This is a genomic window from Mycobacterium arosiense ATCC BAA-1401 = DSM 45069, assembly GCF_002086125.1.
Classification (GTDB): Bacteria; Actinomycetota; Actinomycetes; order Mycobacteriales; family Mycobacteriaceae; genus Mycobacterium; species Mycobacterium arosiense.
The window spans coordinates 56,304-111,529 of the sequence record NZ_MVHG01000008.1 but is presented as its reverse complement, the minus strand read 5'-3'; the positions used below and the strand labels follow the sequence as shown (position 1 = coordinate 111,529).

Below are 55,226 nucleotides of genomic sequence, written 5' to 3'. Positions count from 1 at the left end.
GGTGCGGCCAGTCCGAGCCGTACAAGACCTGATCCACACCGACGAGGCTGATCAGATCGTCGATGCCGTCCTCGAAGAACGGGCTGACATGGATCCGGTTCTTGACCATCTCGACGGGGTCGCTCGGGAAAGCCTCCGGGGCCTTGCGGAAGACCTCGGTCAGGCCGTCCAACAGCGGGGTCATCCACTTCGAACCGGCCTCGACGATCGCGACCTTCAGCTTCGGGTGGCGGTAGAGCGCGCCGTGGATCACCCACGAGCCCACCGCATCCTGGATCGGCCGCCATTCGTTGAGGATGCCCATCGCGTTGGTTTGGAACGGCAACATCTCCTGTTCGGCGCCGTCCCACTCGGAGGTGTAACGGGAGTAGCCGCTGTCGCTGGAGTGCATGCCAACCAGCACGTCGTGCTCGACGACCCGCTCCCAGAACGGGTCGAACTCGGGCACCGCGAACGACCGCGGACCGCGGAAGCCGGGGACGGGAGCCGGGCGGATCAAAATGGCCCGGGCACCGCGCTTGACGGCCCATTCCAGTTCTTCGATCGCCTTCTCGACAATCGGCAGCGTGATGACCGGGGTGGTGAAGATGCGGTTCTGGTAGTTGAAGCCCCAGACGTCGTCGAGCCACTCGTTCAGCGCGTGGACCAGCACGTGGATGGCCACCGGGTCGTCGCGCAGCCGCTCCTCGAGCAGGCTGGCCAGCGTGGGGAACATCAACGTGCGGTCCAGGCCCAGCTCGTTCATCTTCTCCAGGCGCGGGCCGGGCTCGAAGAACGCCGGGATCGCGCGCATCGGCTCGCCGAACAGCTCGCGCTTGCTCTTGCCGTCCGGGTTGCCGTACTTGAAGTACTCCTCCCAGGCGCCCGGCCGGGCGACGACCTCGAAGGTCGGGTTGGGAATGTAGTTGCTGATGTGGCCGCGGATGGCGATCTTTGTCCGCCCGTTGACCTGCACGTACTGGACGTAGTCCTGATAAGCCTTGGGCAGGAACTTGGTCAGCGCCTCCGGCGGCTCGTATAGATGGTTGTCCGCGTCAAAGATCGGAAACGGGACGTCTTCCCGATGCGACAACTGCCCCATGAAATCCTCCTTCTTGATTTGTGAGAATACTATTCTCTACAGCCGCCCAATCGCAACGTGGCCCCGCCGGACCGCGGTACGACGCGTCAGCACGACACGAAAATCCTGTACGTGGCGGTGGCCGGTTCGCTGGGTTTGTCGGTCTTGTAGCCGTTGGCTTTGCCGCTGACGGTGAATTTGTCACCCGACACGCTCAGGTCGCCGGTCCCGTCGCCGCCCCGGGAGTACATCCCGGTGAAGCCACCCAGGTTCTGGATGCGCACCGACTCGAGGGTCGGCGGTTGGGCGTTCTCGTCGACGATCAGCTTGGCGCCGGCGAAATCGCTACCGATGTCGATCGTCCGCGTCCATTCGCGTTGGCCGCATTTGACGATGTGAAAATTCCGGTCGTTGCCGTTGACGGTGACTGATGCCGTGCTGGCGAGTTGGGTCGGCGGCCCCGAGGTGCACGACGCGACCAAGGCGACGGTCAGGACCGCCGTGGCGGTCACGATTGGGCTCCGCACCGAGTTACCTCGAATCTCGCCGGCGAAAGTTCGTGGGCTGCAGCGATGATGTTATTCTCGCGAAAAGAGAATGCCAATATCGGGTTCTTGCCGAGGAGCGATCACACGAACATGGTGGACCTGGAGATCGACGACGGGTTGGCCGTGGTCACCATCGACCGCCCGCACGCGCGCAACGCCATTGGTCTGGACACCATGGACCAGCTGGAGAAGGCGCTGGACGCGGCGGCGGACGCGCAGGCGCTGGTGATCAAGGGCGCCGGGGACAAGGCCTTCGTCTCCGGCGGTGACCTCAAGGAATTGAGCGCGCTGCGGACCGAGGACGACGCCGCGGCGATGGCCCGACGGATGCGGTCCATCTGCGATCAGCTGGCGGACTTCCCCGCCCCCGTCATCGCCGCGCTCAACGGTCACGCGTTCGGTGGCGGCGCCGAAGTCGCGGTCGCCGCCGACATCCGCGTGGCCGCCGACGATGTCAAGATCGCCTTCAACCAGGTGCAGCTGGAGATCATGCCGGCCTGGGGCGGAGCCGAGCGGCTGGCCGCGCTGGTCGGAAGGAGCAAGGCGCTGTTGTTGGCCGGTTCCGGAATCGCCCTCGGCGCGGCCGAGGCCGAGCGGATCGGTCTGGTGGACCGGGTGCTGCCCCGCGGCGTCTTCGACTCACCCGACGAGGGCTGGCGAGCGGTCGCGAGGTCGCTTGCCCGCCGCCCGGCCACGGAGATAAAGCGCGTAATCCGCGGAGTTTCTCCTGATGAGGCGATAGCATCCTTTGCGCGACTATGGGTTGCCGACCCACACTGGCAGGCCGCAGAACGGGTCATGGGCCGCAACACCAAACCCCGCCCGGGATCCGGAGGAGCGTCATGACCATCAACGTGAAGACGGTGATGGGCGTCGGCCCCGCCATCTCGTTGGCCTGTCTGTTAGCGGCGGCGGGCGTGCTGGTGGGCAGCGGACGGGCGCATGCCGACGACCCCGTCATGCACCACGTCAAGTACACCGTCACCGCGCAGCACCCGATCTACACCAGCATCTATTACCTCGACCACGAGCCGGCCAAGTTTTCCGACTACAGCCACAACTCCTACTCGTTCACACCACACGTCGAGGTCGACCTCGCCCCGGGTAAGCCGTGGAGTTATGAGCTGGACCTGTCCAAACCCGACGTGTACGCGATGGTCGTGGCGACCACGGGCACGGAGCCCGGCGCACCGGGACTTCACTGTGATCTTGCGGTAGACGGCGCCGTCGTCGTTTCCAAGGACGGCCCCAAAGGCGTGCTCTGTTCGCTGCGCAACTGGTGAACCAGCCAGGTCTCCGGCACACCCTCGATCGGTTGCGGCTCGCCCTCCACGCGGCGCAGGTAACTTTCCACTAGTTCCACGGTTTCTGCGTGACCGGCGGAAATCCCAACCGCCTGCTCGAGAACCAGGAACCACGACAGGCTGCTCATCAGAAGCGTCCACACCACAGGCGGGATATCTTCTCTGACTTCCCCGTGACGCTCCAACGCGGCCGTCACCGCCTGGCGCTGGTTTTCGCGCAGCCGCTCAGCGTAATAGGCGATTTCGGCTCGCATCTTTTTGCGGTGGTTAGCCAGCGCCATGAATTCCATGGAAATTCGCGTGAATGCGGGATCGGTGCCGAACCGCCACAGCGCCCATAGCGGCTGCGGCGACATGATCAGCTGGGTGTGCACCTCAAGCGCCTCTTCACCGCGGCGACGGAAAACCTCCAGAAACAGTTCCTCCATGGTGCGGAAGTAGTAGTGCACCAGCTGGGGCTTCAGCCCCGCCTTATTCGCGAGGCGGCGCGATGTCACCGCGGCATAACCCTCTTCGAGCATCAGCTGCTCGGCAGCATCGAGCAGCAGACCACGGTTTTTCGCGTCCGGCGCCCCGATCCTGCGGGCCGATGTCATGTCCCTGCTCCGTACTGTGTGCCATCCCGTGCCGACCACACGGATCGTATCGTGGCGCGGCGCCCTCAACCTTGACCCTGACATTACCGCCATGCTAAGCAGGTGCTCAGCATATTTCTGATCTCGTAATCGGGCGGCGATACGGCTTGCCGCCGAACACCACCGGTAAACCCAGCCCAGGGGGACTCACTGAAGATGACCGACTATGACTCGATCGACTTCTTTACCGATCCGTCTCTAGTCCCGGACCCGCATCCGTACTTCGATTACCTGCGGAGCCAAAACCCGGTGCTGCGCCTGCCGCACTACGGCGTCGTCGCGGTCACCGGCTATGACGAGGCCTGCGAGGTCTATAAGGACCCCGACACTTTCTCGAACATCGTCGCGCTCGGCGGCCCGTTCCCGCCGCTCCCGTTCACGCCCGAAGGCGACGACATCAGCCCCCAGATCGACGCGCACCGCAGCTCCTTCCCGATGAACGAGCACATGGTCACCATGGATCCGCCGGAGCACACCAAGGCCCGGTCGGTGCTCGCCAAGCTGCTGACCCCGAGCCGGCTGAAGCAGAACGAGGAGTTCATGTGGCGCCTCGCCGACCGTCAGCTCGACGAGTTCCTCGACACCGGGGAGTGCGAGTTCATCGCCGAATACTCCAAGCCGTTCGCCACTCTGGTGATCGCCGACCTGCTCGGCGTGCCGGAATCCGACCACAAGGAGTTCCGCAAGGTCCTGGGCGCCGACCGCCCCGAGGCACGCGTGGGCGCCTTGGACCACGAGTCGGTGGGCATCAACCCCCTCGAGTGGCTCGACGACAAGTTCTGTAACTACATCGAGGATCGGCGCCGCGAGCCGCGCGGCGACGTGCTGACCTCCCTGGCGGCGGCGAAGTATCCGGACGGGTCGACGCCCCCGGTGATCGAGGTGGTCCGCTCGGCAACGTTCCTGTTCGCCGCCGGCCAGGAAACGACGGCCAAGCTGCTCAGCGCCGCCCTGCAGGTGCTCGGTGACCGGCCGGACATCCAGCAACAGTTGCGTGACGACCGCAGCCTGATTCCCGGGTTCATCGAGGAGTCGCTGCGCATGGACAGCCCGGTGAAGAGCGACTCACGCCTGGCCCGCAAGGCGACCAGCATCGGCGGTATCGACATCCCCGCCGGAACCGTGGTGATGATCCTGCCGGGTGCGGCCAACCGTGACCCGCGCCGGTTCGACAACCCGCACGAATTCGACCTGCGCCGCAAGAACGTTCGCGAACACATGGCGTTCGCCCGCGGTGTGCACTCCTGCCCCGGCGGCCCGCTCGCCCGCGTCGAGGGCCGTGTCTCGATCGAGCGGATCCTGGACCGGATGCCGCGCATCGAAATCAACGAAGCCCATCACGGGCCGGCCACCGAGCGTCGCTACACCTACGAACCGACGTACATCCTGCGCGGCCTGAGCGAACTGCACTTGAGGTTCACCACCGCCGACGCGGTCGCGCCGGTCGGCTAGCGACCCATCGCTCGCAAGGGCTACCGGACCTGCCTGCCGACGAAGTAACTGCCGAGCAGCACAACGGCAATCAGCACCACCCACGCGTCGGTGAGCCGGCACAGCAGGGCCGGGGCGTCTCGCACCTCCATGAACTCGTGAAAGATGATGCGCACCTTGACCAGTGCGGTGACGATGACGCTCGACGTGACCACCGCGCTGGATCTCAGCAATCCTCCGGCGGAGTGATCTATCCCCAGGTAGGCCAGGGTCAGGGCGGCCAGGATCAGCCAGACGAACAACAGTCTCTTGTTGAGTTTCACTCGCTCACCTCACCACGTAGAGCAGCGCAAAAATGAGCACCCACAGGAAATCGACAGTGTGCCAATACGTTGCGCAGGTTTCGACGAGATTTTGGTCGTGCCGCGCCGGGCTCCGAAGTTGGTAGATGATGACGCCGAGGACCACGAAGCCGATCAACAGGTGCACGAAGTGGACGCCGGTGAGAAAGAAGTAATACATGTAGAAGTCATTGCTGTCGATGCCATTGCCGGCGCGGACCAACCGAGTCCACTCAAACACCTTGAAAAACAGGAAGATTGCTGCGAATGACGTCGTGATGAAGACATCTCGGAGAGCCGCCCGGTACGCCCCGGCGCGGGCCGACTGGACACACCGCGCCACCGACCATGAGCTGAGCAACAAGACCAACGTGTTGAAGACCCCGACGCGCAGGTCGAGCTGAGCTTGTGATTGCAGGAAAAGCTCGGGATTGCGGCCTCGGGAGAACAGGTAGAAGCCGAAATACGCTGTGAATACCAGGGTCTCGAACAGGACAAAGGCCCACATGTCCGGTTGGCCCGGCACGGCCCGCACGCGTGCGGGCTTGTCGGCCAGGCCGGTCATTGCGCCACCGCTTTCTGGGACGGCAGGTCCGGTAGCACGCCGGTCCCGAAGTCTTCGCGGCGGATCATCTGAAACAGCATGACGATGAACGTGACCTGGTAGATGCCGAACACCACCATGTCCAGCCACCACGCGATCTCGCCATCCCACGCGAACACGCCGCGCCGGAAGATCCAGCAGGGCGCCACGACCACCTCGGTCAGCGCGTTGCACAGGTTGAGATAGCCGAACCACTTAGGAAACACGCGATTCTTGTCGAGCAGTATCGCCACCATCCAGATCAGCGAGCCGACCAGGAACACTCCCATCGTCCCGTCAAAGGACAGGAACGCGAAGTCATACAGCCAGCCGATCACCCGGGGGTCGCGGTCCGGTCGCAGCGTGCCGACGATCAGCGCGATGTTGAGCAACAGCATCCCCGGTACCGCACTGAGCGAGTAGATGAGCAGATACGAGTAAGCGAACGCGCGGCTGACCGACATGCGCCGCATCGAATACGCGATGAGGGCGTTGTTGACCGCGATCATGCCGCTGATGGCGAAGACGACGCCGAAGCCGACGGGTATGCCGAGGCGACGTTCGGCGAACCAGTGGGCCTGCGTCGCAAGGTCGCAGGTGGGCTCCGGCGGCGGCTGGACCTGCGCCACGATGAAGAACATCGGGAAGAAGAGGCCGTAGAACACCATGAGCACCCCCCAGGCCAGCCACAGTTCTCGCTTGGGGTCGCGCCGCAGGTGCCAGCCGATTCGGTGATGGAAGGGCCCTGCGGGCGGCGTCGCCGGGGGCGTCGGCGGTGTGATCACCGCGCTCATGCGGTAGCCAATTCGTCTGAGCGCTCCCGGTTTTCGGACCGCTCTCGATAAACGGCCTGGCCCAGGACAACGCCCATCACGACGATCCAGACGGCGATGGCGCCGTTTTTCAGCCAGAAAGACAGCAAGCCGTCCCAGGCCAGCGGGCCGGTCAGCGACACGCCGACGAATGACGCCGGCACCAGAGCGGCCCCCACCAGAAGGTTGAAGTGGGCCACCCACCGGCTGAACACCGGGCGGGACTTGTTGTCGAAATAGATTGCCAGGGCCAGGATTACGCACTGCCCGATCAAGAACGGGACCAAAATGGTGAAGGTGATCCAGCCGAGATCGTTGAGCAGCTGCGTCAGCTCGGGGCTGCGCTCCGGCCGAAAGGCGGCCAGCAGCCAGCAGACGTTGGCGACGAGAAACAACGTCGGACCGCCGGCCGCGCACCCAAGCATGGCGTAGGAGAAGATCGGCGTCCGGTGCGCCATACGGCGAATCTGCAGCACGATCAGGGCCAGGATCGGCACAAGGCACACGCCGAACCAGTTGAACAGGATCATGCTGGAACGGATTTGCGGGATATGCGCCGGATCGCGGTAGAACGCGGCCACCTGATCGGCCGGCATGGTGGGCGACATCGGCGGGTTGAACCCGGGAAACAGGAAGAAGGACGCGATCCACAGGATCAGCGCCGCCGGCAACGTCCAGAGCAGAATCAGCTCGCCATCGGTCCGCCGCGAGGCCGTTCGCGCCGATTGGCTGGCGCCTGCATCGTTTCCGCCGACGTCGGGCATCGGCACTCCTTCCCCGCGCGAGATTCCCACCGAAACCGGGTTCGTGAGCGAAGCTAGCCGATCGGCTAGCCAGGGTCAATAGCGTCGTCTAGTCTCGGTCCGTGGGAGTAGTACGAGAGCCGGACACCGATGAGCAATTCTGGCTCATCGAGCACAGCCCGGCACGGACGCGGGTGCTCGATGCCGCGCTGGATTTGATCGCCACCCACGGCGTCAGCGGTACGTCGCTGCAGATGATCGCCGACGCCGTCGGTATCACGAAAGCTGCTGTCTACCATCAGTTCCGGACCAAAGAGCAGATCGTCATCGCAGTGACCGAGCGCGAACTGGGCCGGCTCGAGCCCGCCCTCGAGGCCGCCGAAGCATACGACGACGGGCCCCAGGCGCGAGATGCGTTGTTGGTCGGCGTGATTGAGATGGCGGTCCGCGACCGCCGGCTGGTGCGCACGCTGCAATTCGATCCCGTCGTCGTCCGGTTGCTGGCCGAGCACAAGCCGTTTCAACGTTTCATGGACCGTTTGTACCGGGTTCTGCTGAGCGATGCGGGATTGGACGGGCGGATCGAGGCCGCCATGTTCTCCGGCGCGCTGAGCACCGCGGTCATGCATCCGCTGGTAGCCGATATCGACGACGAGACCTTGCTCGAGCGGGTTACCGATTTGAGCCGGCGCCTGCTCGGTCTGCCTCGGAAATCCCGCGACTGACGGCGACTCGGCTACGTGTCAGCGCGGACCCAGCTCGATATGCCGTCGTGAGCAATACAGATCAGGAACAGACCGTCAGGCGCCTGCGCCACGTAGTTCAGATAGTTCGTGCAGTCGGAATTCTCTTCCTTGACCCCCGCCATCGGCGGTGAGCGGAACCATCGCGGCTGGTATCGCCTCGGCGAGCCGCAGAACATCAACCGGCCGGGCTCCGAGGCGAAGGAAACGTATCCGTCGGCGACACCGAAGGCGTAGTAAGTGGTGTTGTCACACGGCGCGCCGAGGACCTGATGCGGCATGATGCCCGGGGTGCAGGCTGGGTAGTCGCAGACGGTCGGCCCGGCCGAGGCTGGCGGCGCCGCCACCACCCCGGCGCCGAGCAATGCGGCAACCAAAGCAACGATTGATCGCACCCGATTACTCTGCCACACCCGAAAAGAAAATTCTCCTGGTTGGAGAAGATCACCTGGGCCGGCGAGGGCTGGCGCCCCACCATCCCAATCGCCCCCCGTGCCCCGTTCCCCGGCGAGCGAGCATTTCCGCATGTAAGGGCCACGAAGGCGGCCGAACGATGACGGCATTGGGCCCAGGCCACAGTGATAAGCTGCTTCTCCGTGCACGATCCGGAACGGCCTGACGCCGACCCACGTGATGACGCGGCGGAAGTGACCGATCGCGCCCGGCCGGGGGTCGAGTCGGACGCCGTAGCACCCGTCCCGGAAGCGGACGCGGAAGACGTCGCCCAGGCCGAAGCGCGCGCCGAGGCGGCTCGGGCACGCCTCGCAAAACTGCGCCGGGCCGCCGGAACCGGGGACGCGGACGAGGAGGACGGTGCTTCCCCAGGTGTCGAGCGTCGCCGCCCCGCGACGCGGACCCGGATGCGGCTACGGCTCCGGCGTCCGGGACGGCCGCGGTGGCTGCGGCGGCCAAAGCGGAAAACAGTGGCGGTCGGCGTCGGCTCCGTGCTCTTCTCGGCCTCTGTCGCCGCGACCGGGTACATGCTGTGGCAGCACCACATCGCGGTGCATAATCGCCAACTCGCCGCGGAGTTCAGTGCAGCCGCCCGGCAAGGGATCACGGCCTTCATGTCGATTGACCCCGCTCATGCCAAGGAGGATGTCCAGCGCACGATCGATGCGTCCACGGGCGACCAGAAAGACCAGCTATCCGTGCTGTCGCCCCTGATGGTCAAGAAGGCCGAAGAGACCAAGGTCGGGACCAAGGTCACCATCGAAGGCGTCGCCGTCCAGTCGTTGAGCGACAATTCGGGAGTCGTGCTGGTGGCGGCGAAAACCGATCCCATTGGGCCGGATAACGCAAAACCGCCACCGGCTTTGTTTCGGCTCAGCGTCAACATGGCCCGCGACGGCGGCCAGCTCAAGATGTCGAAAATCGAATTCCTGCGATGACTGCCGAACATGGCTCGTCGGTGGACGGCATCGAAGAGATTGACGGAGTACAGACTTCACCCGCCGACGAGGAGGAAATGGCGCCCGCTGCCGAGGGACCTGCACGCTCGGGCCGGCTGGCAGCGATTCGACGGCGGGCCCGTCCGTATTGGGCAAGGTGGCGTTCCATCGTGGCGACAACGTTGGTCGTCGCCGCCGTGGGAGTCGCTGCGGGCGTGTACTTCATCCTGTATCGGCCGGATCAGCAGGTCGGTGATGCGGCGGCGCGCCGGGCGATCCAGGCGGCATCAGACGGCACCGTGGCCGCGTTGACGTATTCCTACGACCATTTAAACCGCGATTTCAACAATGCGAAATCGCATCTCACCGGCGACTTTCTGACCTATTACAGCAAATTCACCGACGATGTCGTCGCGCCGACGGCGGAGAAGGGACAACTGACGGCGACCGCGAAGGTGGTTCGGGCCGCAGTCTCGGAATTGCATCCTGATTCGGCCGTGGTGCTGGTATTCGTCGACCAGACCACGGCAAGCGCCCACAGGAAAGATCCCGAGAAGACGCAGAGCAGCGTCCTTGTGACGCTGAAAAAGGTCCACGGTTCCTGGCTGATTACGAAATTCGACCCGTCTGGATGAGCGCGGCAGATCTTGTCCCAACCGTTACCTGGCAGGCCGAAGCGGTGTAACGTCATCGCTCGAGAACGCCGCAACCGACGGCGAAAAGGCGCCCGATAGGCACTCTCGGATTACGCGCTTCGAGGAGCACCTGATGCGTTCAGTCAGAACACTCACCACCGCAACGTTGTTGGCCGCCACCGTATTCGGCGGTTTGAGCACTGCATCCCCGGCCCGGGCGATAACCAAAGAAGACGTGGCGCTCAACGGGACTTACCGCGCCACGTCCATTGGCGATTGGGCCCAGCGAAATGATCAGTATTTCGGCGAACCGACGGTCTACCAAGTTTGGACGATCAGCTCGACCTGCGACTCGACCATGGAATGCCATGGCTCGGTGGCGAGCGACCAGGGCTGGAGCGCGCCCCTCTACATGAAGGATGGGGAGATGTGGAAGGTAAGGCGCGAAGTGCCGAACTGGGAGCGTTGCGAGGACGGTACCACGTTCCCCGGCATACAAACCTTCTTCTTCTACCCGGTGAACGATAACGGCGGATTCCAGATCGGGTCGCGGGTCCTCTCGGGTAAGGACAAGACGGTCGGCCCAAGCGGCGCCTGCGGGCAAAACCAGTGGCTTGACATAACGATGCCGTTGCGCTTGGACCAGCTCTCCTGACCGCGCGGTCATAGCTTCATCGCCCCACCCTCGGGCGGGCTTTGCCTCGCAGCGAATTCAGGTGGGAAGCATGTCCTTCCACGTCCTCGGCGCTTTCGGAGCGACGAGATCGGACTGCTGGTACAACTTCCCGTCCGGACCGACATAACGACCGGTGCGCGGGTCGTACTTCGCCACCGCGACCGACGGGGCGGGCTTAGATGCGTTGGCTCCGAACGAGCTTGGCGCGGCCTGGGGTCCTCCGTCGGCGGGTGCGTCGGCCGGCGCGGGACCGGCCGGTGCGGGTTCGGGAGAAACGAGCGGGGCAATAGGCAATGCCGGCGGCGCGGCGGGGGGCGGCGGAAGCTCCCCCGCCGCAGGGACATCGAGTGGCGCGATGGGCGGCAGATCCGCCGACATTCTCGACATCGGCGCCAGCGCCGGTCCCGAAGACGGCATCGGGGGAACGGCGGCCCCCACGGTGCCCGGTGGCGGATTTTCGCCCCGCGGCCCCGCGGGCGCGCCGCGCGGCACCGCCCCCGGCGGCAGCGGCGTACCCTCGACCGGGCCGAAAATCCTGTCGTTGGTGGTGATCCGGTCATCGGGCGGGACGCCCTGGGCCAACAGGTTTGGATCCAATGGATAGGGACCGGTCGTGTGCTGGCGCATCGCCAGCGGCATGTACGGCTTGTCGCTGTTGCAGATTTCGACGGTCGGCGCGCGCTTGCCCGGGTGACCCATGCAGGGATAGTTACGGGCACCGCGCACCGCGATCGGTGAATCCTGCGGGAGTTTGCAATACAACCCGTCCGGGGTGTCGATGTCGGACAGGTCGTCCGGGGATCGCCAGGTGTTGGGTGGCATGAAGCCGACCGTGCAAATAGGCGGATCGTCGACCGTGGCCGCGAAGTCGCCGTAAGCCCTACCGTCTGGGTGGTTTTCACCCTGGGCCGCCTGCTCGATGGCAACGCCCGACGGCAACAACACCAGCAACTGCTCGATCGACGGGTGGTAGGTGACGCCGATCTGCCCGATGGTGGTCAGGTTGGCGAGCAACACCGGCAGCGTCGGCTTGATTTGTTGCAGAAGCCGAGACGCTTCGTTCGCGGTATCGGGACCCTTCTGCAGGATGGTCCGGAAGTGAGAATCGTTGTTCACCAGCGTATCCGAGATGCCGGCCAAGCTGCGCGCCCACGTTCTGATCGAATCGGTGGTGCGCGCCTGGGTGTCCAGCAGCGGCCCGGTGTCTTCGGTAAGGGCCTTGGTGCGATCGACGACGCCATTGGCGTCGCGGGACAGCGTCTTCGAGGAATCGATCAGCGACCCCAGGTCGTAACCGGAACCGTTGAAACCCTGGAAGGACTCGTCGAGCAACTGGCCGAGTTTGGTCTTCGGGATGCTTTGGACCAAGGCGCTTACCTGCTCGAGCATTGGGGCCACCGGCTGCGGAATTGTCGTGTCGCGCACCGAGATAACCGAGCCGTCGTGCAGGTAGGGCGGCGAATCGGTTTTGGGCCGTAGGTCCACGTACTGTTCGCCCACCGCGGAGACACTGAGCACCTCCGCCGTGAGGTTCGCGGGGACCTTGGGTGAAGTGCTCAGCGACAGCGTCGCTTTCGCGCCGGTCGGTGTCAAACCCACCGAGGTGACCTTGCCGAGCTGCACCCCGCGGTAGGTAACGTTCGAGAACCGGTACAGGCCGCCGGTGGCCGGCAGCTCCAGCGTCACCGTCATCCGGCCGATGCCCAGCAGCGTCGGCGCCTGGATGTAGAACAGGACCATCGCGATCACGCCAATGGTTCCCGCGATCACGAAGACCGCCAGCTGGATCCGAACGAAGCGCGTCAGCATCTATCCACCCGCTCCCGTCGAAGGCGCTTCTGCGGGCACCGGCGATTGATCCAGACCCGCGTCAGGCACCGGGGCCGCGTTCGGCGCAGGCCCGGGCAGCGGAGCCGCGTTCGGCGCAGGCCCGGGCAGCGGAGCCGCGTTCGGCGGGGGACCAGGCGGCGGGCCGTAAGCCGATGAAGGTCCGGGCACCGCACCCGGCGGTGGCGGGGGCAGCGGCAACGCGTTGGGATCGACCCACGGCGGCCTCAGCGGGTTATGCAAAGGATCGAGTGTGTAATTGAGGCGATACGGGTCCCCGGGGACCGGCGGAATCGGCATGTCCAGCTGTCCCCAATGGGTTCCGAGGAACAACCCCTTCTTCAGCCGTGGAATGGTGATGTCGAAATCGAAATGCAGGTTGAAGAAGTCGCCTCGGACCGCTCGGTCGACGAAGTTCTGGGTGAACGGGAACACGAACGAGGCCGCGATGGCCGCGCCGAAATCCGGTCCGACGTCGGCGAGCGCTTTGATGGTCGGCTCCAAGTTTTTGAGATTCGTGACCAGGTCGGCCTGGGCGTCGTTGACCAGCCGCGTGGCGGTGTTGCTGAACGCGCGAAGATGATCCAGGGCGGCCGTCAGACGCGGCCGCTCCTTGATCAACACCTCGAGCGCCGGCGGTACCTTGCGCAGCGCTTCGGTGACGACGTCGCGTTGGTCCGCGAACGTGCCGGCGAGCCGGTTTAGCGCCTGGATGGAAGCGACGATGTTGTCCCGCTGGTCATCCAGCGTGCCCACGAACGTATCCAGGCGGGTGATCAGGTCACGCACCGCGCCCTCGCGCCCGGACAGGGCGGCCGAGAAGTTGTGGATGACCTCCCCGATCTGTCCCAGCCCACCGCCGTTGACGACCGCTCCCAACGACGACAGCGTCTGCTCCGTCGACGGGTAGGCCGATGAGCGGCTGAGCGGGATGGTGGCGCCGGGCTGCAGCCGTCCGCTTCCCTGCTGGCCCAGCGGAGTGTTGAGCTCCACATGCATCGAGCCCAGCAGGCTGGTCTGACCGACGGTGGCCACCACGTTGGCCGGGACCACCACATCGCGCTTGACCGAGATCTCGACGTCGGCGTGCCAGCCTTTGACTCTCATGGCACCGACGCTGCCGACAACCACGTCGTCGATCATCACCGGCGAATTCGATTCCATCGTACCGACATTCGGGAGTTCGACGTGGTAGATGTTGGCCCCCGGGCCGCGTCCGACCGCACCGGGCAGGGGCAGTGAATTCAGGCCGTGGAACGCGCATCCGGTAGCCGTCACCGCCACGCAGCAGCCAATGGCGAAGACCCGCTTGGCCGCAACCCCGGCGCTCATTGTTGTGGCCCTTCGCCCGGCAGCAGCATGCCCGACAAGGTCGGCGCCGACGGTGGTGGCGCCGGTGTCGACGGTGGCGGCGGCAGTGGCATCGCCGCGCCCGGTATCCGCTCCGGCGGCTCCGCTCCCGGCGGTCCCACCGGATCACCCGGCAGGCCGGTGTAGGCCGACACCGCGGGCGGGATCTCGGGTGGTCCGGGTTTCGGGCCCTCACCGCCGGGCGCCAGGCGCGGTTCGGTGTAGAGAACCTTGGACGGATCGATCGACTTCTGTATGAACGGGTTGAGGGGGATCGGCGAGTTGTTCCAGCTGGTTTGGCGCAGCCCGGGTCCGAGGAACAGGGAGCACAGCTTGCCGGATTCGACGGCGGTGATGTTCTCGATGGCGCCGATCTGCGTGCAGCCTGGAGTGGACAGCAGAAGCTGACCGCCCCAGGTTGGATTCGACATGTTCATGAGCCCGAACCCGCCGACGATGGTTCCGGTGTCGGCGTTGTAGTCGTTGAAGAAGTTGCCGAACGCGTTCGGCGAGGTGTGCAGGATGTTTTCCAGGGCCATGTGGTGATCGACCAAATTCTGTGTGACATCGGCCAACCGGGCGATCTGCTCGCTGGTCTGGTTGCGGGTCCCGGCGATGAATCGCCGCACCTCGCCCACCGCCGTCGACAGATCGGTCAGCGCCGCGTCCAGGTCGGATTTGCTGTCGTTGACCACGCTGGTCAACGTGGCCAGGCGACCGTTGAACTGCTCGATCTGCACGTTGCTGTCGCGCAGCGCGCCGACGAAGGTCTGCAGGTTCTTGATGATGTCGACGATGTTGCCGCTGCCGTTGGCAAGGATCCGGCCCGCCCCTGACAGCTGAGCGAGTGTCTGCCGCAGCTTGTCACCGTTGCCGTCGAGCGCGTTGGCGGCACTGTCGATGAACCGTCCCACCGATGTGCCCGAGACCCCGCTCTTGGGCCCCAAATCCGTTGCCAGCCGCATCAACTGGGTTTTGACTTCGTCCCACTCGACCGGCACGGCGGTCCGTTCGACCGGGATGACCGCCCCGTCGCGCATGACCGGCCCACTGTCGCGGTAGGCCGGTGAGAGCTGGACGTAGCGGGCGGCCACCAGATTCGGGGCGACGATCACCGCCTTGGCGTCGGCTGGGATGGGCACGTCGCGGTCGACCTTGAGGACCATCTTGGCCTGTGTGCCCTGCGGCTGAATCGATTTGATGTTGCCGACTTTGACACCCGAGACCCGCACCTCGTCATGGGGATAGATCGCGGTTGCGGTGGTGAAATAGGCGGTGATCGTCTTGGGCCCGAAAAACGTGTTGCGGATGGCCACGGCGGCGCCGGCAACGATCAGCCCGACCAGAACGACCGCCGTCACGACCGCCAGTCGCCTGCGCGGCATCCGGGAGATCAGCGAGGTCACTGTGACCCTCCGATCCGGCCGCCCAATGTGCAGCCAGGGCACTGCGGAATGGAGTTGTACGGCCAGGGGGTCAGCGCCCGCGGTATCGGCGACGGGAAGCCGGGGCCCTTGGAAGTATCGAAGGTGCGGAATCCCCAGAGGTAGTCGATCAACTCCTGGAAGAGTTGCGGGATAAGGAAGTTCGGGGCGAACGCCTGGTAGGCATACATACCGGAGATGGCCTCGCCGACCGTGATCTCGAATTTGGCGAGACCGGGCAGAGCTTTGCCGATGTTGTCGCGGTTCTTTTCCAGCACCCCGGTCACCCGATTCAGCCGCTCCAGCGTGGGCGCCAGTGTGGCTTCGTTGTCGTGTACCAACGCCGTCAGCTGCTTGGCCACCGCCGAGGTGTTGGCCAGCAGGTCCACGATCTCCTGCCGCCGCGCGACCAACACTTGGAGCAGGGAATCGGAGTTGAGGATGAGCTTGTTGACCTGCATGCTGCGTTCGGAAAGTATCCCGGTGACATCGCCGGCGCTCTTGAACAGCTCGCCCAGATTCTTGTTGCGGCTGTTGAGAGTTCGCGATAGCCGGGTGAGTGCGTCGAAGGCCGGCCCCATCTGGGGCGCGATCTGGTCGAGGGTTGCCGCCAGCGTGTCCAACGATTGATTCAGCGCCGTGGTGTTGGTTCCGGCCGTGTCGGTGGTCAGGTCACTGACCGCTTCGCTCAACGAATACGGCGAGGACGTGCGCGAGACCGGGATCAGCGACATGGGATGCATCGTGCCGCTGCCGGCGGACTCCACCGTCAGCATCCGCTCACCCAGCAGCGTGCCGGTGCGGATGTGCGCGGAAGTCTCCGAGCCGAGCAGGATGTTGCCCTTCATCGCGAACGTCACCAGGGCATCGCCGTGACGCAGCTTCACATCCGATACCGTGCCGACCTTCATTCCCGACACGATCACGGGGTTGCCCGTCGCAAGGCCGCCGGCTTCGGTGAACAGCGCCTGGTAGCGGACCATCGTTGCCCATTGGATGAATCGGTCGGGCGACAGGCCCACCAGGATGACCATCACCGCCAGGACGACGCCGATGAGTCCGGGCTTGACGAGCGCAGCTCCGCGATACTTGAGCATCAGGGTTCTGTGCACCTTTCTGCATCTGACCGGTAGATGTTGGCGCGCACGGTCTTGCCGTTGAGATCCGTGCCGCGGATCCCGAACTGGCAGAGGTAATAAGGGATGGTGGCGCCGTTCACGCCGAGCCGGACCAGCTTGCGGTAGTTCTGCGGCGCCTTGGCGATTGCGGCGTCGAGGCGGTCCTTGTCGCCATCGAGGATCGGCGCCAGCCGATTCAACTGGGCTATGGTGCCGGACAGCGGCGGGCGGGCCTCGGCGAGCAGATCCGCCAACGAGGCGGTTCCCTTGTCCAGGGCGTCAATGGCGGACCCAATCGTGTCGCGGTCATTCGACAGGCCGCTGACAAGCTGCTCGAGACGGTCGATCGCGCCGGAGAACTGTTTGCCGTCCTTGGAGATCGTGCCGATCACGATGTTGAGGTTGTCGATCAGTTGCTGCACCGTTCGATCGTTGTCCGCCAAGGCGTTTGAGAACGACGTCGTCTTGGCGAACAGCGACTCGAGAGTCCCGCCCTGACCCTGGAACACCTGCAGCAATCCGGAAGTCAGCGCGTTGACATCGCGCGCGTTCAGACCCTGGGTGACCGGCTTCAGCCCGCCGAGCAGCAAATCGAGGTCAAGCGCCGGCGCGGTGCGGCTGACCGGAATCTGACCGCCGGGCGGCAGCCGCTTGGGCGACCCCGGACCGTCGACGAGCTCGAGGTAGCGATCGCCCACCAGGTTGAGGTAGCGGACCGCCGCCCTGCTGCCCTCGGTGAGGACGACGTTGCGGTCGGCGTCGAATTTCACCACGACTTTCTTGTCCGGTCGCAACGAAACGCTGTTGACCGTGCCCACCCGGATCCCGGCGACCCGCACCGACTGCCCCGGCTTGAGCCGCGACACATCGTTGAACACCGCCGAATACTCGGTCGTCGCACCCGTCCGGTACTGGCCGAAGATGAAGAACAGGAAGGCGGTGAGCATCGCCATCACGACCGCGAAAATCGTGAACTTGACCAGCGTTGCGCTCGTTCTCATCCGGGTTGCCCGATCTGCGCGGAGTTGCGCGGCGGTCCGGCGATCGGCCCGTACAACAGCTCTTTGAGGAGATCGGAGTTGATCAACAGCTGTGGGTTCCCGTAATTCACCGGGTTGGCGCCGATATCGGTAATCAATTGCGGCGGAGCAGTATTGAACGGCAGCTTCGGCAGGCCCACGCACTGCGGGCCGCCCGTCGCGGCAACCTTGGGCAGGTTCGTCGGGTACCGATACCGCTCGGCGCCCCAGGTGAGGCTCGCCGAGATGTTGATGCTCGGTTCCGACAGCGGCGCCCCGTGCGAGATCTGTACGAGGCCGGCGAAAGCGCAGTTGAGCGCCGGGGCGTACTCATTGGTCAAATCGGTGGTCGGCACCAGCAGATGCAGCACATCCGTCAGCGGTTGGCGGTTCGTCGACAGCACGTCGTTGCCGATGTCGGCCAGGCCGATCGCGCTGATCAGCAACGCATCCAGGTTGTGCTGCTCTTCGACGATCGTCTTGCTGATCCGGGTCGCGTTGGAGGCGGTCTTCACCAAGTCGGGTGCCGCGTCGGCGTAGGCGTCGGACACCGCCGGTAAGACCGTGAGGTCATGACGGAATGCGGGCAGGCTCGGCTCGAGCCTGGCCAGGAACGAATCCAGGTCGCTCAGCGACTGGCCAAGTTGCGGTCCACGTCCACTGAACGCCTGCGCCAGCGCACCCAGCGATTCGTTGAGCTTCGGCGGGTCGATGTGGCTCAGGACCGATACCAATTGCTGGAACACCGTGTTGATTTCGACCATGACGTGCTGCCCCTGCAGCGTCTGGCCGCCGTGTAGCCGTTGGGCCGAGGGCTTCTCGGGTGGAACCAGCTCGACGGACTTGGCGCCGAACACCGTTGATGACGCGATGTTGACGAGCACGTTGCCGGGAATGAAGTGCAACTGCGACGGGTCCATCGCCAAGTGAATGGCCGCCTGGCCGTTGGGCAGCGACTCGATCGCGGAGACCTTGCCCACCTGCACCCCGCGCATCTTGACCTTGGCGTCGGGGTTCATGACCAGGCCGGCACGCTGCGAGATCACCGTCACCGGCACGGTTTCGGTGAACGAGCCCTGAAACAGACCCACCGCCACGGCGAAGATCAGACCGATGATGAGGACGGTGGCCAGTCCGAGCAACGGTGGCAGGTAACTCCGTCCGGCGGGCGGCCGCGCATGGCCGGTGCGCGCCGGTTGGCCCGCGACCGCGCCCCGACCCGCCGGAACGTTCTGCGTCACTGCTGTGTCACATCCTCTGCTAACCGGACAGGTTGAAGTTGCCGTTCGTGCCGTAGATAGAAAGCGAGACCAACAGCGTCACCGACACCACGACGATGAGCGAGGTGCGCACCGCGTTGCCGGTCGCGTTGCCGACGCCGGCCGGCCCCCCCGACGCGAAATAGCCGTAATAGGTGTGGATCAGCAAGATGGTGAGCGCCATCAGAATCGCCTGCAGGAACGACCACAACAGGTCGATCGGGTTCAAGAACGTGTTGAAGTAGTGCTGGTACAAACCCTGCGACTGTCCGAGCAGGAACGTCGTGGTGAACTGACTGGCCAAGAACGACAGGATGACGGCGATGCTGTACAGGGGCGTGATAGCCATCATTCCCGCCAGGATCCTGGTGCTCACCAAGTAGGCGACCGGCCGAATGGCCATGCTCTCCAACGCATCCACTTCTTCGTTGATTCGCATGGCGCCCAGCTGAGCGGTCACCCCGGCGCCGAAAGTGGCCGCCAAACCGATCCCGGCGACCACCGGTGCCGCAATCCGCACGTTGATGAACGCGGACAGAAAGCCCGTCAGCGCCTCGATGCCGATATTGCCCAGTGAGGTGTAACCCTGAATGGCCAGGGTGCCACCCGCCGCCAGCGTCAAGAAGCCGACGATCACAACGGTTCCGCCGATCATCGCCAAAGTGCCCGCGCCCATGCTGATCTCGGCGATCAGTCGAATGACTTCGCGCGTGTAGCGAGTGGCCGCGAAGGGCACCCCGGCGAGCGCCTTGCCGTAAAACAGGGTGTGATCGCCGATGCGCCCCATCAGGGCGACCGGCCTCTCGAGTTGGCGGGTCAAGCGCGGATATGCAGCCCTCAGTGCCATGGCAACCCTACTTCGCCGTCATCTTGATGCCGATCGCGGTGACGACCACGTTGACGACGAACAACGACATGAAGGCATACACGACGGTTTCGTTGACCGCGTTGCCAACGGCCTTGGCGCCACCTGCGGTGATCGACAGGCCCCGATAGCAGGCGACCAAGCCGGCAATGAGTCCGAAAAGCGCTGCCTTGACGCACGAAATGACCACCTCGGGCACACCGGTGAGCAACGTGATGCCCGCGGCGAACGCACCGGGATTGACGTCTTGGACGAACACCGAAAAGACGTAACCGCCAAGGACCCCGATGATGACCACCAGGCTGTTGAGCAGAAAGGCGACCAATCCCGACGCCAGCATGCGCGGCGTGACCAACCGTTGCACCGGGTTGATGCCGAGCACCTCCATCGCGTCGATTTCTTCGCGAATCGTTCGCGCCCCCAGGTCCGCGCACATTGCCGTAGCGCCGGCACCCGCGACGATCAAGACCGTGACCAGCGGGCCGAGCTGGGTGACCGCACCGAAAGCGGCGCCCGCACCGGAGAGGTCGGCCGCGCCCAGTTCGCGCAGCAAGATGTTGAGCGTGAAGCTGACGAGGACGGTGAACGGGATGGCCACCAGCAGGGTAGGGGCCAGCGAGACCCGGGCGACAAACCAGGACTGCTCCAAAAACTCCCGCCACTGGAACGGTCGGCGGAACGCGTACTTGACCGCATCGGCCGACATCGCGAACAAGGCGCCGACGGCGTGCATGGGCCCGGAGAAGTCCCATTTCAGTTTCAGCTGCGGCAATCCCGCTGACCAGTGGTCGGCGCCATTAGTCGCCATTGGCGTCAGGCCCTTTCCAAGTTACGAGACCGGCAGTCTTGTTCTGACGCAACGGTTGCGGTAAATTCAGCAGAATTGACGGCCGTAAACGCGCGCTGACGAGTGCGAAATGCTGAGCGGGCAGCCAAGTTCCGGCATCGAGCTGCGATGTGACAGCCGCGACCTCGCTCACGCCAGACCTCCGTTCTGTTGCGTGAGTTGGCGCTGCAAAACGAGGAGCTCTACGTCTTGAAGCGTCCGGCGATTATGACTCATGCCGCGTCCGGGTGGAGCGAAAAATGCATAACCGTTATCGCGCATTGCGCGATCGGTGCACGGGCGCAAGGCAGCTGCGTCTTAACGCAAGCGACTGTCGGCTCAAGCATTTCGGGGTGGGCTCCAGTCCAAGTAGTGCTCACGTGACGGCGCCGGCCGTCTTGAGTTCGATGATGCGGTCCCAGTCGAGGCCTAGCTCCATCAGGATCTCGTCGGTCTGCTCTGCGAATCCGGGGGCCGGCCCCGTCTCGGGCGCTGCGACGTCGAACTGTACCGGGTTGGCCACCAGCTCGAGTTCACCCGCCCGCACCATGTACTCGTTCGAGCGGATCTGCGAATCCTCGGCCGCTTGCAAGGTGTCCTGCACGGGTGCCCATGGCCCGGAAAGCGTGGCGAAGCGCTCGCTCCACTCGGCCAGCGTGCGGCCGGCGATGGCCTTGGTCAGCAGTTCGACCGCGTCCGCGGTGTTGGCGGCGATGTTTTCCACGCTGTCGAAGCGCGGGTCATCGGCCAACTCCGGCAGGTCGACGTGGCGGCACACGTCGGCCCAGAACTTGGTGGGCTGCATCATCACGAAGGAGATGTAGCGGCCGTCGGACGTCGTGTACAAACCCACCAGCGGGTTGTTGGGCGCGCCGTGCACGCCCGGCGGCGGCGCTTCCAGCCGCTGGTTCAGATGCTTTGTCAGCGCAACCGTGTGTCCCATCGACCACAACCCGCTGCCCAGCAGCGACACATCGACGACGGACGGCTCGCCCGTGCGCTCGCGCTTGAGCAGCGCCGCCGCGATGCCGCCGGCCAGGTTGGTACCCGAGATGGTGTCGCCGTACGCCGGTCCGGGCGGTGCGATCATGCCCGGCATGCCGGCCGGAGTGATGGTGGCGGCCGTGCCGGCCCGGCACCAGAAGGCGGTCATGTCGTAGCCGCCTTTGGTCGACTCTTCACCGCGCGGGCCGAGCGCGCTGCCGCGCGCGTAGACGATCTTCGGGTTCATCGCCCGGATGTCGTCGACATCGATGCCGAACTTTCGCCGGTGGTCGGGCAGGAAGCTGGTAAGGAACACGTCCGAGCGACGAGCCAGCTCGTAGAGCACCTCCTTACCCTCCGGCACGGACATGTCCAGACCGATGCTGCGCTTGCCGCGGTTGGCGTGCTCGATGTTCGGGTTGGGATCGCCTTCGACGCGCAGCATCCCGGTCTGTCGCAGTCCACGTTGCGGGTCACCGGTCACCGCGTGCTCGACCTTGACCACGTCGGCACCCCATTCGGCGAGCACCGCGCCCGCCGACGGCACGAACCCGTACATGGCGACTTCGAGGACTCGGACGCCTTCGAGCGGCCTCATACGCCGGCTCCTTTCACTGAGACGGCCGTTATTGCGATGTCCGCTGCGGTCCCAGTGGCGGGCTCTGCCGTGTTCTGGGCAGGCATTCCGTACCCCCTGGTGTGGTGGCGGTCACGATAATTTCATTCTCTTCCCCGGCGAATCTTACATTCGAGTTTCGATAATTCAAGAAAGTTTCAGGAATAAGATCGGGCCCCTGACCAGGGCCGCAACCGGCCGTACACTGTCGGCCAGGGCCTTTCCCCGCAGGCCGGACGCGGTGTTGGGCGCATGTTGCACCCCGCTCCGCGCGGAGAGTAAGGTTCTCATAATTGCAAGGGAGATTCTTTGTGACTGAAATGGCCCCCTCCGGAGCAGAGGCGTCCACATGAAGACTGCGGTAGTCACCGGCGGCGGATCCGGCATCGGCCTCGCCGTCGCGCGGCGCCTGCGGGCCGACGGTCTGAATGTCGCCTCCATCGACCTGCGGCCGTCGGAAGCCGAGTTCGCCTTCACCGCTGACGTCACCGATCGGTCGCAAGTGGATGCGGCGCTGTCGGCCATCCGCACTCAACTCGGGCCGGTGACGGTTCTGGTCAATGCCGCCGGCCTCGACGGGTTCAAGAAGTTCAACAACATCACCTTCGCGGACTGGCAGCGGGTGATCGACGTCAACCTCAACGGCGTTTTCCATACCGTCCAGGCGGTGCTTCCCGACATGGTCGAGGCGGGATGGGGGCGCATCGTCAACATCTCGTCGTCGAGCACGCACTCCGGTGCGCCGTACATGAGTCATTATGTGGCGGCCAAGTCGGCGGTCAACGGCCTGACGAAGTCGCTCGCACTCGAGTACGGACCCAAGGGCATCACGGTCAACGCGGTGCCGCCGGGCTTCATCGACACCCCGATGCTGCGCGCGGCCGAGAAGAATGGATTCTTGGGCGATATCGACGAGACCATCGCGCGGACGCCGGTGCGCCGGATGGGCACCCCCGAGGACATCGCGGCGGCATGCGCGTTCCTGGTGTCCGAGGAGGCCGGCTACATCACCGGTCAGATCTTGGGCGTCAACGGAGGCCGCAACACCTGAGCGGTGGCGAATCGTCAGCGGTGCCCGGTAAGTGTGAGAGGAGAAAACCCATGAAGGTCTGGGTGGATTCGCAACGGTGCCAGGGCCACACCCTGTGCGCGATGATCGCTCCGGAATCGTTTCAGCTCAGCGACATCGACGGCAGTTCGTCCGCGATCGACGAGGTGGTGCCCGCCGATCGCGAGGACCAGGTGCGTGAGGCCGCGCAGTCCTGCCCGGAGCAGGCCATCATGATCACCGACGACGCCTGAGCCGGCACCGGCTCCGTAGCTACCGAAAGACATAGGGAGACAGAGCATTGAGCGTCGACGACGTCGTCAATGACAGCGACCGCAAGAAGAACCGGTACCACTTCGACCGGCACTCCCCGGAGTACCGGTCGAAGTTCAAGGCGATCACCGAAGAGATGCACGCGAAGTGCCCGATGGCCTGGACGGAAACCTATGGCGGCCACTGGGTGGCGGCCGGCAGTCACGAGGTGTTCGAGCTGGCCCGCTGCCCCGCCGTCTCCAACGATCACGACATCCACAGCGAACGCCGGGGCTACAAAGGCATTTCGATCCCCACGGCCAGCCGGGTCAGCGCGGTGCGCGGCGGGATCCTGGAGATGGACGACCCCGAGCACCGCATCTACCGAACCGTGCTCAATCCGTATCTGTCACCCGCGGCGATCAAGCGCTGGGAACCATTCATCGACGACGTGACCCGCGCCTGCCTCGACGAGAAGATCGAAAGTGGCCGCATCGACTTCGTGGACGACCTCGCCAATGTCGTGCCCGCCGTCTTCACACTGGCAATGCTGGGCATCCCGCTGAAGAAGTGGAACATGTACAGCGAGCCGGTGCACGCCGCGGTGTACACGCCCGAGCACTCCCCCGACATCGAGCGCGTCACCGCGATGCACCGCGAGATGGGGCTCGACATGGTCAACAACATGATCGAGATCCGCGCAAACCCGAGGCCCGGAATCGTCAACGGCCTGCTCGAGATGCGCATCGACGGTGAGCCGGCCCCGGAGCTGGAAATCCTGGGGAACCTGGGCCTGGTCATCGGCGGCGGCTTCGACACCACGACGGCCCTGACCGCCCACTCGCTGGAATGGCTTTCGGAGCACCCCGAGCAACGACAGCTGCTCAGCGACGAGCGCAAGACCCTGCTCGATCCCGCGACCGAGGAGTTCTTGCGCTACTTCACCCCCGCGCCCGGGGATGGCCGGACCTTCTCCGAGGACACCGAACTCGACGGCACCCAGTTCAAAGAGGGTGAGCGGCTCTGGATTTCGTGGGCGATGGCCAACCGCGACCCATCAGTGTTCCACGACCCCGACCAGATAATCCTCGACCGTAAAGGCAACCGGCACTTCAGCTTCGGGCTGGGCATCCACCGGTGCATCGGCTCGAACGTGGCACGCACGGTGTTCAAGTCCATGCTCACCGCGGTCCTCGACCGGATGCCCGACTACAAATGCGACCCGGAGGGCACCGTTCATTACGAGACCATCGGTGTCATCCAGGGCATGCGCAAGCTGCCGGCATCTTTCACGCCCGGCCGCAAGGTCGGAGCCGGCCTCGACGAAACGCTGGAGAAGCTTCAGCGTATCTGCGACGAACAGGAACTCGCCCGACCGATCACCGAACGCAAGGAAGCCGCGGTCATCGACTGAGCCGCCCAGATTTTGCGAGTCGGCCTGTTCAGCGTGACCGCGTCTTATATTTGAGCCAAACGCGTGCGCAGAGAGGGAGACGCATCGGTGAAGACTTTCGCAATCGGCCTTGCGCTGGCCATGGCCGCGCTGACTGTCACGCCGAGCGCCCACGCGGACATGCTGTTTGCCAACTACAGAGTGGACACGAGCCGGGATCCCGGGCACAGCTGGATTTGGTCGATCAACCCGTGCGTCCATCCGGCGCCGGGATGCGCTCAGGTTTACGCGACTCCGCAGCCCAACGGGCAAGCGGCGCCCTGGAGGGGGGACGCCCAGCTGTCCAACGGCCGCTACACCATGGCCGTCGATGATCCCTTCGGTGTGCGCTGCGTGGTCCAGTTCTTTCCCTCGCATGACGTCTACTCGTGGGACGCGGCGACGCTGGCGGGTCAGGTCGACTCGACGTTCGACACCGGCTGCGGCGGCGGACCGGGGGGCACCAACAGCTGGCCGTTCTCGCTCGTGCGATGGTAGCCGCGTGAGGGGTACAGGAGTCGGTCGATCATGACGGCGACGGGCAGTAGGCACGATGGCTGAGGAGAAGAAGGCGCCGGACGATAAGGCCACTTCGAAAGCCGACGTGCAGGCGTTGCTCGAGGAGGCCGAGGCCGAGGCCGCCGAAGCCGAGGCGCTGGCCGCCGCGGCGCGCGCCCGCGCTCGTGCCGCCCGCCTCCGGCGTGAGGCGCTGGCCCAGGCTGAGGCCGAGACCGCGCAAGAGGCACCGGACGCCGACGAGGACGAAACCGGCGCCGTCGAGGGCGAAATCGGCGCCGCCGAGCCGGAGACCGGCGACGACGTCACCGACCCCGCCGAGGCAACGGACACCGACGCAACCCAGACCGCGGACGAAGCCGCCGACGAAACCGCCGAAGAGACAGAAGCGCAAGCCAAGCCGGCCCGCTCTCGACGGCGGCTGCGGCTGCCCTCGTGGTCGGTGGCGTGGAAAGCGGCGGTCATCGTCCTCATCTGCGCCTTCGTCGGCGCCAGCGGATACATGATGTGGAACCGCCATGAAACCACCGAGCGCAACCAGCGCGCCGCGAACTTTCTCGCGGGAGCCAAGCAAGGTGTCGTCAACCTGACTTCCATGGACTTCAATAAGGCCAAGGAGGACGTCCAACGGGTGATCGACAGCTCGACCGGCCAGTTCCGGGACGACTTCCAAGCGCGTGCAAAGGATTTCACGACCGTCGTCGAGCAGTCCAAAGTGGTCACCCAGGGCACCGTGAATGCGGCGGCCGTGCAATCCGTGAACGGGGATTTCGCGTTGGTTCTCGTCGCGGCGACGTCGCGCATCACCAACGCCGCGGGCGCCAAAGACGAACCACGCAATTGGCGGCTCAAGGTGACCGTCAAAAACGACGGCGGGCAATACAAGATGTCCAACGTGGAGTTCATTCCGTGAGCGAGGACCAGCCCAGCATCGACACCGCCGACGACGCTGCCGAACAAACCGATCGCGACCAAATTAGCGCTCCCCGTCGGCGGCGCAAGGTCAAACTCGTTCCCGTGACGCTGATCGTGCTGCTGCTGCTTTCCGGCGGCGCGGCGGCGTGGCTGTACTTCAAGGTGTACCGGCCCGACAAGCAGACCGACGCCAGCGTGGCGAGCGCGGTCGCCAATGCGGCGTCCGACGGAACCGTCGCGTTGCTGTCGTACTCGCCCGACTCGCTCGACAAAGATTTCGCCAACGCCAAGACTCATCTGTCCGGCGACTTTCTGTCGTACTACAACCAGTTCACCGAACAGATCGTGGCGCCGGCAGCCAAGCAGAAGTCACTGAAAACCAACGCCCGGGTGTTGGGGGCCGCGGTCCAGGAATTGCATGCGAATTCGGCGGTCGTGCTGGTGCTGGTCGATCAGAGCACCACCAGCAAGGACAATCCCGACCCCGCGATGGCTTCCAGCAGCGTGCTGGTGAGTTTGACCCGGATCAACGGTGCCTGGCTGATCACCAAATTCGACCCGGTCTAGGCGCCGGTCGGCTGTTCGACCGTCGCTTCCCCGGCCAGCCGCACACCCCGGGGCGTGAACCGGATCGCCTTGTCCAGCATCGCCTCTCGGAAAGCCCTGTGACCGCCCTAGCCGCGCGGCAGGCCGAGTACCCGCTGGGCGATGATGTTGCGCTGGATTTCGGAGGTGCCGCCGGCGATGGTGCCGGAAAAGCTGCGGGCGTAGCGCTCGAACCAACTGGCGAAGTAGTGGTCGAGGTTCATGTGCGCGTACGGCCCCGTCAGGCCCGGGTGCACCAGCCCATCGGATCCAGCGGAGGTCAGCGCCAGTTCCATGCCACGCAACTCGGCTTCGGAACCGAGGAGCTTGAGCACCGAGATCGCGGCCACGTCGTCTTCGCCGCGCGCGGCGCGCGCCAGGGCCGCCGAACCCAACAGCCGCAGGGCCTGCTTGTCCATGATGGTGCTGGCGTATTGGTCACGCTCGACGTCGGTGCTGGGATGGAAGTCGTCGATCATGTTCTCCAGGCGATCGGCGAATCCCAGCCACATCATGGTGCGTTCGTGCCCCAGCGACCCGTTGGCCACCCGCCACCCCTGGTCGAGCTCACCGACCAGGTTCTCGGCCGGCACCCGCACGTCGGTGAAGAACACCTCGTTGAAATCCAGATCGTCGGCACCGCAGATAGACGGGAACGGCCGGCGCACCAGCCCCGGGGTATCGGTGGGGATGACGAGCGCGCTGATTCCCTTGTGCTTCGGCACATCCGGGTTGGTCCGCACGAACGTCAGCAAAACGTCGGCGTCGTGGGCACCGGAGGTCCACACCTTTTGGCCATTGACCACGAAGTGATCGCCATCGAGCACCGCGCGGGTGCGCAGGGACGCCAGGTCGGAGCCCGCGCTCGGTTCGCTCATGCCGAGTGACGCCGTGATCTCGGCCCGCAGGATCGGTACCGCCCAACGCCGCTTCTGCTCGTCGCTGCCGAACGACAACAGCGACGCCGCAACGATATTCACACCTTGCGGGTTGAAGCTGTGGTAGATCCGCCGGCGGCTCAGTTCTTCGAGGTAGACGAACTGCTGAATGACCGTTGCGTTGCGCCCGCCGAATTCCGGCGGCTGGCTGGGCAGCAACCAGCCGTTGTCGAACAACAGCCGCTGCCAGTCGCGGGCCCACTGCGGCATGTGTGAGACCGACCGCGGGCGCTCGAGCGTTTCGCTTGCGGCAGGCAGGTTTTGGTCGAGGAAGGCCGAGAACTCCGCCCGGAACTCCTCGACGTCGGAATCAAAAGTCAGCTGCACGGTATTCCTCCGCGATTCGCGCCCGGTGCTCCGCCGCGCCGCCGAGCATCAGCTCGCCCGCCTTAGCGCGTTTCAGCGCAAACTGCAGGTCGTTCTCCCAGGTGAATCCCATTGCGCCATGCAGCTGTAAACCGTGCCGGAAGACCAGCGACTGGCATTCGCCGGCCGACGCCTTGGCCATCGCGGCCGCCAGTCGGCGCCGGGGATCGTCGGCCGCGATCGTCAACGCGGCGAAGTAGGCGAGCGCACGCGCCCGTTGCACAGCGACGTGCATGTCGGCGGCCTTGTGCTGCACGGCCTGGAACGAGCCGATCGGCACGCCGAACTGCTGGCGGCTACTCACGTGCTCGAGCACCAGGTCCAGGATGCGTTGGCAGGCGCCGACCATCGTGATCGCCATGCCGGTCAGCGCGAAATGGTGAGCGCGTTCCGCGTCGACGGTCAGCCGGTCACTGTCGGGCACCCGAACCTGCGGGAACGACAGGTCGGCGACGTGCAGTACCGGATCGAACACCGCCGCGCGCCGGGCCGACACCTGGCTGGAGGCGACCAGGAACACCCCGGCGTCGGTCACCACCGCCAGCCGATCCGCGCGATCTCCGTCGAGCACGTGCCGCGCCGTGCCCTCCATTACCCAACCCTCGGCGTCGCGGTGCGCGCCGACCCCGCCGTAGACCGCGGTGCCCGACTGGTGGGGGTCGAAGCGGTCCGCGGCGAGCGGCCCGAACTGGCTCATCGTCGCCAGGAACGGGGTGGGGTCGGTGGCGTGGCCGAGCTGCTCGAGCACGATGGCAAGCTCGACGGCGCTGTCGGGATCGCTGAGCTCGGTCCACCCCTGATCTACATACGATTTCCACAACGGGCTGGGGTCGACGCCCTCTTCGGCCACACTGCGCACCAACGACGGCGGGCACTGCTTCGCGACGGCGTCGCGCACCGTGTCCTGCCACAGTCGCTGGTCAGCATCGAACTCCAACAGCATCCGCGCCGCCTCTCGTCGTGACTGTCACGGCGAGAATACCATTCTCGGTTGCGGAAGTAATAATCTCTGAATCCGGGCATGGGAACACCCGGGGGGCCGGCAAGGGCGGACTTTCGCCAGCGATCTAACTGCTGGTTACGAGGCCGTCAGCCGCGTTGTCCCAGGGGTCGAGGTTGACGAATTCGGCCAGCGGGCGCCTGATCGTCCGGGCCGTCGACATCACTTCCCAGATGTCCGCGCTCGCTTCGGTCACCGCTTCTCCTCGACGCCTAGAGTCGCCCAGCTCCGCACTATCAGCTCGTATTCCCAACCGCCGCACAAATATTCGTTGACGATCATGCGGCGGCACTCACCCACGGCAACGAGAGCACGGGCGGGCAGGTCCATTTGAAGCTCGACTGTAGACCGCGCCCGGCGGACACGGTGCAAGACTGCGCTCAGGCAATCGGAACCTCGGCAGCGTACGGACGACGACATCGGGGACCGCTGCCCCGAACTGAAGGGAGAAGTGCATTGGATCGCGACACCTACCAGCGGGGGCTGTACATCCGCTCCGAGGTGCTGGGCGAAGAATACGTCAACCGCGCCCTGGCCGACGCGGATGACTTCACCGCGCCCTTGCAAGATCTCGTCACCGAATACTGCTGGGGTGCCGTGTGGGGTCGTGAAGAGCTACCCCGGAAGACCCGCAGCGTGCTCAACCTGGCGATGATCTCGGTGCTCAACCGGCCCAACGAATTGCGCACGCACATCAAGGCGGCACTGACCAACGGCGTCACCCGCGAGGAGATCCGCGAGGTCTTCCTGCAGGTGGCCATCTACGCCGGCGTGCCGGCCGCCGTCGACAGCTTTCGCATCGCCGGTGAGACGTTCGCCGATCTGGACCGGGACTAGGGGCGCGGCGTGGCGGTCGGGTTCATCGGACTCGGAAACATGGGCCTTCCCGTGGCATACGCTTCGCCGCTGGCCTGATGCTCAAGGATGTGCGTCTTTACCTCGACGAAGCGCGGGCGCTCGCGGTGCCCGCCGAGGCCGAGACGATCGGCCGGATCTGGGAGGCGCTCGCCCGCGACGAGGGGCCCGACTCCGATTTCACGGCGGTGATCAAACCGTTCGAGCGGGCCGCGGGTGTGACAGTGGGTTCATCGAACTAGCCATCGCATCGGCGGCCGGGGCGACGAGGCCTGCGGATCGCGTCCGTCCGCCAACTCGGAGAATGGTATTATCCATAATAAAGAACGATACTTGCTCCTACCCTCGCAAAAGGCCCGCCACCAGCGACGATGATTAAACGAAATGCTTACCGGAAACCCGTTGATGGACCACTGAGCAGAATGTTAGATTGGCTATCCTATGATTTCGCGCGGCCGGCTTTTGCTTCCGCAGCCGAAGGGTGGCTCTGGTGATCACACACGCCGACGGAACCAGCACCCCGCTGATCGACGCGAGCGTGCACATCTTCTTCCCGTCCACTAAGGCGCTGCGCAAGACCCTGCGCGAGCCGTTCAAGAGCCGCGGGTTTCCCGACTACGAGATGGACTGGTACGGCGCCCCCGGCGGTGAGTACGCGCCCAACACCGAGGGCCCGGATCGCCAGTATCCCGGTTCGGACCCGGATTTTGTTGCCAATGAACTGTTTTCGAAGCGCGGCGTCGATGTGGCGGTGCTGCATCCGATGGCGCGCGGCATCATGCCGGACCGGCACCTGGGTAGCGCACTGCACGCCGCGCACAACGACATGATGGTGTCGAACTGGCTGGAGTCCAGCCAGTTCGGCGAGCGGTTGCGCGGCACCATCCGGGTCAACCCCGACGACATCCCCGGCGCGCTGCGCGAGATCGAGAGGTGGCGTGCGCATCCCCGGGTGGTCCAGATCGGCGTCCCGCTGCAATCCCGCGAGCTCTACGGCAAACCGCAGTTCTGGCCGATCTGGGAGGCCGCCGTCGACGCCGGACTGCCCGTTGCGGCGCACATCGAGGTCGGCTCGGGTATCGCTTTTCCACCGACGCCGAACGGGAATACCAGGACTTACGAGCAGTACGTCAGCTTCATGGCGCTGAACTACATCTATCACCTGATGAACATGATCGCCGAGGGAGTGTTCGAGCGATTTGACGGCCTGAAGTTCGTTTGGGGCGATGGCGCCGCGGACTTCGTGACGCCGTTCATCTGGCGGATGGACACCTTTGGCCGCCCGCACCTGGAGCAGACACCGTGGGCCCCGCGGATTCCCAGCGATTACCTGCCCGGTCACGTGTTCTTCGTCCAGGGCAGTCTCGATGGTCCTGGCGACACCGAATTCGCCGGCGAATGGTTCGGCTTCACCGGTAAGGACGACATGGTGATGTTCGGCTCGAGCTATCCACACTGGCAATGCGGCGATGTCAGCAAGCTGCCCAGGGCGTTGTCCGCCGAGCAGCGCGAGAAGCTGTGCTGGCGCAACGCGGCCCAGCTCTATGGCATAGACATCCCCGCCGGGGTGGGCGCACAGTAGAAGTATCGCGAAAGACTGAGGAGAGCCAGATGACGTTGACCCATTCGCAGGAGCGGGTTCCCGCTACCGAGCGCATAGCCGTCCGCTGCGTCGACTCGGATGTCCACCCGGCCCCCAAGCGCGGAGAGCTGCTCCCGTACATCCCCGAGCCGTGGCGCAGCAAGTACTTCCTCACCCGCACCGTTGGTGAGCAGATCTACTATGACGCCCCGGACTACGCGCACTCCTATGCGATGCGGGTGGACTCGTTTCCGCCCAACGGCGAGTTCCCTTGCAGCGACCCGGATTTGGCGTTTCGCCAGCTGATCATGGAGGCCGGCTCCGACATCGCGATCCTGGAGCCGGCGGCCTATCCGGCGCGTCTACCCGAAGCGCAGCACGCGATGTCGGCCGCGCTCAACGACTGGCAGGCCAATCACTGGCTGGACAGTCAGAACAACTGGCACGAGCGGTGGCGCGGCTCGATTTGCATTGCGATCGAGGAGCCGGAGGAGTCGGTGCGCGAGATCGAACGCTGGGCCGGGCACCCGTTCATGGCGCAGATCTTGATCAAGGCCGAGCCGCGGCCGTCCTGGGGTCACCCGAAGTACGACCCGATCTGGGCGGCGGCCACCAAAAATGACATCACCGTGAGCTGCCACCTGTCCCGCAGCCAGTTCGACGAGCTGCCGATCCCCCCGGTGGGATTCCCCAGCTACAACCACGACTTCATGGTGACCTACTCCCTGCTGGCGGCCAACCAGGTGATGAGCCTGATCTTCGACGGCGTCTTCGACCGGTTCCCGACACTGCGAATCGTGTTCGTCGAGCACGCCTTCAGCTGGATCCTGCCCCTGATGTGGCGCATGGACGCGATCTACGACGCCCGCAAGTCGTGGCTCGACATCAAGCGCAAGCCGTCCGAGTACGTCAAGGACCACATCAAGTTCACCACCCAGCCGCTGGATTATCCCGAGGACAAGACCGAACTGACCCGCGCGCTGGAATGGATGGAGTGCGAAAAGATCCTGCTCTTCTCGTCGGACTACCCGCACTGGACGTTCGATGACCCGCGCTGGTTGGTCAAACACCTGCCCAAGTACGCCCGCGACGCGGTGATGTACAAGAACGGCATCGCGACGTATCACCTGCCCGAGACCGTTCCGGTCCTCGAGGGTCAGACCCGGGTGCTCTGAGTTGACCGAAGAAACCAAACGGCCCGAGCCCCGTCTCGCCCAGGGCCGCGAGCACGTTGTCGCCACCGTAGACGAAATCCCGCCGGGCACCCACAAACTGGTGCCGATCGGACGCCACGGCGTCGGCGTCTACAACGTCAACGGAACTTTCTACGCCATCGCGAACTACTGCCCCCACCAGGGCGGCCCACTGTGTTCGGGACGAGCCCGGGGGCGCACCATCGTCGATGAGACCGCACCGGGTGACTCGGTCATGGTGCGCGACCTGGAATACATCTACTGCCCTTGGCACCAATGGGGTTTCGAGCTGGCGACCGGCACGACGGCGGTCAAGCCGGAATGGAGCATCCGCACCTACCCGGTGCGCGTCGTCGGCAACGACGTTTTGGTTCAGGCCTAACCACAGGAGAATCGGGTGCCTTCTATCGAAATCAACGGGGGAAATGTCGTCTACGAAATCCTCGGTGACTCCGGCGATCTCATTGCGCTGACGCCGGGCGGCCGGTTCAGCAAGGAAATCCCCGGCCTGCGTCCGCTGGCCGACGCGCTGGTCGCGGGCGGCTATCGGGTGCTGCTGTGGGACCGGCCCAACTGTGGCGCCTCGGATGTGCAGTTCTACGGACAGAGCGAGTCCCACATGCGCGCCGAGACGCTGCACAAGCTGGTGACCGGCCTGGGCTTCGAGCGCTGCATTCTGGCCGGAGGTTCCGGCGGGGCGCGGGATTCCATGCTCACCGCGATGCTGTACCCGGAGATGGTCACCAAGCTCGTGGTGTGGAACATCGTCGGCGGCATTTACGGCACCTTCGTACTCGGCTCGTTCTACATCATTCCCAGCATCCTCGCGGTGCGCGGCACCGGCATGGACGGCGTGGTGAAGGTCGCCGAATGGCGTGAGCGCATCGAAGAAAACCCGGCCAACAAGCAGCGGTTCCTGGACTTCGACTCCGATGAATTCCTCAAGGTCATGCTGCGCTGGCTCAACGCCTTCGTGTCCAAGCCGGGGCAGACGATTCCGGGCGTCGAAGACGAGATGTTCGACCGGATCAAGGTCCCCACGTTGATCATTCGTGGCGGTGAGAACGACATGGATCACCCGAAGCGGACGTCGCTGGAAGTCAGCTGCCTGATCAAGGGATCCAAGCTCATCGACCCGCCGTGGCCCGAGGACGCCTGGGAGCGTGCGTCCGAAGACCGCGCCGCCGGCCGGGTGCAGCACTTCAACATGTTCGACACCTGGGTGCAAGCGGCACCCGCGATTCTGGACTTTCTGGATTCGTGATGGCGCTACGTCGTATGTCGAGCTTCCTACACGGTGCGGATGTGGACCTCGCAATTCAGCGACGCCTCCAGCGCGGTGTGCACGCGGCTTTCCGGAATCCGTTCGAGGTCGGACTCGCGCAGGGTCACATGGACGATGTCGAATCCGTCATCACCGGGGATGCGCTCGACGTCACCGGTGAGCCCGAACGCGGACAGCACGCCGTAGGCGTCGTCGTCGGTTCCCCGGCTGACGAAGGTGATCACTCCCGCAACGGGGTCGACGCCGAACGCGCTGGCGCACAATCCGATTGCGGTGGCCTTGGCCGTGTCGCCGTCCTCGGCCGCAACGAGCAGTTCCACCTCGCGGCGGCTCGCGGGCAGGGATGCGAGGTCCTTATCGACCACGTCCGCGCCGGTCGCGGCCACCAGCTCGAGGAGAGCCGCCATGCCGTCGCGTAGTCGTGCGGACGTGAGCGCGCCCTCCGGGTCGACGTTGACACGCACCACCGCAGTTCGCATGTGCGCAAGCCTAACTAACACCATGACAGGCCAGCTTTGAACACCACTGAGTCCACCATCATCGCCACCGCGACGTTGCCCGGATGCGCGCCGCGGCTGCTGAGCGCGCAAGCCCGCGAAGACCTGGCGTCCTATCGCAAGCTCGGTGGCTACCGCCCGCTTGCCGACGCCGACGAATTCTTGACCGAAGTCGAATCCAGCGGCCTGGTGGGCCGCGGTGGTGCGGCGTTCCCAATGGCGGTGAAGCTGCGGTCGGTGCGCGACAACGGACGCCTGCTGGGTGTCCCCGTCGTCGTCGCGAATGGCGAAGAGGGAGAACCGGCTTCGGTGAAGGACCGCTGGCTGCTGCGCACTCGGCCTCACCTCGTGCTGGACGGACTGCGGCTGGCCGCGGCGATCGTTGCCGCCGACCGCGCCTACGTCTACGTGTCCGACCGGGAATCGGCGCACAGCATCGAATCCGCGCTCGAAGAGCTGGATCCCGGCGCGCTCGGCGTCACCGTCGACCTGCGCACGGTGGCGCCGGGGTACGTGGCCGGCGAGGAGACGGCCGCGGTTCGGGCGATCAACGGCGGCCCGGCCAAGCCGACGGACAAGCCGCCGCGGCCCTTCGAAGCGGGAGTCGATGAGCGGCCCACGCTGGTGAGCAACGTCGAGACCCTGGCCAACCTCCCCTTCCTGCAGGGCCACGGGTCAGCCGATTTCCGGTCGCAGGGCACGACGCTGTCGCCGGGCACCTTCCTGGCCACCATCACCGGAGGCGGGCGAGCTCCCGTGCTGTATGAACTTCCGCACGGCCTACCGTTCACGGAACTGCTTGCCCTGCACGGTGTTCCGGTCGACCAGGTCCGCGGAGCACTGATGGGCGGCTACTTCGCCGGTCTGCTCAATCGCTCCGTGCTGCAGACCAGCCTGGACCACGAGACGATGCGACGCGTCGGCAGCGGGCTGGGCTGCGGTGCGATTTCGATCCTCACCGAGGACTGCCCCGTCGCGGTGGCCGCATCCGTGCTCGCCTACTTCGACCGCGAAAACGCCGGCCAATGCGGATCGTGCTTCAACGGGACGGCGGCAATGGCCGCGGTCGCCGGTGCGCTGCGCGACGGCGCCGCGACGGCCGAAGACGTCGAACGGCTGCGCCGCTGGTCGGTGCTGCTGCGTGGACGCGGCGCGTGCGCAACGCTGGATGCCGCGACCAACGTCGCCGCCAGCCTGCTCGATCAGTTCCCGGACGACGTCGGCGCCCACCTCGACGGCACCTGCCCGGACTGCACCCGCGGTGCATTCCGAGCGGACCGTCCCTACGAGGCGGAACCTGTGAGGCAAGCATGAAAATCCGTCTGGATCGCACCATTTGCGACGGCTTCGGCATCTGCGCCAAGCACGCGCCCGGATACTTCTCGCTGGACGACTGGGGGTATGCGTCCCTCATCGGGGACGGCACGGTGGCGGAGGCGGATCGCGACGCGGTCATGCGCGCGCTGCTCGACTGCCCGGTGCACGCCATCACCGAAATCGGCCAACGCACCTCCCGCGCTTCGCAGCCACCGCTGGCCGACACCGAGGATCCCGCCGAGCACCTCAAAACCGATGAGAACGAGGCGGAGTGGGGATTCACGCGTTGAGCCGTCCTCAACCCGGAAAGTTGTGCCGTGCAGCTCACCTTTGACACCGGCGTAGAGGCGTTTCGCGCGGAGTTCGTCAGATTTCTGACTGAACATCTGCCGACGGAGGCTCAAGCCGCGGAGCGGCCGTCGTCGACCTCGCACGTGCCCGAATGGTCGCGCCGCTGGCAGCGGCTCCTGTTCGACCACGGGTGGCTACTGCCCGGCAACCCGCCGGAATTCGGTGGCCGCAACGCCAACATCCTGCAGCAGTTCGTGCATCGCGAGGAGCTGTCGCGGCGGCGGATCTACCACTGCTTCAACCCCCAAGGCGTCGGCATTATCGCCGCATCGCTGTTGTCCTTCGGCACCGAGGAGCAAAAGCGGCGCTGGGCCGTCCCGATCCTGCGGGCCGACAAGACCGCGTCGCTGGGAATGAGCGAGCCCGGAGCCGGCTCCGACTTGGCCGGGCTGCGGACAAAGGCCGCATTGGTCGGTGATGAATTCGTGGTCAACGGGCAGAAGGTGTGGACCTCCGGCGCCCATGACGCCGACGTCATCCTGACCTTTGTTCGCACGGATCCGAATGCTCCACGGCACAAGGGAATCAGCGCGCTGCTCATCCCGACCGATACTCCCGGGCTGGTGCGTCGCCCCTTCCCCTCGGTCTACGACCGCGACGAGCTGGACTTCAACGAGGTGTTCTTCAACGACGTCCGGGTCCCCGCGGCTAACCTGGTCGGACCGCTCAATGGCGGATGGCGCGTCGCCAACGGCTCGCTAGGCCACGAGCGCACGTTGATGTGGATGGCCTTCGCGAACCGGCTCGAGCAACTGCTCGAGGACTACCGGCCGAGCGACGAGGTGACGACGGACCACTACGCCACCATCGTGATGGACTACTACGCGCTGCGGCTGCTCGGTTCGGCCGCGCTCGGCCGCGCGGCCCGCGGCGAGGTGGACGTGGCAGCGTTGTCCGTGCTCAAGGTGCTCGGCTCGGAGGCAGAACAGAGCGCGCTGCGGCACGCACTGGACGCCGCCGGGACCGACGGTCTGCGCGACAAAATGCTGACGGCGCCGTACAACCCTTACGCCCCCGATCTTTTCACCGCCAGCTGGTTCGCGCGTTACATCAGCAGCTATGCGGGTACCATCGCGGGCGGCACGTCGGAGATCCAGCGCAACATCATCGCCCAGCGCGTCCTCGGTCTGCCCTCGCGCTGATCACAAAGCAGGACACAGGGACGACAGGAACTGCTGAGTTCGGCTTCGCGACTTGATTCGCTCTTCAATGTCTGTGCCCAACGGCACGATTCGCACCGCGAGGTCGGTGACACCCGCATCGCGGTAGCGGCGCAACCGATCCAGGACGGCCGCCTCGTCGCCCGCCGCCATCGTGTCGCCGACGTCCTGGGCGTCACCGTGTTGCAGCAGTCGTACATAGTTCGGCGAAAAGTCCGCGTGCCCGAGCACCTCGCTGGCGTAGCCGCGAGCAGCGTCCACCTCGCCGTTCGAGCAGAGCGCGACGGGAACACCGGCGACGATCCGTGGCGCGGGCCGCCCGGCCCGCCCGGCCGCCGCGGTGAGGCGCGGAACGACGTGGTCGCCGATCGCGCGCTCGTCGGCCATCCACAGGATGGTGCCACCGGCCCGCTCGCCGGCGAGTTGCAGCATCGTCGGGCCGAGCGCCGACAACAGCACCGGCACCTCCAAGTCGTCCGCGACGTCGACCGGCGAATGAACGCAATAGTTTTCGTTGTCGACATCCACGGTGCCCGGGCCGGCGAAGGACGCGACGAGCACGTCGAGATAGTCACCCATCAGCCGCGCCGGGCGGTCATAGGGCAATCCCAGCTGCGAGTTGACGATCCAATGATGCGAAGGCCCGATGCCGAGCGTGAACCGCCCGCCGCATGCGACCTGGGTGGTCAGGGCTTGTTGCGCCATGATCATCGGATGGCGAGTCTGAATCGGTACGACCGCCGTTCCGATCTCGATGCGGTCGGTGGCCCGCCCGATCAGCGCCACGGCGGTCAACGCGTCGAGATAGCCCGGGACCTGGGGCATCCAAAACGCGGTGAAACCGTCGCTTTCGGCCGCGACGGCGTCGTCGATCAGGCCGGCAAGCCGGTCGGCGCGTCGGCGCTCCTTGTCGGAGCCGACCATCAAGCCGATGCGCATTCGTCCCCTTTCTTACGGCACATAGCGATCCCACTCGAATGGAACGACCGCGAAAATGGTGCGGCGAATAACGCTTCGATGCCCGGTTCGGCCCAGCGGGCCTTGAGCACCGGCCGCAGCCGCTGCGCGGTGGCGATCGGATCGTCGTCCAGGAAGCAATACGTGATCGTCTGGTTCTCTTGTGCGCTGGCCAAGCTGGCGTCGACCCGGCGCGATACCGCCGACCAGACACCGGCGACGCCCTCGACGTCCACCAGCGGGTCCGGCGACGCCGCTCCCCGCTCGACCAACACGAACGCGCCCCGCACGGGCAGCCAGGGCAGGACGTCCGACCCGAGCTTGACCCGCGGCGCGGCAGCTTTGCGTCGCACCTCATAGACGCCACGCTCCACCGGCGGCAGCAGTGGGAGCTTGCGGCCGGCATCTCCCAGCGCCGTCGACAGTTCGTTGAAATCGCGCAACCCCGCCGTGTCGGTGAAGAAGTACGTCATCACGTGGTCGACCGCATCCAACGGCCCGTCGCTGACCGCGCGTGCCGAGCGGCAGGCCGGCGTGGACACCACCCGCAACGAGGCGCGCACCGCACGCAGGCGGTGTTGCTCCGGGCGATGATCCAGGCTGTGCCAGCGCAGGTACTCGGCGTCGTTCCCGTCGGGGTGGCGGGCCGCCATGGAGACGAACAGGGTGGTGATGTCGCCACTCCCGGCGGCAAGTATCTCGGTGACCTCATCCGATGGCGTCCCGGGAAGATGCATAGCGTTGGTCCTCAGGCTCTCGTCGAATCGTGGTGATACAGCGGGATTTCGGGATGGCGGGCCGCGACCATGCGTCGAAATCCCTCACGCCAGGGCACCTTGGTGCGGCCGAGAACCTCGTGCATGAGGGTGACGTCCGGCCACAATGGGGTGTGTGCCTGGGGCGTGTACTCGAAAATCGGGTCGACACCCACCAGCTCACCCATGAAGGCGCAGTATTCCTCCACGCTGACGGTTTCACTGCCGGCCCAGTTCACCACGACGGGCGGTGTCGCGGCGACTTCCATCGCGCGGATGCCCAGCTCCACATAGTCGTCTTCATAGATCGGGTTGTAGTTGTTGGGCTGGTCGGGATGTAGGCGGATGGGCTTGCCCGCCAACATCGCGTCGAGACGGTCGGCGGGCGCACCGCCCTGGGGCCCGTACGTCGAACAGATCCGGATGATGGTGAGCGGGATCTGAAAGTGCCTGGCGACCCACGTGCACACCGCCTCCGCGGCGACCTTGGAGAAGCTGTAGTTCGCCCGCAGCGGCGCCCCCGGCGGATCGGTCTCGGTCAGCGGTCGCCGGCCCTGGTAGGCGTAGATCGAGCCGGTAGAGCAGAAGACGAAACCCTTTGCGGCGCGGCAGTGATAGAGCAATTCGCCGGAGGCATGCGCGTTCGTTTCGACGCACTGGATCCAATCGTCGGTGCCGGTGTCCACGGCGGCGTGGAAGACGTAGCCGAAATCGTCTGGGAGACCGGAGAATTCGTCGGCACCGACGTCCAGTGCGATCGGTTTGATCCCGGCGTCGGAAAGTTTTTGCCGGGTCGCGCGATCTTTCATCCGCGCAACGCCCCATACCTCGTTTCCCGCTGCGGCCAGGGCACGCGCGATGGGAAACGCGATTTTGCCCGTCGCCCCGGTGATCAGGATTTTCTCCGCGTCGAGCAACCCATCCTCCGAATGTTAAGTACTTGATACAGCGTAGGCGAGCATAACGCCCAGCTCGCGCACAGCGCCACGAGGCGCCCGGCTCGGCGTCGTGTCGTCTTCACCTGGTCGTGGACTCGGCAACGGAATAAGCTGAACCACGCCGAGCTCAACATGGCCTTACTGGGAGGCCCACCATGAGGTGGTTTGTTCCTCGTTTGACGGTTGTCATCGCGTTGGCCTTCATCGGGATGGCGACGACGGTTACTCTCACGCCGGGATTCGCCTCGGCGGACTGCGATCACAATATGTCGTGGAACCGGGTCACCATGGAGTGCAAGCCGCCGCCGGCGATGCCGGACTGGTACGTATCCCCGCCGCAATACGCGCCGCCATTCGCCGCGCAGGACGTGCCACCCCCGCCTCCGCCGAGGCCATGGTGGTCACCGAATGAACCGATGTGGAATGCCGGCTTTCACCAATGGGGTACCTACTTCGACGGCACCTGGGTGCCCTACTGAAGACGGGCACCCACGTCGCCCGATACATCACCAGCGCTGCCGATGCGTCTGGATCGCGCCTGCTCGGTAGTGATAACGTGATTCTCCGATTCGAATAACGGACCTACCGCCCGCTGTCCCTATCCCCGGAGGTGACGTGTCAGCAGCACCGGGCCGCCCGTTGCCCCTGATCACGCAGGACAACGAATTTTTCTGGGCCTCGGGCGCCGACGGGAAGCTGCGGTTGCAGGAATGCAAGGCGTGTGAAGCGCTGATCCATCCGCCGGCGCCCGTATGCCGCTACTGCCGATCCCGCGACATCGGTGTGCGAGCCGTCTCGGGCCGGGCGACGCTCGCCGGATTCACCATCAACCAGCGGTTCAGCCTGCCCGGGCTGGCGACGCCCTACGTGATCGCCCAGGTCGCGATCGCCGAGGACCCCCGCGTGCGACTGACCACGAACATCGTGGACTGCGACGTCGACAACCTAGAACTCGGTCAGCAGGTCGAGGTCGTCTTCGAGCAGGTCGAGGACGTGTGGTTTCCGCTGTTTCGGCCTATCGCCGATGCCACCGAGGCCGCTGAGCTGCCAATCGACGAGATCGCGCCGGAACGCTTCGGCGAGCACGTCCGCCCGATGCTCACCGTGGACAAGTTTGAAGACAAGGTCGCGCTGACCGGGATCGGCGCGTCGCCGATCGGGCGCCGGTTGATGCAGCCGCCGTTGGCGTTGACCGTGCAGGCGTGCGAAGCGGCCATCGCCGACGCCGGCCTGACCTACGCCGACATCGACGGCCTGTCCACCTACCCCGGCGCCATCAATGTCGGTGGCTTCGGCGAGGGTGGTGTCACCGCCCTAGAGGGCGCGCTCGGCATCCGGCCGACGTGGCACAACGGCGCCATGGAGACGTTCGGCCCGGGCGGCTCCGTGATCGCCGCGATGCTCGCGGTCGCCTGTGGGCTGGCGCGCCACGTGCTGTGCTTCCGCACGCTGTGGGAAGCCACCAACGGCGAGCTGATGAAGCAGGGCAAGATCACGCCGTCGATGGGCCGAATGTCGGGCTGGCAGATGCCATTCGGCGCCACGTCGGCGGCACACACGCTGGCGATGAACGCGCAACGGCACTTTCACCGGTACGGCACCACCAGGGAAACGCTGGGCTGGATCGCGTTGAACCAGCGCGCCAATGCCGAACTCAACCCGACCGCCATCTACCGGTCGCCCATGACGATGGACGACTATCTCAACGCGCGGCCAATCACCACGCCGTTCGGCCTGTACGACTGTGACGTGCCGTGCGACGGCGCCATCGCCGTCATCGTCTCGGCCGTCGATGCCGCCCGGGACCTGGCCAAGCCGCCGGTACTGGTGGAGGCGGTGGGAACGCAGATCGTCGAGCGACTCGACTGGGACCAGAGCACACTCACCCACGAGCCGCAGGTGCTGGGCCAGGCGGCGCATGTGTGGACGCGGACCTCGCTGCGGCCCGCCGACGTCGACGTCGCCGAGCTCTATGACGGTTTTACCTTCAACTGCCTGTCCTGGATCGAGGCACTGGGTTTCTGCGGCATCGGCGAGGCCAAGGATTTCCTGGACGGCGGCAAGAACATCGCGCGCGACGGACAATTGCCGCTCAATACCCACGGCGGCCAACTCTCGCACGGCCGCACGCACGGCATGGGTTTGCTGCACGAGGCCGTCACTCAGCTGCGCGGCGAGGCCGGTGACCGCCAGGTCGCCGGCGCCCGCGTCGGTGTCGTCAGCAGTGGCGGCCTCACTCCCAGCGGCGTTCTCTTGCTGCGGGCCCCGGAATGACGCGAGCATGAACAGCGCGGCGCCGCGGCCAAGGCTGGTCATCGTCGACGGGGTGCCCATGTCGGCGCTGGTCGCCGAAGCCGAAGACCCCAAGGGCGTGATCGTGGCGGTCCACGGCGGCGGTACCACCGCGATGTATTTCGACTGCCCGGGCCACCCCTCGTATTCGCTGTTACGGACCGGCGTAGCGGCCGGGTTCACCGTGGTCGCCCTCGATCGCCCCGGTTATGGCAGCTCGGCGCCCTATCCCGAAGCGATGGTCTCTGGCGAGCAGCGCGTCAACCTCGCTTACGGTGCCGTCGACCGCATCCTCGGCGAACGACCGCGCGGCGCAGGAATATTCGTATTGGGCCATTCGGGCGGCTGCGAGCTGACATTGCGATTGGCCGCCGACGCACGAGGCGCCGATTTGCTCGGTATCGAGCTGGCCGGCACCGGCCGGCTCTACCACCCCGCCGCCAAGGAAATACTGAAAGCGGCTACTCGCGAACGGCGCCCGTCGGGTATGCGCGAATTGCTGTGGAGCCCAGAGCAGTCTTATCCGCCCGAGGTTCTCAACGGCGCCACGGTTTCGCCGTCGGCCCCGGCATACGAGGACCAGATGGTATCGGACTGGGCACGACAGACCTTTCCGGAGCTCGCGCCCGCCGTGCGCGTCCCAGTGCACTTCAGCATCGCCGAGCACGAAAACGTCTGGCAGACAGATGATGCGGCGGTGACCGAGATCGGCGCCCTGTTCACGGAGGCGCCGCGGTTCGTCGTGCATCGACAACCGGACGCCGCGCACAACATCAGCCTCAGCCACGCCGCCCCCGCCTACCACTCGAAAGTGCTTGACTTCGTGCGAGATTGCGTGGCCGAGCGTAAGACGAACACGAAATCCGATCTGGAGGCCGGCTGATGCGCGTCGGATTCATCGGGTTGGGCAGCCAGGGCGGGCCCATGGCGCGCCGGATCGTCGAGGACGGCTACCCCACCACGTTGTGGGCACGCAGGCTCGACGCCCTCGACGCATTCGCCGACACCTCGGCCGGCGTCGCCGGGTCGCCGGCCGAACTCGCCGCGTCCAGTGACCTGGTCTGCCTTTGTGTCACCGGAGATGCCGACATCGACGAAGTCGCCTGCGGGGCAGACGGATTGCTGTCGGCGATGCAGCCCGGCGGCGTGATCGCCGTGCACAGCACGGTGCACCCGAACACGTGCCGAGAACTCGCGAAAAAGGCCGCCGCCCACGGCGTATCCGTCATCGATGCGCCGGTGAGCGGCGGGGGCGGCGCGGCGGCCGAGGGGCGGCTGCTGGTGATGGTGGGCGGCGACACCGACGTTGTCGACCGCTGCCGCCCCGTTTTCCAGACCTATGCCGATCCCGTCGTCCACCTCGGCGAGCTGGGTTCCGGCCAAACAACGAAGCTACTTAACAACCTGCTGTTCACCGCCAACCTGGCCACGGCGGCCACCACCCTGTCACTGGGCAGCGCGCTGGGCGTCGCATCGGACCGCCTCACCGAGGTGGTCTCCCGAAGCAGCGGCAACAGCTTTGCGCTCAGTGCCCTGGGCGGCGTCGGCGGACTGGATCGGCTGGCCGGGGTGGCTGGCGGACTGCTACAGAAAGATGTTCGACTGGTCGTCGACCTGGCCGAGAACGCCGGGGCCAACGTCAGCGCGGTGCTCGATGCGGCCGACGCGGCGCTGGCACTGATGGACCATGCCCGGTGAGGGCCGGATTCGTCGGCCGGGGCGCATCGACGGCGCCACAACCGGCCGTCTGCTATCGCCCGGTCACCCCGTCTGCCCCGAAGAGGGCATGAAATACCAGCGTTTTGGTCTTTCCGGTTCGTCATGAAGGTATTACCGTTAGCGTTACAGTCAGGGACTCCGCTGTAAAGGGTTCAGCCCGACCTCGCCGCTGAGGAGGATTCAGTGACAAAATCGAAGGTCGTCTTCGATCCGTACTCCGAGGACTACTTCAACAACCCGTTCGACATCTATCGGCGGATGCGCGAAGATGCGCCCCTGTATTACGACGAGAAAGAGGACTTCTACGCGCTGACTCGTCACGTGGACGTGGCGGCAGCGTTCAAGGACTTCGAGACGTATTCCTCGGCGCGTGGCTGCGACCTGGCGATGGTGCGCCGCGGCGTTGCCCCCGAGCAGAAGTCGATCATCTTCATGGATCCGCCCGAGCACCGCCACATGCGCAGCCTGCTCAACAAGGCGTTCACCCCGCGGGCGATCCAATCGCAGCGCGAAACGATCATCGAGGTGATCGACAAGTACCTGAGTGCGGTCGACCCGGACCAGTTCGACGTCGTGCAGGATTTCTCCGGGCCGTTCCCGGTGGAGGTCATCACCCGGATGGCCGGAGTGCCGGAGGAATACCGCCAGCAGGTCCGCCATTGGATCGACACCAGTCTGCACCACGAGCCGGGGCAGATCGAGATCAGCGAAGCCGGCATGCAGGCCAACATCGACACGGCGATGTACTACTTCAGCCTTGTCCAAGAGCGGCGCCAGGAGCCGCAGGACGACATGATCAGCCGGCTGATCGCCGCCGAAATTCCCGGTGAGGACGGCCAGCTGCGCAAGCTCGACGACATCGAGATCTGCGGGTTCGCAACCCTTCTGGGCGGCGCGGGCGCCGAGACCGTCACCAAACTGATGGGCAACGCCGCGGTCATCTTCGCCAAGCACCCCGACCAGTGGCAGAAGTTGCAGGAGGACCGGGACAAGATCCCCGGGGCGGTCGAAGAGCTACTGCGCTACGAGGGGCCGGTGCAATACAACGTCCGCTACACGCTCAAAGAGGCCCACGTCAGCGGTGGCGTGATCCCAGCGGGCAAACCCGTATTCCTCTGCGGCGCCGCCGCCAACCGAGACCCGGACGCCTTCACCGACGCCGACACGTTCGACATCGAGCGCGATCACACCGAGGCGCAGCACCTCGGACTCGGGTATGGGATCCACAGCTGCCTCGGCGCCGCCCTGGCCCGCCTGGAAAGCCGGATCGCGCTGGAGCGGCTGCTCGACTTCATGCCGCGCTACGAAGTGGACTGGGCGGGGTGCAAACGGGTGAACATGCAAAACGTGGCGGGCTGGAAGAACGTGCCCGTCAAGGTACTTCGCTAAGGGGGCCACGATGACGAAAAAGATCGAGGTCGATTGGGGACTCTGCGAGAGCAACGGTGTCTGCATGGGCATCAACCCAGACATCTTCGAGCTCGGCGACGACGACATGCTCACCGTCCACCAAGAGGAAGTCACCCCGGAGAACGAGGCGGACGTGCGCGAGGCCGTCCGTCAGTGCCCTCGCCAGGCAATCTCCATCGTCGGAGAGTAGTGGTCAGAATCCGGAGAGGATGACCGCGTTGCAGTCGGCGGCCTGCTGGCGCAGTTTCGCCGCCTTCTGGTAGCCCTCGGATTCGTACCACGCCCGAGCCGCATCCACCGATTCGAATTCCAGCACGACGGTCTGGTCGCCGTGCCAGTCGCCCTCGACCACTGTGGGCGCGGTGTCCACCGCGAGAACCGTGGCACCGCTCATCGCCGATCCGGCGGCTTGGGCGTATGCCTTCATGCCTTCCGGGTCTTTAATGGCCTCGGTGAGGATGACATACCCTTTGGCCACTCGAATCTCCTTACTCAACCACAAATGTGGCTATTTCTCGCTGATCGCCTGCTCGGGACAGCATTGGATCGCTTCTTGAGCGGCGGATTCCAATTCCGTTGAAACATCGGAATCTTCCGCTACGGCATAACCGTCGTCCGTCAGGCTGAACACGTCGGGGCACAGCGTAAGACACATGCCGTGACCGCGGCACTTCTGGTCGTCTACCCAAACCCTCATGCCAGTGTGAACTCCAGGTGCAATTCGGTCAGGCCACGCAGAATGTACGTCGGGACATACTGGTAGCGGCGGTTGTTCGCGGGTCCATGGACATCCTCATTAATCCTGATGTCCGTCGTGCGATCGAGCAACCGTTCGATCGCCACCCGGGTTTCGGCCCGCGCCAGCGGGGCGCCCGGGCAGCTGTGGATACCGCGCCCGAACGAGATGTGCTGGCGGGCGTTTTTGCGGGCCGGATCGAAGGTGGCGGGTTCGTCGAACCGGCGCGGATCCCGGTTGGCGGCCGCCAGCACGATCATCACGGTGCTGCCAGCGGGCAGGTCGACCCCGCCGACCTTGGCCGGCCGCCGATTCATCCGGAAATCGCCCTTGACGGGACTTTCGTGGCGCAGCGACTCTTCGATGAAGTTGGGAATCAGGCTGCGGTCCCTGCGCAGCTGCACCTGGATGTCGGGGCGCTCCCCCAGCGTCTGCAGGGCCGCGCCGAGCAGCCGCACGGTGGTCTCCTGTCCCGCGGAGAAGACGTTGCTGGCGACGCGGGCCACGTCCTCGACGTCAGGGATCCAACCGTCGGGATACGTGGCGGTGGCCAGGCCGGTCAGCACGTCGTCACGCGGCTCGCTCCGGCGATCGCGGACGTAATCGGAGAACAGGCCGTAGAGAAACTCCAGTGGACTGTGGGCCAGAGATCCCTTGGTGCCACCGATGCCGCCGCCCGAGTGCTCGCGGATGCCTTTGACGAACTTGTCGCGGTCCTCCATCGGCACGCCCAGCAGGTCGGCGATGACCAGCAGGGTGAACGGGCCGGCGAAGCCCTTGATCCATTCGCCGTGGCCGGGCGCCAAAAAGTCGTCAAGCGCCTGGTCCGCGAGCGCCCACATGGCGTCCTCGTTCTCCTTGAGGCGCTTCGGGGTGATCAGCCGCATCAGCAGCGAGCGGTGGTTGGTGTGGGTCGGCGGGTCGAGTGTGGGCAGCTGGTCGCTGAAGGGCAGTTCGTCGCGGTGCTGCTCAATCAGCTCGGTGATGTCGTCGCCCTCGATCGGGACCGGAAAGCCGGGAAACGGACCCGTCACCGAGACGCACGAGGACCACATCTCGGCGTCGTTGAGCACCGCGCACGCCTCGTCCCACCCGGTGATCATCGTGACGTCGTGGTGGCTTTCCCGGGTGACCGGGCAACGCTGGCGCAGCGCCTCGTAGTAGGGATACGGATTCTCGATGAGCTCGCTGCCGCGAAAAAAGTCGAACTCGGAGAATTCGTTCGCCATCTCCTGCTCCTTGAATCTCGGCTAGTGAGAACGTGCCTCTCGCGGATGAGTATTACATTTTCACACCGGATGGTGGTCGTCAACGACGGGTCCCCCGCCGGGCATCACAAGACGCGCGAGGCCGCCGGCCGTGGCGCGCCGGTCCGGGCCGGCCCGGCTAGCTGGCGGGAACCAGATCCGCGGCCACCGAGGGCCACGCCAGCAGCCCGCTGCGGAAGGTCTCGACGTGGCCGACGGGGGCGTGCCGTGCGGACGCGGCCGCCAGGGCCTGTGCCTTGAAGGTTCGGGCCGCCATGCTCAGCTGGTGTTGCACCAGGCCGACGCTGTCGTCGAGTTCGGACGGCCAGGTCTCCCCCCACAGCGTGACCTCAGTGGCGCCCTGATCGAGGGCCTGCAGCACGCCTTGGCGCACCCGCACGTCGCAACCGAACAGGTCCGCCGCGGCCGCCAGGGCCTGCGGGCGGGGCCGCGATCGCACGGAGGTCAGCGCCTCCTCGAGGTCGAGCACCTGGGCACCGATGATCTGCAGCGGCCGCTCATCGGCGTGGTCGGCCAGATCCATCAAGAGCACGGTGACGTCCCAACCCGCCATCGACCGGTCGAAGATCCAGCCACCGGCGAACCGCACCACGTCGACCGCGGTGCTGGCGACGACGTCGAGCCGGTACCTCATGTCGTCTCGAATGTCTTCGGGGGCGCAAAGTCCCGGGCCAGTGTCTCGGCGTACTGCTTGAACACCTCGGGCAGTGGTATCGAGGGATCGAGTAACCATGCGGTTTCCATTCCGTGGACGAAGGCTAGGATTTCTACTGCCTTGACGGCGGGGTCTATGTCTTCGCGATACCGGCCATCGGCCTGACCGCGTCGGATGAGGTCGGCGACGATGTCGGTGGCGGCCCGGTGCCTGGCGAGCATGCGGTCGTGCAGCGGGGCCTCGGGAAGGATGTTCTCGACGAGCAGCACCGTGAAGGTGCCCACCAATTCGGGGGCCCGGTGGAATCGGTCCGCGACCGCGGCGATCTGGTCGAACAGGTCCCCGGTCCGGTCAGCGTGGGTGTCGTCGTCGAGGTCGCGCGCATCGAGCACCGCGTGCAGCAGTTGCTCTTTCGATTCGAAGTGATGCAGTAGGCCCGCGGGGGTCACCCCGGCCTCGCCGGCGATCTGGGCGAGCGTGGTGCTGCGCCAGCCATTGCGGGTGAGCAGGCGTTGGGCGACGTCGAGGATCCGCTGCTTGCGGTCCTCGCCCTTGGCGAGAAGCGTGTCGTATCGCCGCGCGACGGGCACCAAAGTCCTCTCTGCCGACGTCCCAAAACCAACCTAGTGAACACACAGTAGGTTAGTTTGTGCGCCGTGACAAGGGTCACGCGGGCCGGTTTTCTGTGTCGCAGGCCGCGGGTGTCAGGTCACCAGCTCGACCAGCGTCGCGTTGGCGGTGCCGCCGCCTTCGCACATGGTCTGCAGCCCGTAACGGATTCCGTTATCGCGCATGTGGTGGGCCATCCGGGTCATCAACGCCGCCCCGGACGCGCCGAGCGGGTGTCCCAGCGCGATGGCCCCGCCCAGCGGGTTCATCCGCGCCGGGTCCGCCCCGGTTTCCGCCAGCCACGCCAGCGGAACCGGCGCGAAGGCCTCGTTGACCTCAAACACACCCACGTCGGATAGCGCGACGCCGGCCTTGCCCAGCACCTTCTCGGTCGCCGGGATGGGGCCGGTCAGCATCAGCACCGGATCGGCGCCGGTCACCGCGCCCGCCAGGTAGCGCACGATCGGCGTCAAACCGAGCTCGACGGCCAGCTCCGCGGTGGTCACCAGCAGCGCGGCGGCGCCGTCGGAGATCTGTGAGGAATTACCGGCGTGGATCACGCCGTCCTCGGCGAAGGCGGGCTTGAGCGCGCCAAGCTTCTCCACGGTGCTGCCGCGCCGCACGCCCTCGTCGGCGGTGACGACGTTGTTGTCGGGTCCCTCAACGAACACCGGCACCAACTGCTCGGTAAATGCGCCGCTGTCTTGGGCCGCGGCCGCCCGCTCGTGGGACTCGACCGAGTATTCGTCGAGCCGGGTGCGCGAGAATCCCCATTTCTTGGCGATCAGTTCCGCCGACAGGCCCTGGTTGAAGGAGAAATCGTCATAGCGGGCAAGGACTTTCGGGCCGTAGGGCATACCGGTTGCCCGCGCCGAACCGAGCGGAACGCGGCTCATGACCTCGACCCCACCGGCCACGACGACATCCTGCTGGCCGGACATCACCGCCTGCACGGCGAAGTCCAGCGCCTGCTGGCTGGAACCACAGGCGCGGTTGACGGTGGTGCCGGGGATGGTTTCGGGCCAACCGGCGGCCAGAACCGCGTAGCGGCCGATGTTGCTGGACTGATCGCCCACCTGGGAGACGCAGCCCCAGACCACGTCGTCGATGATCTCGGGACCGATGCCGGTGCGCTCGATGAGTTCGGTCAGCACTACCGCGGACAGGTCGGCGGCATGCATGCCGGACAAGGCGCCGTTGCGCTTACCCACCGGTGTCCGCACGGCCTCGACGATGACAGTTTCGCGCATATCCCTACTCCGATCCTTGCGGCGCCTCAGCGACCAGTGAACGAGGCCGAGCGGGAAGCTACCAAGGGCGTCCCGGAGACCGGCCCCTTCGACCACCCATCAGTAGCTCCTCGGCAACTTCAAGACGTTGGCTCCCAGGAAGTTCAAGATCATCTCCTGGCTGACCGGCGCGATCTTCATCAACCGGGCCTCACGGAAGTAACGAGTGATGTGGTACTCCTCCGCATACCCCATGCCGCCGTGGGTTTGCAGCGCCCGGTCCGCGGCGGTGAATCCGGCATCGGCGCACAGATATTTTGCCGTATTGGCCTCGCGCCCACAGGGTTTCCCGTTGTCGTAGAGCCAGGTGGCCTTGCGTAGCATGAGTTCGGCGGCGTCGAGCCGGGCTAGTGAATCGGCGAGTGGAAACTGCAATCCCTGGTTCATGCCGATGGGCCGGCCGAACACCTCACGTTCGTTGCCGTATTTCACCGCCTTCTCCAGCGCCACCCGGCCGATGCCGAGAGCCTCGGCCGCGATCAGCATCCGCTCCGGGTTAAGGCCGTCGAGGATGTACTGAAAGCCCTTGCCCTCCTCGCCCACTCGGTCCTCGACGGGCACCTCGAGATTGTCGATGAACAGTTCGTTGGAGCTGACGGCGTTGCGGCCCATTTTGCGGATGGGGCGGATGTCGACGCGGCTGCGATCGAGATCGGTGAGGAACAGCGTCATCCCGTCGGTCTTCTTGGAGACCTCGTCATAGCTCTGCGTCCGGGTGAGCAGCAGGATCTTGTCGGACTCCATCGCCTTGGAGATCCACACCTTGCGACCGTTGACGATGTAGCGATCGCCGTCACGCTTGGCGAACGTGGTGATCCGCGAAGTGTCGAGCCCGGCACCGGGTTCGGTGACGCCGAAGCAGACGTGCACCTCACCGGTCGCGACGGCGGGCAATGTACGGGCCTTGAGCTCGTCGGAGCCGTGCACCACGACCGGCTGCATCCCGAAGATGGACAGGTGTATCGAGCTCGCCGCGTTCATGGCGCCGCCGGACTTGGCGACCTCCTCGAGCAGGATCGTCGCTTCGGTGATCCCGAGTCCGTGACCGCCGTACTCGGTCGGGATCGTCATGCCGAGCCAGCCGCCGTCGGCGATGGCCTTGTAGAACTCGGCCGGAAATTCGTGCGCCTGGTCCTTTTCCATCCAGTACTGGTCGTCGAATTTCCGTGCCAGCTCGGCAACCGACCGACGGATCAATTCCTGGTCATCGGTCAGCTCAAAGTTCATTCCAGCCACTGGTGGCACCTTTCTTCAGCGTGAGCAGACACAAACGTGCGCGACACGCCGACGAATTGGGCGCTTTTGCGTCTGCTCGGCGCCAGTACTGCATCAGTCCTTGTTGCCCGTAAGGGCTTTCGCGTTGGCGGCGAAGTCCGCGAAGGAAGAGCCGCCTCGGCTGTCCTTGTCGTGGCCCTTCGCCTTGATGGACACGTCATGGCCCTCGGCGGCCTTGCGCAGCGCACCGACGGTCGCCTGTTCGCGCGAGATGTGCGTGAACGGGTCGAACGAGTACCACCGCATGGCGTTCTCGTAGGTCATCTTGTTGATCTCGTCGTCGGGAACATTGTTCAGGCACAACACATCCCAGAGTTCTTCGGGAGCACCCGGCCACATCGAGTCGCTGTGCGGGTAGTCGGCTTCCCAGCAGATGTTGTCGATGCCGATCATGTTGCGCAGCGCCACGCCGACCTTGTCGCTGATGAAGCAGGTCAGGAAGTGGTCGCGGAAAACCTCGCTCGGCAGCTTGCCCTTGAAGTCCTGGTGCGTCCAGGCGGAGTGCATCTCGAAGGTGCGGTCGGCGCGCTCGAGGAAGTAGGGAATCCACCCGGTTCCGCCCTCGGAGAGCGCGATCTTCAGGTCTGGGTATTCCTTGATGGGCCGCGACCAGAGCAGGTCCGCGGCGGCCTGCACGATGTTCATCGGCTGCAGCGTGATCATCACGTCCATCGGCGCGTCCGGCGCGGTGATGGCCAACCGCCCCGACGAACCGATGTGGACGTTCATGACGGTGTCGGTGTCGCACAGAGCTTTCCACAGCGGGTTCCAGTACTCGTCGTGGAAGCTGGGATATCCCATCGCGGCGGGGTTTTCGGTGAAGGTCAGCGCGTGCACGCCCTTCTTGGCGACGCGCCGCACTTCGGCCCCACAGGCCTCGGCATCCCAGATCACCGGGATCGCCATCGGGATGAATCGGGCCGGGTAGGCGCCGCACCACTCGTCGATGTGCCAGTCGTTGTAGGCCTGCACCAGCGCGATCGAGAAGTCGTTGTCGTCGGTGGCGAACAGCCGCCCGGCGAAGCCGGGGAAAGACGGGAAGCAGATGGACGCCAGGATGCCGCCGGCGTTCATGTCCTTGACGCGCTCGTCGACGTTGTAACAACCCGGCCGGATCTCGTCGAGCCCCGTCGGCTCGATGCCGTATTCCTCCTTGGGCCGCCCGGCCACCGCGTTGAGTGCCACGTTGGGGATGACCGTGTCGCGGAACTTCCACATGTCCGAACCATCGGCGTTGTGCACCAGCCGCGGCGCATCGTCCTGATACTTCTTGGACAGGTGATTCTTGAACATGTCCGGCGGCTCGACGGTGTGGTCGTCGACGCTGATCAGAATCATGTCTTCTTTGTTCATGGCCGTCCCTTTCATCGGATCCACCGCATCGATCAGAGCCTCGGCGAATCGCTGTCCCGTGCCAGGATCACTGAATTGAAAACTATCTTCTCGCCAGGCGAGAATCAACATCCGACGCTTGCTCGGCGCGACCGAAAGCTCCTGACCTGCAGCCAAACCTGCAGGCCCATCGCCCCTCGCCTCGCAGCAATGCGGTGAGGTAGCACCCGGCTTCGCGCATCGACACGAGAGCGGCGACCGCCCGGCCGCCGAGTGAGCCGGGGGTAGCCGGACTGGCCCCGGAGCGGCGCACCGGCATTGACCGGACGGGCGTTTCGTGCCAGTCTGTTAGTTGCAAATGAGAATATGATTCTCTTTCACCGAGAGGACACTGCTAATGCGCTTGCAGCCGCTCCCCGCCGACCAGTGGGACGAGGCGACCCGGCAGGCCCTCTCTGCGATGCGTGGGGCGGACACCAACAACGCGCTGTCCACGCTGGCCCACCACCCGGCGCTGGCCAAGGCGTTTCTTCGGTTCAACGTTCACCTCTTGGCGTCGTCCACACTGCCGGCCCGCATCCGCGAACTGGCCATCCTGCGTGTCGCCCATCGCCGGCAATGCGCCTACGAGTGGTCGCACCACGAGCGGATGGCCAAGGACGAAGGGATCACCGACGACCAGATCGCGGCATTGAAGCGGGGCGAGGCCGCCGACGTGTTCGACCAAGTGGTGATCAGCGCGGTCGACGAGCTCGAAGAGAAGTCGGGGTTGTCCGACCGGACCTGGGCTGCATTGGGTGAGCGCCTCAACGACCAGCAACGGATGGATTTCGTCTTCACGGTCGGCTGCTATGCCCTGCTGGCCATGGCCTTCAACACTTTCGGCATCCAACTCGAACACGCCACCACAGCCGCCAACAACGTCGAATAAGAGGAGTAAGCACGTTGCCGCACTTCCCCAAGCCAGCCGCCGGCAGCTGGACAGAAAACTACCCCGAGCTGGGCACCGCGCCGGTCGACTACACCGACTCGATCGACCCTGCGTTCTTCGAGGCTGAACGCGACGCCGTCTTCAGGAAGACCTGGCTCAACGTCGGCCGCGTCGAGCGCCTGCCCCGCACCGGCAGTTACTTCACCCGAGAATTACCCTCGGCCGGCAAGGGCACGTCGGTGATCATCGTCAAGACCAAAGACGGAACCGTCAAGGCGTACCACAACGTCTGCCGCCACCGCGGAAACAAGCTGGTGTGGAACGACTTTCCGCACGAGGAGACCTCCGGCACCTGCCGGCAGTTCACCTGCAAATACCACGCATGGCGCTACAACCTCGACGGTGAGCTGACCTTCATTCAGCAGGAAGACGAGTTCTTCGACGTCGACAAGAGCAACTTCGGCCTGGCGCCCGTGCGGTGCGAGGTGTGGGAAGGCTTCATCTTCGTCAACTTCGATGAAAACGCCGCGCCGCTGATCGATTACCTCGGCCCGCTGGCCAAGAGCATCGAGGGCTATCCCTTCGGCGAGATGACCGAGACCTACTGCTACCGGGCCGAGGTCGGCAGCAACTGGAAGCTGTTCATCGATGCGTTCGTCGAGTTCTATCACGCGCCGATCCTGCACCAGGGTCAGTACACCAAGGAAGAAGCCGCCAAGATCCAGAAGTTCGGCTATGAAGCGCTGCACTACGAGCTGGCCGGCCCGCACAACCTGCAGTCGACCTGGGGCGGTCAGGCACCGCCCCCGGACATGTCGATGGTCAAACCGATGGATCAGGTGTTGCGCAGCGGGTTGTTCGGTCCGTGGGACAAGCCGGAGATCATCGAGAACCTGGAGCTGCCACCGGGTGTCAACGTGAAGAGGGCGCCGCAGTGGGGCATCGACTCGTGGCTGTTCTACCCCAACTTCATGCTGCTGATCTGGGAGCCGGGCTGGTATTTGACCTACCACTATTGGCCGACGGCGGTGGACAAGCACACCTTCGAGTGCACGCTGTATTTCGTGCCGCCCCGCAATGCCCGCGAACGCCTGGCCCAGGAGTTGGCCGCGGTGACCTTCAAGGAGTACGCGTTGCAAGACGCCAACACCCTGGAAGCGACCCAGACCATGATCGGCACCCGGGCCGTCAAGGAGTTCCTGCTGTGCGACCAGGAAATTTTGATCCGACACCTGCACAAGACCACGGGCGACTACGTCGCGAAATGGGAAAAGGAGTACCAGCGCAATGGCGCTACCGTCTGAATTCGCCGCCCTGGAGCCATTTTTGGAGTGGGACCTGGCCACCGAGCCCGAGCGCTACGCGAAGCGACTGGCTTCGACGATGCCCCAGATGCAGGCGTTCTACGACGTCGCGTTTCCGTTGCTGAACGACGTCATCGCATACTGCGACAAATTCCCTTTGAACGACCTGCCGGACGACGCAAAGACGTTGATGCACATGATGCAGTCGCTCGTCATGGTGTCGTTCCCCATCGAGGCGTGGAAGCAGCCGCGGGTGCCGGACAGCGGCGCGGCG

General features: G+C 65.2%; 61 protein-coding genes and 2 pseudogenes (2 of these 63 cut by a window edge). 31 read left to right on the top strand and 32 right to left on the bottom strand.

The window, feature by feature from the left end; translation table 11 throughout:
- Both BST14_RS06115 and BST14_RS06110 read right to left on the bottom strand, forming a co-directional pair.
- On the bottom strand, nt 1-1,081 hold the 5' portion of the coding sequence (locus tag BST14_RS06115; protein WP_083063676.1) for an amidohydrolase family protein. Its footprint begins 110 nt before the window's first position; only the first 1,081 of its 1,191 coding nucleotides appear in the window; its start codon is at nt 1,079-1,081; its stop codon lies beyond the left edge, outside the window.
- An 86-nt stretch (nt 1,082-1,167) separates the two neighbouring features.
- Nucleotides 1,168-1,587 (bottom strand): lipoprotein LpqH, encoded by a 420-nt coding sequence (locus BST14_RS06110; protein WP_083063675.1) that lies wholly within the window; start codon nt 1,585-1,587, stop codon nt 1,168-1,170.
- Nucleotides 1,588-1,698: 111 nt separating this feature from the next.
- On the opposite strand from BST14_RS06110, the gene BST14_RS06105 reads away from it, so the two are divergent.
- Entirely contained in the window at nt 1,699-2,454 is a 756-nt protein-coding gene (locus BST14_RS06105) for an enoyl-CoA hydratase/isomerase family protein (RefSeq protein WP_083063690.1), read from the top strand.
- Nucleotides 2,451-2,891 carry an Rv2576c family protein gene (locus BST14_RS06100; RefSeq protein WP_497795575.1) on the top strand — a complete coding sequence of 147 codons (441 nt, stop codon included), beginning with the start codon at nt 2,451-2,453 and terminating at the stop codon, nt 2,889-2,891. Before BST14_RS06105 ends, BST14_RS06100 begins: the two co-directional genes overlap by 4 nt.
- Here BST14_RS06100 and BST14_RS06095 read toward each other — a convergent pair.
- On the bottom strand, nt 2,807-3,508 hold the full coding sequence (locus tag BST14_RS06095) for a TetR/AcrR family transcriptional regulator (protein ID WP_083063674.1): 702 nt from the start codon (nt 3,506-3,508) through the stop codon (nt 2,807-2,809). The genes BST14_RS06100 and BST14_RS06095 overlap by 85 nt on opposite strands.
- Nucleotides 3,509-3,703: 195 nt before the next feature.
- Here BST14_RS06095 and BST14_RS06090 point away from each other — a divergent pair, with 195 nt between their 5' ends.
- On the top strand, nt 3,704-4,999 hold the full coding sequence (locus tag BST14_RS06090; protein ID WP_083063673.1) for a cytochrome P450: 1,296 nt from the start codon (nt 3,704-3,706) through the stop codon (nt 4,997-4,999).
- Nucleotides 5,000-5,019: 20 nt separating this feature from the next.
- Here BST14_RS06090 and BST14_RS06085 read toward each other — a convergent pair whose 3' ends face one another.
- From BST14_RS06085 to BST14_RS06070, 4 genes are read right to left on the bottom strand one after another with little or no spacing between them, the layout of a single operon-like run.
- Entirely contained in the window at nt 5,020-5,301 is a 282-nt protein-coding gene (locus tag BST14_RS06085; protein WP_083063672.1) for a cytochrome C oxidase subunit IV family protein, read from the bottom strand.
- A gap of 4 nt (nt 5,302-5,305) precedes the next feature.
- Entirely contained in the window at nt 5,306-5,884 is a 579-nt protein-coding gene (locus tag BST14_RS06080; RefSeq protein WP_083063671.1) for a cytochrome c oxidase subunit 3 family protein, read from the bottom strand.
- The gene (locus tag BST14_RS06075) at nt 5,881-6,696 is read right to left on the bottom strand and encodes a hypothetical protein (protein ID WP_083063670.1); all 816 of its coding nucleotides are present in this window, start codon (nt 6,694-6,696) and stop codon (nt 5,881-5,883) included. The genes BST14_RS06080 and BST14_RS06075 overlap by 4 nt, the downstream gene beginning before the upstream one ends.
- Nucleotides 6,693-7,478, bottom strand: coding sequence for a hypothetical protein (locus BST14_RS06070; protein ID WP_083063669.1), 786 nt, complete (start codon nt 7,476-7,478; stop codon nt 6,693-6,695). Before BST14_RS06070 ends, BST14_RS06075 begins: the two co-directional genes overlap by 4 nt.
- A 101-nt stretch (nt 7,479-7,579) precedes the next feature.
- On the opposite strand from BST14_RS06070, the gene BST14_RS06065 reads away from it, so the two are divergent.
- On the top strand, nt 7,580-8,182 hold the full coding sequence (locus BST14_RS06065; protein WP_083063668.1) for a TetR/AcrR family transcriptional regulator: 603 nt from the start codon (nt 7,580-7,582) through the stop codon (nt 8,180-8,182).
- A gap of 11 nt (nt 8,183-8,193) precedes the next feature.
- Here BST14_RS06065 and BST14_RS06060 read toward each other — a convergent pair whose 3' ends face one another.
- Complete coding sequence (locus BST14_RS06060; RefSeq protein WP_083063667.1) at nt 8,194-8,595, bottom strand: hypothetical protein; 402 nt, start codon at nt 8,593-8,595, stop codon at nt 8,194-8,196.
- 201 nt (nt 8,596-8,796) lie between these two features.
- Between BST14_RS06060 and BST14_RS06055 the strand changes: the two genes are divergently transcribed.
- From BST14_RS06055 to BST14_RS06045, 3 genes are all read left to right on the top strand, one after another.
- Complete coding sequence (locus BST14_RS06055; RefSeq protein ID WP_083063666.1) at nt 8,797-9,591, top strand: Rv1363c family protein; 795 nt, start codon at nt 8,797-8,799, stop codon at nt 9,589-9,591.
- Complete coding sequence (locus tag BST14_RS06050; RefSeq protein ID WP_083063665.1) at nt 9,588-10,226, top strand: hypothetical protein; 639 nt, start codon at nt 9,588-9,590, stop codon at nt 10,224-10,226. Before BST14_RS06055 ends, BST14_RS06050 begins: the two co-directional genes overlap by 4 nt.
- A gap of 133 nt (nt 10,227-10,359) precedes the next feature.
- Nucleotides 10,360-10,881, top strand: a complete 522-nt coding sequence (locus tag BST14_RS06045; protein WP_083063664.1) for an Rv2253/PknI dimerization domain-containing protein — start codon at nt 10,360-10,362, stop codon at nt 10,879-10,881.
- A gap of 57 nt (nt 10,882-10,938) precedes the next feature.
- Here the strand turns inward: BST14_RS06045 and BST14_RS06040 are convergent, their stop codons facing one another.
- The 9 genes from BST14_RS06040 to BST14_RS06000 form a co-directional block, all read right to left on the bottom strand.
- Complete coding sequence (locus BST14_RS06040) at nt 10,939-12,711, bottom strand: MCE family protein (RefSeq protein WP_083063663.1); 1,773 nt, start codon at nt 12,709-12,711, stop codon at nt 10,939-10,941.
- Nucleotides 12,712-14,061: an MCE family protein gene (locus tag BST14_RS06035; protein WP_083063662.1), complete on the bottom strand. Its 1,350-nt coding sequence runs from the start codon at nt 14,059-14,061 to the stop codon at nt 12,712-12,714.
- The gene (locus tag BST14_RS06030) at nt 14,058-15,464 is read right to left on the bottom strand and encodes an MCE family protein (protein WP_211280663.1); all 1,407 of its coding nucleotides are present in this window, start codon (nt 15,462-15,464) and stop codon (nt 14,058-14,060) included. The genes BST14_RS06035 and BST14_RS06030 overlap by 4 nt, the downstream gene beginning before the upstream one ends.
- Before the next feature lie 17 nt (nt 15,465-15,481).
- A complete protein-coding gene (locus BST14_RS06025; protein ID WP_083063660.1) occupies nt 15,482-16,600 on the bottom strand; it encodes an MCE family protein in 1,119 nt (372 codons plus the stop codon).
- A complete protein-coding gene (locus BST14_RS06020; RefSeq protein ID WP_083063659.1) occupies nt 16,600-17,622 on the bottom strand; it encodes an MCE family protein in 1,023 nt (340 codons plus the stop codon). The genes BST14_RS06025 and BST14_RS06020 overlap by 1 nt, the downstream gene beginning before the upstream one ends.
- Nucleotides 17,619-18,881: an MCE family protein gene (locus BST14_RS06015; RefSeq protein WP_083063658.1), complete on the bottom strand. Its 1,263-nt coding sequence runs from the start codon at nt 18,879-18,881 to the stop codon at nt 17,619-17,621. The genes BST14_RS06020 and BST14_RS06015 overlap by 4 nt, the downstream gene beginning before the upstream one ends.
- Before the next feature lie 19 nt (nt 18,882-18,900).
- A complete protein-coding gene (locus tag BST14_RS06010) occupies nt 18,901-19,746 on the bottom strand; it encodes an ABC transporter permease (RefSeq protein ID WP_083063657.1) in 846 nt (281 codons plus the stop codon).
- Nucleotides 19,747-19,753: 7 nt separating this feature from the next.
- Nucleotides 19,754-20,572, bottom strand: a complete 819-nt coding sequence (locus tag BST14_RS06005) for an MlaE family ABC transporter permease (protein ID WP_083063656.1) — start codon at nt 20,570-20,572, stop codon at nt 19,754-19,756.
- A gap of 394 nt (nt 20,573-20,966) precedes the next feature.
- Nucleotides 20,967-22,172, bottom strand: coding sequence for a CaiB/BaiF CoA transferase family protein (locus BST14_RS06000; RefSeq protein WP_083063655.1), 1,206 nt, complete (start codon nt 22,170-22,172; stop codon nt 20,967-20,969).
- Between the two features lie 367 nt (nt 22,173-22,539).
- Here BST14_RS06000 and BST14_RS05995 point away from each other — a divergent pair, with 367 nt between their 5' ends.
- The 6 genes from BST14_RS05995 to BST14_RS05970 all read left to right on the top strand — a co-directional run bounded on the left by BST14_RS05995 (nt 22,540) and on the right by BST14_RS05970 (nt 26,920).
- On the top strand, nt 22,540-23,241 hold the full coding sequence (locus BST14_RS05995; protein ID WP_083063654.1) for an SDR family NAD(P)-dependent oxidoreductase: 702 nt from the start codon (nt 22,540-22,542) through the stop codon (nt 23,239-23,241).
- A gap of 50 nt (nt 23,242-23,291) precedes the next feature.
- Nucleotides 23,292-23,492, top strand: a complete 201-nt coding sequence (locus BST14_RS05990; protein ID WP_007777307.1) for a ferredoxin — start codon at nt 23,292-23,294, stop codon at nt 23,490-23,492.
- A 47-nt stretch (nt 23,493-23,539) separates the two neighbouring features.
- Nucleotides 23,540-24,904 (top strand): cytochrome P450, encoded by a 1,365-nt coding sequence (locus tag BST14_RS05985; protein WP_083063653.1) that lies wholly within the window; start codon nt 23,540-23,542, stop codon nt 24,902-24,904.
- A gap of 120 nt (nt 24,905-25,024) precedes the next feature.
- Nucleotides 25,025-25,420, top strand: coding sequence for a hypothetical protein (locus tag BST14_RS05980; protein ID WP_083063688.1), 396 nt, complete (start codon nt 25,025-25,027; stop codon nt 25,418-25,420).
- Nucleotides 25,421-25,475: 55 nt separating this feature from the next.
- Nucleotides 25,476-26,351 (top strand): Rv1363c family protein, encoded by an 876-nt coding sequence (locus BST14_RS05975; protein ID WP_083063652.1) that lies wholly within the window; start codon nt 25,476-25,478, stop codon nt 26,349-26,351.
- The gene (locus BST14_RS05970; protein ID WP_083063651.1) at nt 26,348-26,920 is read left to right on the top strand and encodes a hypothetical protein; all 573 of its coding nucleotides are present in this window, start codon (nt 26,348-26,350) and stop codon (nt 26,918-26,920) included. The genes BST14_RS05975 and BST14_RS05970 overlap by 4 nt, the downstream gene beginning before the upstream one ends.
- Nucleotides 26,921-27,027: 107 nt before the next feature.
- On the opposite strand, the gene BST14_RS05965 is transcribed toward BST14_RS05970, so the two are convergent.
- The 3 genes from BST14_RS05965 to BST14_RS31375 form a co-directional block, all read right to left on the bottom strand.
- Nucleotides 27,028-28,203: an acyl-CoA dehydrogenase family protein gene (locus BST14_RS05965; RefSeq protein ID WP_083063650.1), complete on the bottom strand. Its 1,176-nt coding sequence runs from the start codon at nt 28,201-28,203 to the stop codon at nt 27,028-27,030.
- Nucleotides 28,187-29,185: an acyl-CoA dehydrogenase family protein gene (locus BST14_RS05960; protein ID WP_083063649.1), complete on the bottom strand. Its 999-nt coding sequence runs from the start codon at nt 29,183-29,185 to the stop codon at nt 28,187-28,189. The genes BST14_RS05965 and BST14_RS05960 overlap by 17 nt, the downstream gene beginning before the upstream one ends.
- A gap of 124 nt (nt 29,186-29,309) precedes the next feature.
- Entirely contained in the window at nt 29,310-29,438 is a 129-nt protein-coding gene (locus tag BST14_RS31375) for a hypothetical protein (protein WP_281252795.1), read from the bottom strand.
- A gap of 260 nt (nt 29,439-29,698) precedes the next feature.
- Between BST14_RS31375 and BST14_RS05955 the strand changes: the two genes are divergently transcribed.
- The 6 genes and pseudogenes from BST14_RS05955 (at nt 29,699) to BST14_RS05930 (ending at nt 34,136) form a co-directional block, all read left to right on the top strand.
- Nucleotides 29,699-30,079, top strand: a complete 381-nt coding sequence (locus BST14_RS05955; protein ID WP_083063648.1) for a carboxymuconolactone decarboxylase family protein — start codon at nt 29,699-29,701, stop codon at nt 30,077-30,079.
- A gap of 62 nt (nt 30,080-30,141) precedes the next feature.
- Nucleotides 30,142-30,339, top strand: a pseudogene (locus BST14_RS05950) (NAD-binding protein); the annotation flags it as partial.
- 248 nt (nt 30,340-30,587) lie between these two features.
- Nucleotides 30,588-31,679, top strand: coding sequence for an amidohydrolase family protein (locus BST14_RS05945; protein WP_083063687.1), 1,092 nt, complete (start codon nt 30,588-30,590; stop codon nt 31,677-31,679).
- A 29-nt stretch (nt 31,680-31,708) separates the two neighbouring features.
- Nucleotides 31,709-32,854, top strand: a complete 1,146-nt coding sequence (locus BST14_RS05940) for an amidohydrolase family protein (protein WP_083063647.1) — start codon at nt 31,709-31,711, stop codon at nt 32,852-32,854.
- Between the two features lies 1 nt (nt 32,855).
- Nucleotides 32,856-33,254, top strand: coding sequence for a Rieske (2Fe-2S) protein (locus tag BST14_RS05935; RefSeq protein ID WP_064882584.1), 399 nt, complete (start codon nt 32,856-32,858; stop codon nt 33,252-33,254).
- Between the two features lie 15 nt (nt 33,255-33,269).
- The gene (locus BST14_RS05930) at nt 33,270-34,136 is read left to right on the top strand and encodes an alpha/beta fold hydrolase (RefSeq protein ID WP_083063646.1); all 867 of its coding nucleotides are present in this window, start codon (nt 33,270-33,272) and stop codon (nt 34,134-34,136) included.
- Nucleotides 34,137-34,162: 26 nt separating this feature from the next.
- On the opposite strand, the gene BST14_RS05925 is transcribed toward BST14_RS05930, so the two are convergent.
- A complete protein-coding gene (locus tag BST14_RS05925) occupies nt 34,163-34,636 on the bottom strand; it encodes a hypothetical protein (RefSeq protein ID WP_083063645.1) in 474 nt (157 codons plus the stop codon).
- A 36-nt stretch (nt 34,637-34,672) separates the two neighbouring features.
- Here BST14_RS05925 and BST14_RS05920 point away from each other — a divergent pair, with 36 nt between their 5' ends.
- Genes BST14_RS05920 through BST14_RS05910 form a run of 3 tightly spaced genes read left to right on the top strand, consistent with a single transcriptional unit; the run spans nt 34,673 to nt 37,464 of the window.
- The gene (locus tag BST14_RS05920; RefSeq protein WP_083063644.1) at nt 34,673-35,968 is read left to right on the top strand and encodes an NADH-ubiquinone oxidoreductase-F iron-sulfur binding region domain-containing protein; all 1,296 of its coding nucleotides are present in this window, start codon (nt 34,673-34,675) and stop codon (nt 35,966-35,968) included.
- Entirely contained in the window at nt 35,965-36,261 is a 297-nt protein-coding gene (locus BST14_RS05915; protein WP_083063643.1) for a ferredoxin, read from the top strand. The genes BST14_RS05920 and BST14_RS05915 overlap by 4 nt, the downstream gene beginning before the upstream one ends.
- Nucleotides 36,262-36,288: 27 nt before the next feature.
- The gene (locus BST14_RS05910; RefSeq protein ID WP_083063642.1) at nt 36,289-37,464 is read left to right on the top strand and encodes an acyl-CoA dehydrogenase family protein; all 1,176 of its coding nucleotides are present in this window, start codon (nt 36,289-36,291) and stop codon (nt 37,462-37,464) included.
- Here the strand turns inward: BST14_RS05910 and BST14_RS05905 are convergent, their stop codons facing one another.
- The 3 genes and pseudogenes from BST14_RS05905 to BST14_RS05895 form a co-directional block, all read right to left on the bottom strand.
- Entirely contained in the window at nt 37,465-38,421 is a 957-nt protein-coding gene (locus tag BST14_RS05905) for an LLM class F420-dependent oxidoreductase (protein WP_083063641.1), read from the bottom strand.
- A 12-nt stretch (nt 38,422-38,433) separates the two neighbouring features.
- Nucleotides 38,434-39,176, bottom strand: a pseudogene (locus BST14_RS05900) (hypothetical protein).
- A gap of 11 nt (nt 39,177-39,187) precedes the next feature.
- Nucleotides 39,188-40,111, bottom strand: a complete 924-nt coding sequence (locus BST14_RS05895) for an NAD-dependent epimerase/dehydratase family protein (RefSeq protein ID WP_083063640.1) — start codon at nt 40,109-40,111, stop codon at nt 39,188-39,190.
- Nucleotides 40,112-40,308: 197 nt separating this feature from the next.
- Between BST14_RS05895 and BST14_RS05890 the strand changes: the two genes are divergently transcribed.
- The 6 genes from BST14_RS05890 (at nt 40,309) to BST14_RS05865 (ending at nt 45,743) form a co-directional block, all read left to right on the top strand.
- A complete protein-coding gene (locus BST14_RS05890; protein WP_245845321.1) occupies nt 40,309-40,611 on the top strand; it encodes a hypothetical protein in 303 nt (100 codons plus the stop codon).
- A 136-nt stretch (nt 40,612-40,747) separates the two neighbouring features.
- Complete coding sequence (locus BST14_RS05885; RefSeq protein ID WP_083063638.1) at nt 40,748-42,406, top strand: thiolase C-terminal domain-containing protein; 1,659 nt, start codon at nt 40,748-40,750, stop codon at nt 42,404-42,406.
- Nucleotides 42,407-42,413: 7 nt separating this feature from the next.
- The gene (locus tag BST14_RS05880; protein WP_083063637.1) at nt 42,414-43,307 is read left to right on the top strand and encodes an alpha/beta hydrolase; all 894 of its coding nucleotides are present in this window, start codon (nt 42,414-42,416) and stop codon (nt 43,305-43,307) included.
- The gene (locus tag BST14_RS05875) at nt 43,307-44,122 is read left to right on the top strand and encodes an NAD(P)-dependent oxidoreductase (protein WP_083063636.1); all 816 of its coding nucleotides are present in this window, start codon (nt 43,307-43,309) and stop codon (nt 44,120-44,122) included. Before BST14_RS05880 ends, BST14_RS05875 begins: the two co-directional genes overlap by 1 nt.
- A gap of 204 nt (nt 44,123-44,326) precedes the next feature.
- Nucleotides 44,327-45,532 carry a cytochrome P450 gene (locus tag BST14_RS05870; RefSeq protein WP_083063635.1) on the top strand — a complete coding sequence of 402 codons (1,206 nt, stop codon included), beginning with the start codon at nt 44,327-44,329 and terminating at the stop codon, nt 45,530-45,532.
- 10 nt (nt 45,533-45,542) lie between these two features.
- Nucleotides 45,543-45,743 carry a ferredoxin gene (locus tag BST14_RS05865; protein ID WP_007777398.1) on the top strand — a complete coding sequence of 67 codons (201 nt, stop codon included), beginning with the start codon at nt 45,543-45,545 and terminating at the stop codon, nt 45,741-45,743.
- 3 nt (nt 45,744-45,746) lie between these two features.
- Here the strand turns inward: BST14_RS05865 and BST14_RS05860 are convergent, their stop codons facing one another.
- From BST14_RS05860 to BST14_RS05825, 8 genes are all read right to left on the bottom strand, one after another.
- Nucleotides 45,747-46,031 (bottom strand): DUF1330 domain-containing protein, encoded by a 285-nt coding sequence (locus BST14_RS05860; RefSeq protein WP_083063634.1) that lies wholly within the window; start codon nt 46,029-46,031, stop codon nt 45,747-45,749.
- A 30-nt stretch (nt 46,032-46,061) separates the two neighbouring features.
- A complete protein-coding gene (locus BST14_RS05855; RefSeq protein WP_083063633.1) occupies nt 46,062-46,250 on the bottom strand; it encodes a ferredoxin in 189 nt (62 codons plus the stop codon).
- A complete protein-coding gene (locus BST14_RS05850) occupies nt 46,247-47,518 on the bottom strand; it encodes a cytochrome P450 (protein WP_083063632.1) in 1,272 nt (423 codons plus the stop codon). Before BST14_RS05850 ends, BST14_RS05855 begins: the two co-directional genes overlap by 4 nt.
- 157 nt (nt 47,519-47,675) lie before the next feature.
- Nucleotides 47,676-48,191 (bottom strand): hypothetical protein, encoded by a 516-nt coding sequence (locus BST14_RS05845; protein ID WP_083063631.1) that lies wholly within the window; start codon nt 48,189-48,191, stop codon nt 47,676-47,678.
- Nucleotides 48,188-48,802 (bottom strand): TetR/AcrR family transcriptional regulator, encoded by a 615-nt coding sequence (locus tag BST14_RS05840; protein ID WP_083063630.1) that lies wholly within the window; start codon nt 48,800-48,802, stop codon nt 48,188-48,190. The genes BST14_RS05845 and BST14_RS05840 overlap by 4 nt, the downstream gene beginning before the upstream one ends.
- Nucleotides 48,803-48,916: 114 nt before the next feature.
- Nucleotides 48,917-50,071 (bottom strand): thiolase family protein, encoded by a 1,155-nt coding sequence (locus tag BST14_RS05835; protein WP_083063629.1) that lies wholly within the window; start codon nt 50,069-50,071, stop codon nt 48,917-48,919.
- 99 nt (nt 50,072-50,170) lie between these two features.
- Nucleotides 50,171-51,337: an acyl-CoA dehydrogenase family protein gene (locus BST14_RS05830; protein ID WP_083063628.1), complete on the bottom strand. Its 1,167-nt coding sequence runs from the start codon at nt 51,335-51,337 to the stop codon at nt 50,171-50,173.
- Between the two features lie 102 nt (nt 51,338-51,439).
- Nucleotides 51,440-52,738, bottom strand: a complete 1,299-nt coding sequence (locus BST14_RS05825) for an amidohydrolase family protein (protein ID WP_083063686.1) — start codon at nt 52,736-52,738, stop codon at nt 51,440-51,442.
- A 376-nt stretch (nt 52,739-53,114) separates the two neighbouring features.
- Between BST14_RS05825 and BST14_RS05820 the strand changes: the two genes are divergently transcribed.
- The 3 genes in view from BST14_RS05820 to BST14_RS05810 are tightly spaced (at most 14 nt apart) and all read left to right on the top strand, a layout consistent with a single transcriptional unit that may run on beyond the window.
- Nucleotides 53,115-53,648: a carboxymuconolactone decarboxylase family protein gene (locus BST14_RS05820; protein ID WP_083063627.1), complete on the top strand. Its 534-nt coding sequence runs from the start codon at nt 53,115-53,117 to the stop codon at nt 53,646-53,648.
- 14 nt (nt 53,649-53,662) lie between these two features.
- The gene (locus BST14_RS05815) at nt 53,663-54,952 is read left to right on the top strand and encodes an aromatic ring-hydroxylating oxygenase subunit alpha (RefSeq protein ID WP_083063626.1); all 1,290 of its coding nucleotides are present in this window, start codon (nt 53,663-53,665) and stop codon (nt 54,950-54,952) included.
- Nucleotides 54,936-55,226, top strand: the 5' portion of a protein-coding gene (locus tag BST14_RS05810; protein ID WP_083063625.1) for a hypothetical protein. It continues 33 nt past the right edge of the window; 291 of the gene's 324 nt are visible here — the first part of the coding sequence; it begins with the start codon at nt 54,936-54,938; its stop codon lies off the right edge, out of view. Before BST14_RS05815 ends, BST14_RS05810 begins: the two co-directional genes overlap by 17 nt.

What these genes read in the sequence shown, in the direction of transcription:
- BST14_RS06105 (WP_083063690.1), top strand. Translation starts at nt 1,699, where the DNA reads ATGGTGGACCTGGAGATCGACGACGGGTTGGCCGTGGTCACCATCGAC.
- BST14_RS06100 (WP_497795575.1), top strand. Translation starts at nt 2,451, where the DNA reads ATGACCATCAACGTGAAGACGGTGATGGGCGTCGGCCCCGCCATCTCG.
- BST14_RS06095 (WP_083063674.1), bottom strand. Translation starts at nt 3,508, where the DNA reads ATGACATCGGCCCGCAGGATCGGGGCGCCGGACGCGAAAAACCGTGGT.
- BST14_RS06090 (WP_083063673.1), top strand. Translation starts at nt 3,704, where the DNA reads ATGACCGACTATGACTCGATCGACTTCTTTACCGATCCGTCTCTAGTC.
- BST14_RS06080 (WP_083063671.1), bottom strand. Translation starts at nt 5,884, where the DNA reads ATGACCGGCCTGGCCGACAAGCCCGCACGCGTGCGGGCCGTGCCGGGC.
- BST14_RS06075 (WP_083063670.1), bottom strand. Translation starts at nt 6,696, where the DNA reads ATGAGCGCGGTGATCACACCGCCGACGCCCCCGGCGACGCCGCCCGCA.
- BST14_RS06070 (WP_083063669.1), bottom strand. Translation starts at nt 7,478, where the DNA reads ATGCCCGACGTCGGCGGAAACGATGCAGGCGCCAGCCAATCGGCGCGA.
- BST14_RS06050 (WP_083063665.1), top strand. Translation starts at nt 9,588, where the DNA reads ATGACTGCCGAACATGGCTCGTCGGTGGACGGCATCGAAGAGATTGAC.
- BST14_RS06045 (WP_083063664.1), top strand. Translation starts at nt 10,360, where the DNA reads ATGCGTTCAGTCAGAACACTCACCACCGCAACGTTGTTGGCCGCCACC.
- BST14_RS06040 (WP_083063663.1), bottom strand. Translation starts at nt 12,711, where the DNA reads ATGCTGACGCGCTTCGTTCGGATCCAGCTGGCGGTCTTCGTGATCGCG.
- BST14_RS06035 (WP_083063662.1), bottom strand. Translation starts at nt 14,061, where the DNA reads ATGAGCGCCGGGGTTGCGGCCAAGCGGGTCTTCGCCATTGGCTGCTGC.
- BST14_RS06030 (WP_211280663.1), bottom strand. Translation starts at nt 15,464, where the DNA reads ATGCCGCGCAGGCGACTGGCGGTCGTGACGGCGGTCGTTCTGGTCGGG.
- BST14_RS06025 (WP_083063660.1), bottom strand. Translation starts at nt 16,600, where the DNA reads ATGCTCAAGTATCGCGGAGCTGCGCTCGTCAAGCCCGGACTCATCGGC.
- BST14_RS06020 (WP_083063659.1), bottom strand. Translation starts at nt 17,622, where the DNA reads ATGAGAACGAGCGCAACGCTGGTCAAGTTCACGATTTTCGCGGTCGTG.
- BST14_RS06010 (WP_083063657.1), bottom strand. Translation starts at nt 19,746, where the DNA reads ATGGCACTGAGGGCTGCATATCCGCGCTTGACCCGCCAACTCGAGAGG.
- BST14_RS06005 (WP_083063656.1), bottom strand. Translation starts at nt 20,572, where the DNA reads ATGGCGACTAATGGCGCCGACCACTGGTCAGCGGGATTGCCGCAGCTG.
- BST14_RS06000 (WP_083063655.1), bottom strand. Translation starts at nt 22,172, where the DNA reads ATGAGGCCGCTCGAAGGCGTCCGAGTCCTCGAAGTCGCCATGTACGGG.
- BST14_RS05995 (WP_083063654.1), top strand. Translation starts at nt 22,540, where the DNA reads ATGAAGACTGCGGTAGTCACCGGCGGCGGATCCGGCATCGGCCTCGCC.
- BST14_RS05990 (WP_007777307.1), top strand. Translation starts at nt 23,292, where the DNA reads ATGAAGGTCTGGGTGGATTCGCAACGGTGCCAGGGCCACACCCTGTGC.
- BST14_RS05980 (WP_083063688.1), top strand. Translation starts at nt 25,025, where the DNA reads ATGGCCGCGCTGACTGTCACGCCGAGCGCCCACGCGGACATGCTGTTT.
- BST14_RS05975 (WP_083063652.1), top strand. Translation starts at nt 25,476, where the DNA reads ATGGCTGAGGAGAAGAAGGCGCCGGACGATAAGGCCACTTCGAAAGCC.
- BST14_RS05960 (WP_083063649.1), bottom strand. Translation starts at nt 29,185, where the DNA reads ATGCTGTTGGAGTTCGATGCTGACCAGCGACTGTGGCAGGACACGGTG.
- BST14_RS05940 (WP_083063647.1), top strand. Translation starts at nt 31,709, where the DNA reads ATGACGTTGACCCATTCGCAGGAGCGGGTTCCCGCTACCGAGCGCATA.
- BST14_RS05925 (WP_083063645.1), bottom strand. Translation starts at nt 34,636, where the DNA reads ATGCGAACTGCGGTGGTGCGTGTCAACGTCGACCCGGAGGGCGCGCTC.
- BST14_RS05915 (WP_083063643.1), top strand. Translation starts at nt 35,965, where the DNA reads ATGAAAATCCGTCTGGATCGCACCATTTGCGACGGCTTCGGCATCTGC.
- BST14_RS05905 (WP_083063641.1), bottom strand. Translation starts at nt 38,421, where the DNA reads ATGCGCATCGGCTTGATGGTCGGCTCCGACAAGGAGCGCCGACGCGCC.
- BST14_RS05880 (WP_083063637.1), top strand. Translation starts at nt 42,414, where the DNA reads ATGAACAGCGCGGCGCCGCGGCCAAGGCTGGTCATCGTCGACGGGGTG.
- BST14_RS05875 (WP_083063636.1), top strand. Translation starts at nt 43,307, where the DNA reads ATGCGCGTCGGATTCATCGGGTTGGGCAGCCAGGGCGGGCCCATGGCG.
- BST14_RS05865 (WP_007777398.1), top strand. Translation starts at nt 45,543, where the DNA reads ATGACGAAAAAGATCGAGGTCGATTGGGGACTCTGCGAGAGCAACGGT.
- BST14_RS05855 (WP_083063633.1), bottom strand. Translation starts at nt 46,250, where the DNA reads ATGAGGGTTTGGGTAGACGACCAGAAGTGCCGCGGTCACGGCATGTGT.
- BST14_RS05850 (WP_083063632.1), bottom strand. Translation starts at nt 47,518, where the DNA reads ATGGCGAACGAATTCTCCGAGTTCGACTTTTTTCGCGGCAGCGAGCTC.
- BST14_RS05845 (WP_083063631.1), bottom strand. Translation starts at nt 48,191, where the DNA reads ATGAGGTACCGGCTCGACGTCGTCGCCAGCACCGCGGTCGACGTGGTG.
- BST14_RS05835 (WP_083063629.1), bottom strand. Translation starts at nt 50,071, where the DNA reads ATGCGCGAAACTGTCATCGTCGAGGCCGTGCGGACACCGGTGGGTAAG.
- BST14_RS05830 (WP_083063628.1), bottom strand. Translation starts at nt 51,337, where the DNA reads ATGAACTTTGAGCTGACCGATGACCAGGAATTGATCCGTCGGTCGGTT.
- BST14_RS05825 (WP_083063686.1), bottom strand. Translation starts at nt 52,738, where the DNA reads ATGAACAAAGAAGACATGATTCTGATCAGCGTCGACGACCACACCGTC.
- BST14_RS05820 (WP_083063627.1), top strand. Translation starts at nt 53,115, where the DNA reads ATGCGCTTGCAGCCGCTCCCCGCCGACCAGTGGGACGAGGCGACCCGG.